53 protein-coding genes, 1 tRNA gene and 2 pseudogenes (2 of these 56 only partly in view) are annotated in these 56,534 nt (G+C 59.9%); 31 read left to right on the plus strand and 25 right to left on the minus strand.

The annotated features are described in order from the left end of the window. Together NUH88_RS15850 and NUH88_RS15855 are read right to left on the minus strand one after the other, a co-directional pair. On the minus strand, positions 1-1,405 hold the 5' portion of the coding sequence (locus tag NUH88_RS15850) for a TRAP transporter large permease subunit (RefSeq protein WP_257767371.1). It extends 629 nt beyond the left edge of the window; only the first 1,405 of its 2,034 coding nucleotides appear in the window; it begins with the start codon at positions 1,403-1,405; the stop codon falls past the left edge of the window. A gap of 91 nt (positions 1,406-1,496) precedes the next feature. Further along, entirely contained in the window at positions 1,497-2,534 is a 1,038-nt protein-coding gene (locus NUH88_RS15855; protein ID WP_257767372.1) for a TRAP transporter substrate-binding protein, read from the minus strand. A 152-nt stretch (positions 2,535-2,686) separates the two neighbouring features. Here NUH88_RS15855 and NUH88_RS15860 point away from each other — a divergent pair, with 152 nt between their 5' ends. The 8 genes from NUH88_RS15860 (at position 2,687) to NUH88_RS15890 (ending at position 7,342) form a co-directional block, all read left to right on the plus strand. Next, positions 2,687-3,397 carry a GntR family transcriptional regulator gene (locus NUH88_RS15860; RefSeq protein WP_257767373.1) on the plus strand — a complete coding sequence of 237 codons (711 nt, stop codon included), beginning with the start codon at positions 2,687-2,689 and terminating at the stop codon, positions 3,395-3,397. Between the two features lie 106 nt (positions 3,398-3,503). Continuing rightward, a tRNA-Met gene (locus NUH88_RS15865) sits at positions 3,504-3,580 on the plus strand. Positions 3,581-4,213: 633 nt separating this feature from the next. Next, entirely contained in the window at positions 4,214-4,384 is a 171-nt protein-coding gene (locus NUH88_RS22305; RefSeq protein ID WP_372743522.1) for a helix-turn-helix transcriptional regulator, read from the plus strand. Then, complete coding sequence (locus NUH88_RS15870; RefSeq protein WP_257767374.1) at positions 4,377-4,796, plus strand: hypothetical protein; 420 nt, start codon at positions 4,377-4,379, stop codon at positions 4,794-4,796. Before NUH88_RS22305 ends, NUH88_RS15870 begins: the two co-directional genes overlap by 8 nt. Further along, positions 4,780-5,400 carry a hypothetical protein gene (locus NUH88_RS15875; protein ID WP_257767375.1) on the plus strand — a complete coding sequence of 207 codons (621 nt, stop codon included), beginning with the start codon at positions 4,780-4,782 and terminating at the stop codon, positions 5,398-5,400. Before NUH88_RS15870 ends, NUH88_RS15875 begins: the two co-directional genes overlap by 17 nt. A gap of 243 nt (positions 5,401-5,643) precedes the next feature. Beyond that, entirely contained in the window at positions 5,644-6,075 is a 432-nt protein-coding gene (locus NUH88_RS15880) for a hypothetical protein (RefSeq protein WP_257767376.1), read from the plus strand. Beyond that, positions 6,072-6,950 carry a hypothetical protein gene (locus tag NUH88_RS15885; protein WP_257767377.1) on the plus strand — a complete coding sequence of 293 codons (879 nt, stop codon included), beginning with the start codon at positions 6,072-6,074 and terminating at the stop codon, positions 6,948-6,950. Before NUH88_RS15880 ends, NUH88_RS15885 begins: the two co-directional genes overlap by 4 nt. Next, positions 6,947-7,342 (plus strand): hypothetical protein, encoded by a 396-nt coding sequence (locus NUH88_RS15890; RefSeq protein ID WP_257767378.1) that lies wholly within the window; start codon positions 6,947-6,949, stop codon positions 7,340-7,342. Before NUH88_RS15885 ends, NUH88_RS15890 begins: the two co-directional genes overlap by 4 nt. 48 nt (positions 7,343-7,390) lie before the next feature. On the opposite strand, the gene NUH88_RS15895 is transcribed toward NUH88_RS15890, so the two are convergent. After that, positions 7,391-9,004: an AAA family ATPase gene (locus NUH88_RS15895; protein WP_257767379.1), complete on the minus strand. Its 1,614-nt coding sequence runs from the start codon at positions 9,002-9,004 to the stop codon at positions 7,391-7,393. 210 nt (positions 9,005-9,214) lie between these two features. Beyond that, a complete protein-coding gene (locus NUH88_RS15900) occupies positions 9,215-9,457 on the minus strand; it encodes a hypothetical protein (RefSeq protein WP_257767380.1) in 243 nt (80 codons plus the stop codon). A 63-nt stretch (positions 9,458-9,520) separates the two neighbouring features. Between NUH88_RS15900 and NUH88_RS15905 the strand changes: the two genes are divergently transcribed. Further along, positions 9,521-9,778, plus strand: a complete 258-nt coding sequence (locus NUH88_RS15905; RefSeq protein WP_257767381.1) for a helix-turn-helix transcriptional regulator — start codon at positions 9,521-9,523, stop codon at positions 9,776-9,778. Between the two features lie 282 nt (positions 9,779-10,060). Further along, positions 10,061-11,281, plus strand: a complete 1,221-nt coding sequence (locus tag NUH88_RS15910) for a hypothetical protein (RefSeq protein ID WP_257767382.1) — start codon at positions 10,061-10,063, stop codon at positions 11,279-11,281. A 275-nt stretch (positions 11,282-11,556) separates the two neighbouring features. Here the strand turns inward: NUH88_RS15910 and NUH88_RS15915 are convergent, their stop codons facing one another. From NUH88_RS15915 to NUH88_RS15940, 6 genes are all read right to left on the minus strand, one after another. Then, a complete protein-coding gene (locus NUH88_RS15915) occupies positions 11,557-12,000 on the minus strand; it encodes a hypothetical protein (RefSeq protein ID WP_257767383.1) in 444 nt (147 codons plus the stop codon). After that, positions 11,997-13,238 (minus strand): MFS transporter, encoded by a 1,242-nt coding sequence (locus NUH88_RS15920; RefSeq protein WP_257767384.1) that lies wholly within the window; start codon positions 13,236-13,238, stop codon positions 11,997-11,999. The genes NUH88_RS15915 and NUH88_RS15920 overlap by 4 nt, the downstream gene beginning before the upstream one ends. Before the next feature lie 4 nt (positions 13,239-13,242). Further along, a complete protein-coding gene (locus tag NUH88_RS15925) occupies positions 13,243-15,672 on the minus strand; it encodes a TonB-dependent siderophore receptor (protein ID WP_257767385.1) in 2,430 nt (809 codons plus the stop codon). A gap of 215 nt (positions 15,673-15,887) precedes the next feature. After that, the gene (locus tag NUH88_RS15930; RefSeq protein WP_257767386.1) at positions 15,888-16,877 is read right to left on the minus strand and encodes a FecR family protein; all 990 of its coding nucleotides are present in this window, start codon (positions 16,875-16,877) and stop codon (positions 15,888-15,890) included. 94 nt (positions 16,878-16,971) lie between these two features. Then, positions 16,972-17,484, minus strand: a complete 513-nt coding sequence (locus NUH88_RS15935; protein ID WP_257767387.1) for an RNA polymerase sigma factor — start codon at positions 17,482-17,484, stop codon at positions 16,972-16,974. A 598-nt stretch (positions 17,485-18,082) separates the two neighbouring features. Next, complete coding sequence (locus NUH88_RS15940; protein WP_308220101.1) at positions 18,083-18,571, minus strand: tyrosine-type recombinase/integrase; 489 nt, start codon at positions 18,569-18,571, stop codon at positions 18,083-18,085. Positions 18,572-18,768: 197 nt separating this feature from the next. On the opposite strand from NUH88_RS15940, the gene NUH88_RS15945 reads away from it, so the two are divergent. Next, the gene (locus NUH88_RS15945; RefSeq protein ID WP_257767388.1) at positions 18,769-19,359 is read left to right on the plus strand and encodes a hypothetical protein; all 591 of its coding nucleotides are present in this window, start codon (positions 18,769-18,771) and stop codon (positions 19,357-19,359) included. Positions 19,360-20,007: 648 nt separating this feature from the next. Here NUH88_RS15945 and NUH88_RS22310 read toward each other — a convergent pair. The 5 genes and pseudogenes from NUH88_RS22310 to NUH88_RS22265 all read right to left on the minus strand — a co-directional run bounded on the left by NUH88_RS22310 (position 20,008) and on the right by NUH88_RS22265 (position 28,964). Beyond that, entirely contained in the window at positions 20,008-20,247 is a 240-nt protein-coding gene (locus NUH88_RS22310) for a TlpA disulfide reductase family protein (protein ID WP_372743523.1), read from the minus strand. 1 nt (position 20,248) lies between these two features. Continuing rightward, a pseudogene (locus tag NUH88_RS22315) lies at positions 20,249-20,731 on the minus strand (DUF4347 domain-containing protein); the annotation flags it as partial. Positions 20,732-21,044: 313 nt separating this feature from the next. Beyond that, entirely contained in the window at positions 21,045-21,767 is a 723-nt protein-coding gene (locus tag NUH88_RS15955; protein ID WP_257767390.1) for a response regulator transcription factor, read from the minus strand. A gap of 2 nt (positions 21,768-21,769) precedes the next feature. Next, positions 21,770-23,770, minus strand: a complete 2,001-nt coding sequence (locus NUH88_RS15960; RefSeq protein ID WP_257767391.1) for a sensor histidine kinase — start codon at positions 23,768-23,770, stop codon at positions 21,770-21,772. Positions 23,771-24,062: 292 nt separating this feature from the next. Continuing rightward, the gene (locus NUH88_RS22265; protein WP_308220068.1) at positions 24,063-28,964 is read right to left on the minus strand and encodes a DUF4347 domain-containing protein; all 4,902 of its coding nucleotides are present in this window, start codon (positions 28,962-28,964) and stop codon (positions 24,063-24,065) included. Positions 28,965-29,521: 557 nt separating this feature from the next. Between NUH88_RS22265 and NUH88_RS15980 the strand changes: the two genes are divergently transcribed. The 8 genes from NUH88_RS15980 (at position 29,522) to NUH88_RS16015 (ending at position 34,648) form a co-directional block, all read left to right on the plus strand. After that, positions 29,522-29,857: a DUF6916 family protein gene (locus NUH88_RS15980; RefSeq protein WP_257767392.1), complete on the plus strand. Its 336-nt coding sequence runs from the start codon at positions 29,522-29,524 to the stop codon at positions 29,855-29,857. A gap of 13 nt (positions 29,858-29,870) precedes the next feature. Further along, positions 29,871-30,524, plus strand: a complete 654-nt coding sequence (locus tag NUH88_RS15985) for a phage tail protein (protein ID WP_257767393.1) — start codon at positions 29,871-29,873, stop codon at positions 30,522-30,524. Positions 30,525-30,577: 53 nt separating this feature from the next. Further along, on the plus strand, positions 30,578-31,204 hold the full coding sequence (locus NUH88_RS15990) for a phage tail protein (RefSeq protein WP_257767394.1): 627 nt from the start codon (positions 30,578-30,580) through the stop codon (positions 31,202-31,204). Between the two features lie 45 nt (positions 31,205-31,249). Further along, the gene (locus tag NUH88_RS15995; protein WP_257767395.1) at positions 31,250-31,870 is read left to right on the plus strand and encodes a phage tail protein; all 621 of its coding nucleotides are present in this window, start codon (positions 31,250-31,252) and stop codon (positions 31,868-31,870) included. Between the two features lie 445 nt (positions 31,871-32,315). Next, on the plus strand, positions 32,316-32,651 hold the full coding sequence (locus NUH88_RS16000; protein ID WP_257767392.1) for a DUF6916 family protein: 336 nt from the start codon (positions 32,316-32,318) through the stop codon (positions 32,649-32,651). A gap of 13 nt (positions 32,652-32,664) precedes the next feature. Next, positions 32,665-33,312 carry a phage tail protein gene (locus NUH88_RS16005; RefSeq protein WP_257767396.1) on the plus strand — a complete coding sequence of 216 codons (648 nt, stop codon included), beginning with the start codon at positions 32,665-32,667 and terminating at the stop codon, positions 33,310-33,312. A gap of 53 nt (positions 33,313-33,365) precedes the next feature. Beyond that, a complete protein-coding gene (locus NUH88_RS16010; RefSeq protein WP_257767397.1) occupies positions 33,366-33,974 on the plus strand; it encodes a phage tail protein in 609 nt (202 codons plus the stop codon). A gap of 47 nt (positions 33,975-34,021) precedes the next feature. After that, entirely contained in the window at positions 34,022-34,648 is a 627-nt protein-coding gene (locus NUH88_RS16015; RefSeq protein ID WP_257767398.1) for a phage tail protein, read from the plus strand. A 14-nt stretch (positions 34,649-34,662) separates the two neighbouring features. Here NUH88_RS16015 and NUH88_RS16020 read toward each other — a convergent pair whose 3' ends face one another. Beyond that, positions 34,663-35,349, minus strand: coding sequence for a hypothetical protein (locus NUH88_RS16020; RefSeq protein ID WP_257767399.1), 687 nt, complete (start codon positions 35,347-35,349; stop codon positions 34,663-34,665). Between the two features lie 521 nt (positions 35,350-35,870). Further along, a complete protein-coding gene (locus NUH88_RS16025) occupies positions 35,871-36,785 on the minus strand; it encodes an ArdC family protein (RefSeq protein ID WP_257767400.1) in 915 nt (304 codons plus the stop codon). A gap of 677 nt (positions 36,786-37,462) precedes the next feature. Here NUH88_RS16025 and NUH88_RS16030 point away from each other — a divergent pair. The 7 genes from NUH88_RS16030 (at position 37,463) to NUH88_RS16060 (ending at position 43,629) form a co-directional block, all read left to right on the plus strand. Continuing rightward, a complete protein-coding gene (locus NUH88_RS16030; protein ID WP_257767401.1) occupies positions 37,463-37,891 on the plus strand; it encodes a transcriptional repressor in 429 nt (142 codons plus the stop codon). Further along, positions 37,888-39,015, plus strand: coding sequence for a CobW family GTP-binding protein (locus tag NUH88_RS16035; protein ID WP_257767402.1), 1,128 nt, complete (start codon positions 37,888-37,890; stop codon positions 39,013-39,015). The genes NUH88_RS16030 and NUH88_RS16035 overlap by 4 nt, the downstream gene beginning before the upstream one ends. A gap of 171 nt (positions 39,016-39,186) precedes the next feature. Continuing rightward, positions 39,187-39,933, plus strand: a complete 747-nt coding sequence (gene aztA, locus NUH88_RS16040) for a zinc ABC transporter ATP-binding protein AztA (protein WP_257767403.1) — start codon at positions 39,187-39,189, stop codon at positions 39,931-39,933. After that, positions 39,930-40,799 (plus strand): metal ABC transporter permease, encoded by an 870-nt coding sequence (locus NUH88_RS16045; protein WP_257767404.1) that lies wholly within the window; start codon positions 39,930-39,932, stop codon positions 40,797-40,799. Before aztA ends, NUH88_RS16045 begins: the two co-directional genes overlap by 4 nt. 25 nt (positions 40,800-40,824) lie before the next feature. Continuing rightward, positions 40,825-41,832 carry a metal ABC transporter substrate-binding protein gene (locus NUH88_RS16050; RefSeq protein WP_257767405.1) on the plus strand — a complete coding sequence of 336 codons (1,008 nt, stop codon included), beginning with the start codon at positions 40,825-40,827 and terminating at the stop codon, positions 41,830-41,832. A gap of 61 nt (positions 41,833-41,893) precedes the next feature. Continuing rightward, entirely contained in the window at positions 41,894-42,577 is a 684-nt protein-coding gene (locus NUH88_RS16055) for a DUF1007 family protein (protein WP_257767406.1), read from the plus strand. After that, positions 42,574-43,629 (plus strand): nickel/cobalt transporter, encoded by a 1,056-nt coding sequence (locus NUH88_RS16060; protein WP_257767407.1) that lies wholly within the window; start codon positions 42,574-42,576, stop codon positions 43,627-43,629. Before NUH88_RS16055 ends, NUH88_RS16060 begins: the two co-directional genes overlap by 4 nt. Positions 43,630-43,842: 213 nt before the next feature. Here the strand turns inward: NUH88_RS16060 and NUH88_RS16065 are convergent, their stop codons facing one another. Both NUH88_RS16065 and NUH88_RS16070 read right to left on the minus strand, forming a co-directional pair. Continuing rightward, positions 43,843-44,997: an iron-containing alcohol dehydrogenase gene (locus NUH88_RS16065; protein WP_257767408.1), complete on the minus strand. Its 1,155-nt coding sequence runs from the start codon at positions 44,995-44,997 to the stop codon at positions 43,843-43,845. Positions 44,998-45,266: 269 nt separating this feature from the next. Continuing rightward, positions 45,267-46,163: an MBL fold metallo-hydrolase gene (locus tag NUH88_RS16070; RefSeq protein ID WP_257767409.1), complete on the minus strand. Its 897-nt coding sequence runs from the start codon at positions 46,161-46,163 to the stop codon at positions 45,267-45,269. A 653-nt stretch (positions 46,164-46,816) separates the two neighbouring features. On the opposite strand from NUH88_RS16070, the gene NUH88_RS16075 reads away from it, so the two are divergent. From NUH88_RS16075 to NUH88_RS16085, 3 genes are all read left to right on the plus strand, one after another. Next, positions 46,817-47,473 carry a DUF1826 domain-containing protein gene (locus NUH88_RS16075; RefSeq protein ID WP_257767410.1) on the plus strand — a complete coding sequence of 219 codons (657 nt, stop codon included), beginning with the start codon at positions 46,817-46,819 and terminating at the stop codon, positions 47,471-47,473. A gap of 24 nt (positions 47,474-47,497) precedes the next feature. Then, the gene (locus tag NUH88_RS16080) at positions 47,498-48,661 is read left to right on the plus strand and encodes an S-(hydroxymethyl)glutathione dehydrogenase/class III alcohol dehydrogenase (protein ID WP_257767411.1); all 1,164 of its coding nucleotides are present in this window, start codon (positions 47,498-47,500) and stop codon (positions 48,659-48,661) included. A gap of 292 nt (positions 48,662-48,953) precedes the next feature. Next, positions 48,954-50,381: a protein adenylyltransferase SelO gene (locus NUH88_RS16085; RefSeq protein WP_257767412.1), complete on the plus strand. Its 1,428-nt coding sequence runs from the start codon at positions 48,954-48,956 to the stop codon at positions 50,379-50,381. Positions 50,382-50,734: 353 nt separating this feature from the next. Here the strand turns inward: NUH88_RS16085 and folE2 are convergent, their stop codons facing one another. From folE2 to yidD, 4 genes and pseudogenes are all read right to left on the minus strand, one after another. Next, complete coding sequence (folE2, locus tag NUH88_RS16090) at positions 50,735-51,655, minus strand: GTP cyclohydrolase FolE2 (RefSeq protein WP_257767413.1); 921 nt, start codon at positions 51,653-51,655, stop codon at positions 50,735-50,737. A gap of 228 nt (positions 51,656-51,883) precedes the next feature. Then, positions 51,884-52,309 carry a nuclear transport factor 2 family protein gene (locus tag NUH88_RS16095; RefSeq protein ID WP_257767414.1) on the minus strand — a complete coding sequence of 142 codons (426 nt, stop codon included), beginning with the start codon at positions 52,307-52,309 and terminating at the stop codon, positions 51,884-51,886. A 139-nt stretch (positions 52,310-52,448) separates the two neighbouring features. After that, a pseudogene (thrS, locus tag NUH88_RS16100) lies at positions 52,449-54,374 on the minus strand (threonine--tRNA ligase); the annotation flags it as partial. Between the two features lie 95 nt (positions 54,375-54,469). Further along, positions 54,470-54,610, minus strand: coding sequence for a membrane protein insertion efficiency factor YidD (yidD, locus tag NUH88_RS22320; protein WP_372743524.1), 141 nt, complete (start codon positions 54,608-54,610; stop codon positions 54,470-54,472). Positions 54,611-54,708: 98 nt separating this feature from the next. Between yidD and NUH88_RS16105 the strand changes: the two genes are divergently transcribed. Both NUH88_RS16105 and hisI read left to right on the plus strand, forming a co-directional pair. Then, entirely contained in the window at positions 54,709-54,918 is a 210-nt protein-coding gene (locus tag NUH88_RS16105) for a hypothetical protein (protein ID WP_257767415.1), read from the plus strand. Continuing rightward, positions 54,915-55,409 carry a phosphoribosyl-AMP cyclohydrolase gene (gene hisI / locus NUH88_RS16110; RefSeq protein ID WP_257767416.1) on the plus strand — a complete coding sequence of 165 codons (495 nt, stop codon included), beginning with the start codon at positions 54,915-54,917 and terminating at the stop codon, positions 55,407-55,409. Before NUH88_RS16105 ends, hisI begins: the two co-directional genes overlap by 4 nt. A 94-nt stretch (positions 55,410-55,503) precedes the next feature. On the opposite strand, the gene nrdF is transcribed toward hisI, so the two are convergent. Then, the gene (gene nrdF, locus NUH88_RS16115; protein WP_308220069.1) at positions 55,504-56,493 is read right to left on the minus strand and encodes a class 1b ribonucleoside-diphosphate reductase subunit beta; all 990 of its coding nucleotides are present in this window, start codon (positions 56,491-56,493) and stop codon (positions 55,504-55,506) included. Between the two features lie 8 nt (positions 56,494-56,501). Then, positions 56,502-56,534, minus strand: the end of a protein-coding gene (gene nrdE / locus NUH88_RS16120) for a class 1b ribonucleoside-diphosphate reductase subunit alpha (protein WP_257767417.1). 2,175 nt of this gene lie beyond the right edge of the window; only the last 33 of its 2,208 coding nucleotides appear in the window; the start codon falls outside the window, past its right edge — the gene reads right to left on this strand; it ends in the stop codon at positions 56,502-56,504.

The following is a 56,534-nucleotide window of genomic DNA, read 5'->3' on the forward strand; positions in this document are numbered from 1 at the left end:
CGCAGACGATGAGCATGATGCAGAGCGCGACCGCCCAGATCTGGTGCTTGCCGAGCTTGGTCTCCTGCCCGGTCCGTTCCGCGATCTCCGCCGCCGTCGGGGCCAGGGCCGGGTTCAGGTTACAGCGCAGAAGTACGAAGGTGACGTAGAAGGCGGCCAGCATGAGCCCCGGGACGAAGCCCGCGGAGAACAGGTCGCCGATGCCGACATTGGCGCTGAGTCCGTAGACGATCATGACGATCGAGGGCGGGATCAGGGTGGCGAGCGCGCCGGAGGCGCAGATCAGGCCGATGGTCAGCTTGCGGTCGTAGCCGAGCCGCAGCATCTGCGGTAGCGCGACGAGGCCGAGCATCACGATCTCGCCGCCCATCACGCCGGACATGGCGGCGAGAATGACCGCGACGATGGTGGTCTGCAGGGCGACGCCGCCGCGCAGGCCGCCGGCGAAGATCGACATCGCGTCGAACAGGTCCTGCGCTATCCCGGCCCGTTCCAGGATCGAGGCCATCAGCACGAAGAACGGGACCGCGACCAGCGGGTACTTTTCCAGCAGGTCCATCGCGTTGGTCGAGACCAGGTACATGCCCGTGGTGCCGTAGAACATCAGCGCGCACATCACTGAGATGATCAGCGTCACGATGCCGAGCGGCATACCGGTCATCATGAGAACGAGCAGCGCGGCGACGATGGCGAGCGAGATCGTCGCGATGCCGATCTCGTCCCGGTCGACATGGAAGCGGTCGACAACGGTGCCGGCATGCTCAGCCAGGGATTCCTCAAGAATGTACCAGGTGCTCTCGACCCCGCCGTAGTGGCCGAAGATCTGGACGAGCAGCCTGAGGCAGATCAGCGTCAATACGGCGAGCGTGGCGAATTGCAGCGGCTTGGTGCGGAAATGCCGCGTGAGATTGACCAGGAGCTGGACGAGGTAAAGGAAGAGGCCGCTTACCAGAACGGTCTTCAGCACCATCGGCAGCGGCGAGTTCCAGGCGGTGCCGCCCCGCTCGGTAAGGTCGATGCTCTCAAGGGCGCGGATCAGCGTGTCGGAGACCAGCATGTAGAGCGCGAATATGCCGACCACCATGGCGAAGAGGTCGAGCCACCAGCGCACCCGCTCGGAGGCCATCAGGTAGAAGACGGTGATGCCGATATGCCGTTTGCGCAGGGTGACGAACCCGGCAGACAGCATCCAGGCCGAGGCGCAGAGCACCATCACGACTTCGAACACCCACTGCGTGGGGCTGTTGAAGATGTAGCGCGCGATCACTTCCCAGAGGGTGCATGCAGCCGCGAGCAGGTAGAGGTTGCTGACCGCCAGGCCAAGGAAACGGCTTACGTGATCGACTGATCGTCCGAATGCCGCTCCGGCCGGCGCTCCAACCATAGTTTCCGTGAATCCGGTCATGGCGCGCCCAGTTCCATTGATCGTCAGGGAAAAAGCAGAAGAGAAGAAGCCGCCGCGCCCAATACCGGGCGCGGCGGAGCGTACAGGGTGCTTATTCGCCCTTCAGGAGACCGACGCTGCGCATGTATTTCAGATGCGCGTCGAGGGCTTCCTTGGCGAGCGGCGACTTGGCCGCGAAGTCGTGCCAGGCGCCGACCGCGATTTCGCGGAACTTGGCACGCTCTTCGGTCGACCAGTCGACGACGGTGATGTCATTGCCGGCCCGCTGCTCGGCGGCGATCGCCTGATCCTGCAGGTCCGCCTCGCGGCGCATGGCGTCATAGGCAGAGGAGTACCAGACCTCGAGCGCCGTCTGACCTTCCTTGCCGAGCTTGTCCCAGACCTTCTTGTTCACGATGAACTGCAGCACGGCCATGGAGTGGATACCCGGATAGATCGGATACTTGGCGACCTTGTACATGCCGGAGGCATTGTTGTTGACGTGGGCCGAGGCATCGGCGGCGTCGATAACGCCTTTCTCCAGCGCGGTATAGACCTCGGAGAACGGCAGGGACACCGGCGCGGCGCCGGCGCGCTTGAAGACTTCCGCGGCCAGACCTTCCGGCGAGCGGACCTTGACGCCTTTCATGTCGGCGACGGTCTTGATCGGGATGGTCGAGACGAAAGCCTCTTTCGCGTAGGGGCCGCAGCCGACGACATGGACCTTACCCTTGGTGTACTTGTCGTAGAGCTTCTGCAGGATCTCCTTGCCGCCGCCATGCATGCAGAAGGTGCGGACCTGGTCGACCGTATCGTAGCCGGCGATCAGGTCGCCGATCACCGCGAAGGCCGGATCGCGGCCGGAGAAATAGCTGACCGCGTTCAGGTCGCCGTCGAGAATGCCGTTCGCCACCGCGTCGATGGTTTCCCGGTGCGGCACCACGGCCTTGGTCGGCAGAACCTCGATCCCGACCTTGCCGCCGGTCATCTCGCCCAGCTTCGGGGCCCAATCGTCGGTCATGAACCGGTGAGCCCAGTCGCCCGCTTTCGAGCTCGCTTGGACTTTCAGGGTCTTGGCGATCGCGCCGTCCGCAGCCGCCGTCAGGGCCGTCGCCGCGATGGCGAGGGCCATAAAAGATTTCTTGATCATGTGAATTTAACTCCTCCCGTTACGCCTGAGATTTTTCTCTTTTTGACGTGTGCGGCGGCTAATATATCAATTAGCCGCAGATGTGCTAGATTATATTTTAGGTTCAGAGCGTCAACGGCCGGATCGGGGATCCTCGCAGCGGAATGCAGGCAATGCCGGATGGTTCAGCGGGTGCCGCCGGAGCGGATATTCCCGCGGGCAAGGGACAGCGCGTGACGGCTGTCCAGCAGATTTACGCGGAGCTCAGGGCGCAGATCGTCGACCTGGTCTTGCCGCCGGGGGCGTCGATTTCGAAGAAGGATATCGCCGACAGGTTCGGCGTCAGCCAGACGCCGGTTCGCGAGGCCCTGATCCTGCTGGAGGAGGAGGGGCTGGTGGATATCTTCCCCCAGTCCCGCACCGTGGTCTCTTATATCGACGTGCAAAGCGCGCGCGAGGCACATGTCCTGCGGCGAAGCGTCGAGGTCGAGATTGCGCGCATCCTAGCGGGAAAGATCACGGAGATCGAGCTGATCGACCTGCGCGCGATCCTGCAGCGCCAGAACGCTTTCCTGAAATCCGGCGATCTCGCGGCCTTTTCCGCCGCGGACAACGATCTGCACCGCCGGATGTACGAGCTCGCCGATCTCGCGGGCCTTTGGGATATCGTCCGCGCCCGCCGCGCCCATCTCGACCGGCTGCGCAACCTGCATCTGCCGAGCAAGGGCAAGGCGAGGTCGATCCTGCGCGAGCACAGGCGGATCATCGATTGCCTGGAGCTGAAGGACCCGGACGCCGCGGAACGGGCCGTGCGCGAGCATCTGAGAGGCACTGTTTCCGCGACCGGTGAAATCCGCGCGCACTTCCCGGAATATTTCGGCTGAGCGCCGCCGGGCGCATTACCCGCCACCGCTCTGTTGACAGCCCCGCCCGGCTCGCCTATATGCGTGGCTCCGCGCGGGCAGGACGCCTTGTGCGGGCCTCTCATGGGGCGGAGTAGCTCAGCTGGTTAGAGCAGCGGAATCATAATCCGCGTGTCGGGGGTTCAAGTCCCTCCTCCGCTACCAATTTTTCTTTTTAAATATATGTTATTATTGAAAAATTCTATTTCTTGGAATTTTAACCCCACATTTTTACCATCAGCAGAGTTGGTTTTCAGAGGGATCTGAAAGTCATTGCCGATCAGCTCTATCCAATGGACGCTTGGACGTCTCCCAAGATCTGAGGAGATTATCTGCCGCCAGCGGTGATCTCTCAACGAGTGAAAATTGCTGTGCTGTCGCCATTCTTCATCTGATTCGAGATATCGTGATTGCCGCCGCGTCGGCCGAGAATACCGAGTATTTTGCCATAGGTGTTCACCGCGCACTTTAGAGCAGTCGCGGCCCAACGATACAGGCCGGCACCTCAGACAAATCTGCTCGGCAATGTCATTGTAGTCGTCTGTTTCTGATCGATTGTCGGCTTTCTGTCGTGCTATGTGGGCAATGGTTTCTGTGTTTTGTGGAAACAATTAATCATAATATTCGCATTCAACATATACTAAAATCAAAAAATTTTCTCATATTTCTCTGATTGATAGAAATAATCAATCTCAAAAATCTAGATTTTGAGTTTATATATTATACATAACATTGAAGGTCAATTGCTTATATACAAAATATCTCGCCAGATTTTTTGATAATGGCGAGAGAGAGTTCATGCAGAGATTGATTACTCTAAACCAACTCCTCGAGATCTTACAGGTCTCCAGGAGCACGGCATATCGCCTGATGGCTCAAAAGAAGCTGCCAGAGCCGGTACGCATCTGCGGTCGTACGCTTTTCCGTGCCTCGGATATTGACCGTTTCATTGGCGGGGACCATGCGTAGAACCCGGCCAACCTCGATCAACTTTTCCGCCGGACTGCTCAAACAACTTGATCGGCAGGTCAAGATTGAGGGCGCTCGATCAAGATCCATGCTCATGCAGCAGTTCGTGGTTGAAGGCCTTCAGTGTCGTGGCCATCGGGATCTTGGCTTCGAACAATCCCTTAGCCTTCCGTTGCAGGGAGAGTTGGGAGGCGCACTCGCGATACTGAAGGCGGGGCAGCTGCTGGGTTCCGCGATTGATCTGCCGGAGCCGGCTCGCAAAGCCGTCGAAGAACTTGTCGAAGCAGCAAATCGAGCCGTCTTGGCGATCAGCGAAGGCGGGCTGGGGAGGAACAATGGCGTTTCGCTCCGCTCGATCGCACCTGCGCCTGAACACGCCTACGGGGTGCGCAAGCATGATTACCATCGCTAAGACGCACGGTCTTCGGACCAGCGGCCCCGAATACGTATTGAGGGAGGCCGTCCGGCTTGATCCGGGAAGGACCGGCAAATGGACCGCTTTATGGAATTGCGGTCTCGATGAGATTGCTTCTTTCAGTTTTGCTGCCGCCTGTGCCGTGATGCGTGCTTGTGGACGCAGTGTGCGCAAGCTGAAGAAGCCGTTTCTTCACGCAGTCTTCTCGCCGCCGCCGAGTTCACTTTTGGTGGACAGACAATACGAGCTGCTGACCGAGGCGTTCATCGCCTCGATGCATGCGCTGGAGATCCCGGACCGAGTGGCCCTGACCGCGTTGCATCCGCCGGCAAACGAGGGTGGCGTATACCATTTGCATGCCTTCGTGGCGCTGCCGGACCCGCTGACGGGGAAGTCGATATCGCACCACGGCATGCAGCAGAAGATCCAGCGCGCCGCCAAACCATTCGAAAAAGAGTTCCTCGCGGCTCCGCTTCGGAGGTCCATCTCTGTCCCGGAGCACGTCCGCGATCTCGAAGCCGACGGCCACGAACATCGTCTCCCAACCCCGGAAGAAGAGGAGGTCCGCCATGACCATCTTCCCAGCGCATTTGGCTTCTGACAGCACTGCAGCAGCGCTATTGGAAAGCGCTACGAACCGGCTGCCTCGCAGCGCTGCACAGCGGCTGCGCAGCGCTTCAGCGCGGCGCTTGGCGCATCGCCGGTCACATTGGCATCCGCAGCGAAGTGTAGTCACGGACGGTATTAGTCCCTTCGAACACACCGGGACAGAAATCGGAGAAGCGCCCTCAGTAACGGGGCAAGACAGGAATCCCAATCGGCAAAATTTTTTTGGGAGATCAACATGGTGAGCCGGGAGAAGCTTCTCGAAGTGGCGAGGGAAGCTGCAAAGCGATCGTCTGGTTCGCGGAAGCGGGCTTCGGGGCCAAAGGTGTTTGTGGCCAGCCAGCTCCAGGACGTGAAGGACATGTATGACATCCTGGGCTCGTGGCCTGCGGTTGCAGAAGAGCTGCGTAAGCTTGGTATCTGCTGGAGTACGGGAAAGTTTTCCGGAAGTGATCTTCGCTCGTTGGTCTCACAGATCGAGTCCGGCAATCCACCGCGTCCGCAGCCCGCGGGACGCGATCAGCTGGTAGCGGCATGTCACCGGGACGCGCCGAACGACATTCCGGCTGAAAGCCCTTCTATTGGTGAGAGCCAGAAAAAAGCGCCCGCTGTGCCTAAAGGCGAAGTTGAGCTGGACCTTAGTGGCCTTTTCGAGGTGCGAGCCAAATGAGCGATTTTGATCTCATTGAAAATGCAACGGCTCCCGGCGCGGAAAGTTTGCTGATTGTCCACGCTCAAAATCGATCCGAGAGGTTGATTGTGCCTGCGCTCTGCGATCTCGGGTTCAGTCTGGCCAACAGGCCGCGGCAACTCGTCTGTCTCGACAGCGGTTCGGGCGATGACCACAGGAACCTTGAGAACATAACCGGCAGAGAAGTTGGGAAGATAACCATCCCCGAGGCCGGGCCCGGCTTTCTGAATCGCAGTGCCCAGGATGATGCCAAGCTGGACTGTCTGGCTCGAAGTCTGGTGAAGTACGACTTGGTCGTGGAAGCGACCCCGGATGTCGGGGTTGAGCTGTTGCACCGGTGGAGCCGATTCAGAGACCTTCAGGCCCTGTTGCGTCAAGGGTATCGCGCTCCGCAGCTGATCGTCACGCTGTCCCTGCACGACAGTACTTTCCGAGAACCGTATGACTTGTTCGAAGCTCTTGGCGGCTTCCAACGCGAAGTTGGCTTCGAAATCACCTGCGTCATTCTTGACAGGAAGCATGATCAGGACTCCGGACTCGACTGGGATGGAATGAATTATTGCATCTCGGTCCTGGAGAAGAGGGCCCGTGTCAGGTTCTTGACGGTTTCATATTGCTATAGCGGGCTCTTCGAACATGTGCGGTCGGGCTCTCTGTCACTCTCCGAAGCTTGTTCTGATGATGTGCGCAAATTCGCTGACCTTGCAGTGGATTCCGGAAGTGGCTGGACCGGTGACGTGCTTGCTCAGTTCGAGCAGCGCGAGCTACTCGAATGGGCTTTCGAATCAATCAGCGGGTTTCGAAAGCTCGGGCTGGTTCCTGATCCTCCGACAGACTTGGGAGAAGCGGCATGAAGCAGAACGACAACATGATCATTGTCCTGGTTCCGGCCTGGGAAACGTTTGAGGGCGAATTGGTCGTTTTTAAGGAACTGAGCAATCAGGAATTGCTTCACTACCATCGAACGACGGCGGCGGTGGATGTTCAGAACCTTCGGGAGCAGGAGCAGTCTCGTGTTCCGACCGCGTGGGTCGCTGGCGGTTACCTCGCCGTCACCAATGAACTTGAAAAGCGACTGGGTCCTGAAGCCGCAGCGAGGAAACAGGCCGAGGGGGGCAGTGATGGCCAGCATGGCGCGCAGGTCGCTCTTCTCGTCGACAAGCTTGCGTTGGAGTATGCCCTGCGGCATGGCCGTCGGCCCCCAACCGATAGCCAGCCTGCAGCTTCGGCTCCTGGTTATTTTTGAGTGCGATTTTGGCCGCGGAGGGGAATGAGGAGACCTACCCTCGTCACCTCAATGCAGCATCCGCGGCCCGTCGACACTCGCCCCGATCGCGGCCAGCAGCGCCGCCCTGATCCGCCGGATGCTCTGACCCTCGGCGAAGGCCTGTTCGAGCATCCTCTCCGCTTCCGGATGAATCTCCGGCAGGGCGAAAGGATCGACACCAAGCTCATTGGCGATCTCGGTCTTGAGGCTGTCGAGGATCGCCGGCAGCTGCTTGGCGTTCGGCGACGTAACCCGCACGACGGTGACCCGGTTAAGCAACGGCTCTGGAAGGCCGGCGAGACTGTTCGCCGAGAGGATCCAGTTCACCGCAGAGAGATCGGCGGCGGTGCAGAGATACTCGTCGTACCAGCTCCTGGACGTCTCTGGCTCCAACATCGCCAGCAGAGTGTCGACGATACGACCGTTGTGCCTTGAGAGCCCCGCCTTCTCGACCTCGTCGACGAGGATCATGGGGTTCGCGCAGTTGCCGTCGCGGATCGCACGAAGAACCGCGGAAGGCTCGCCCGTCGACCATCCCTTGGAGGTGCCAGCCAGATCCCGGTTGTCGCTGTTGCCGCCGCAGCCGATGGTCCTCATGGGCAGCCCTGCAAGTTCGGCAAAGCGTCGGGCAAACCGGGACTTGCCGGTGCCGGGCTCCCCGAGCAGAAGCAGCGGCCGGATGCGGATCGCGGAGGACGCATTTTTGCGCAGGCGCCCAAGAGCGAGATCGCGGCGGATATGGTCAACCGCATCCGCCATCCAGGAAAACTCTCGCGTGAGATGACGCTTGAGCTCGTTGGGATTGTTGCCCAAGAGAGGCAGGGGCTTCGCCAGCCGGTCCCATCCCTGGCGCTGCAACTCGTCCCTAGGAACGTAAGCAGGGAGCACGGTTAGCTTGGCGGCGCCGCTGCCTGGCATGCCCTCCTCGGTCTTCCGGGGCTCGGGCAGGGCCGGACCGCCGCCACGCGCGCGATCCTCTTGCTCGAGCGCATCGCGTGTCGCACTGGTGTCGGAGAGATCGCCGGCCGCCGAGAGGATCACAGCTGCCGTGCGGTAGCGCTGGTGACTCTCGTAATCCAGCAGGGCCTCGAAGGCCCTTGCAAGCGGATCGAGACGGATCCAGCCCTCGGCCATGGTGAGAAGATGGCGCCGCCGCCGCTTCCATTCCGCGACCGTCTGCCGCTCTTCTCGGGAGCGCTCTTGGCGGGGACGGCTCGATTGTACGATTGTTGGCGCTCGTAGACCGTCGGCAAAATGCATCAGACCCCGGGCCAGCATGTTTGCGGCAAGCGGATTGACCTGTCCCGGCCTGAGATCCGCGCGCACGCCCATGACCCAGCTGTAGAGCACGATGGTCATCCGCATATCGAAGCGGGCGGTCTCTTCGCCCGGATCTGCCGGCAGAGCGGTGAGCAGCTTCGGCAGGATGTCCAGCCTGGCATCGAGCAGTGCCCGAACATCTTCCGCCAGTTGCGGGTGGATGCGGCAGATCGCGTTCAGGGCCGGATCGAGACGGTAATAGAGTTGAAACAGGATGGAGGAGCGTTCAGAGAGGAACCGCGGCTCCACGGTCCGCCAGAGTTCCCACGCACTGGTGGTGTCGATCAGCCTCAGCTGATCTTCGAGTGTCTTGTTGCGCATGACCATTCCTTCCCAAGGACGGGAAAAGCAAAAAACTGAAGGTTCGGAGGAAGGCGCCGGAGCTGCCGGCGGTCAGCGCGCTATCAAAAAACGAATGAACACGGAGAGAAGACGCGGAGCGTCGCTCGCGGACGTCCGCGAGTGAGAAAGCCGGCAAACAAAAGCCGGGGAATATGAGGTCAAGCCGAAGCGCATAATGAACGCAGGTCCTCAGGCGATGATCAGGTCGCTCATCATGCTGAGCATGGAGACCAGGTCAGCAAGAAGCCCGGAAGCCTCGACATAGTCTGCGACAGAGACGAAGCCGGAGAAAACTCGCGTCACCCCGTCCGTCACATCGACGGCATCGAGGAAATCGCGAAGGTTCGAGCGGGAGAGCCATTTGTCGGAAAGATCAGAGACCGCGTCGAGAGCCCCGGCGACAGCGACGGCAGAAACGGAGAGTTGCTTCATTGGAGAAATCCCAATAACAATTGACAACATCAATATATTGCATCAAAGTCACTGCAAATGTCAATGAAAAATATTGACCCTAATAGAATAACCCCATCTCAATGCCGTGCCGCCCGGGCCTTGCTCCGGTGGAGCCAGAACGAGCTCGCCGAGAGGGCGAAGGTCGGCAAGCAGACGCTGGCCGACTTCGAGCGGGAGGCGCGGGAGCCCTACGACAGGACGTTGGCCGATATTGTGGCGGTAATCGAGGACGCTGGGATCGAGTTCATCGGGACAAGAGAGTCAGGTGGAATAGGGGTACGGTTCAAATTGATGACCTGAAGGTCGCGGGGTCAAACCCTGCCCCCCGGTAACTAAGAATATCGGGACCTTAGCGAAAACCCCGGTGAGGCCTCTTGTGTGTCTGGAAGCATTCTGCAAGCGGGCGGGGCACAACGGCGCGCCCTATCCGAGCCGACTACTCGCTATGACTCTGCCAGTTGATCGGTGCGACCTTCTTGTATCCGATGTCTGGTTGCGACCCTAAACGGACATAGAGTAGCTAATTTCTGATTGACCGCTGTTTGCGGCTAACATCTCACCGTATTGGTCCGAGACCGTCGTATGGCCGTTCTTGGTCCTGCAGTCGGCCAAACTTGGTTATGCACGCTCCTCGGCGTGGAAGAGAGTGAAAGGATCAACATGGCGGACGATCGGATCGTGCTCGAGGGTGGCGAGGCGATTGCGCTGTGGAAGCAGGGCGAGGATGCCTGGAATGCCTGGATAGATGAAAACGCTGAGGCCGATGTCAGCTTCAAGGGCGTGGATTTCTCCCAGCATGCCGAGCAATACGGACCGGTTTCTTTCGACGGTTACCATTTTCCTCGAGGCGCCGTCTCCTTCCGCGGCGCCAAATTCGGAGATAATGACCTATCGTTTGTCGCATCTAAATTCGCGAAAGGCTATCTCGACCTCGGTGCCGCTAGTTTCGAAAGAACTCGCGTCAACTTCATGTCTGCGGTTTTTGAGGAGTGCGACGTCCTTGTTATAAATCCAATTTTCAATCGAGCCCGCTTCACATTCGATTTTGCGAGGTTTGGCGGCCGGTTCGTTTTTGTATCTCCTCTTCCCTTGAGCCCTAAAGGCCAACGCACGCGTGATGAGGAAGCATACTCAATTAAAAAGCTGTCTTTCAGATTCTGCCAGTTCCAAGGTGTTGTCCTCATCGAAGGCCGGTTCGACTGCATACCGGATCTCCGCAGCACAATCACCCAAGGTCATATCGATCTGCAGAACCTAACAGTCGAGCCAATCCATCGACTTTTCGTTCGCGGATGGGGGAGGATTGGGGACCCTCACCCTGTTAACGACGCGGTCCCTGCGCTGCGGCGGCTGAAGGAACTGGCCGAGGCCAACCGCCATCACGAAGCCGCGCTTAGGTTCTTCGGCGGCGAATGCCAAGCGCAGCGGTGGACCCGCTACCGCATGGCTGCTTCACTGCTCGACTGGGCCTACGACTTGCTTTGCGACTACGGCCAATCGGTCGCGCGGCCAGTAATTGGCCTATTTGTAAGCATTGCGCTGTTCGTCGTGGTCTATGCCGCCCTAGCGTCCCCGGAACTGGGCAAGGACATTGACGTGCTCGGTGAGGCCGTGTCCGCCTCACTCGCCAATACTCTGCCATTCATTCCCTCGTCCCGTACGGTACGGACCGACGCGTTCGATCTACTCTACGGAACGAATCCTGGACTCTGGATCGACATCCTCAGTCTCACTCAGGGTGCTATCGGGTTCGTGTTCCTGTTCCTAATCGGTCTCGGCCTCCGAAACCGGTTCCGAATGTGATCTGTTCATGAAAGGCCGGTCGAAGTTAGCAATCGCGACCAATCCTGTAAGAAGAGCCACGCTGCGTTGGTCACACAGTCTTGTGCAACACTCGACCCAAAGCGGCCGTTTCGAGATGCTACACCGTTCGCCCTAATGAGCCGCCAGTGAAGCAATTTCCCACCAAGTGCAGCGTTTGAGACTTCCCCGCTCTACAGAGACATAGCGATTAAGCGTTTTCTATTCTTTTCATCTGTCATACCTGGCACTGGGCGTACCAAGTATAGCTGACTCCGTTAGACGTTCAGAAATTCATTCGCTTGCCGGTCAGCATCCTCGCGCGATCCGGCAACGGCCATGGGGAAGTCGAACAAGCGGCCGGAAATCGTCCCGATACGCTTTGTCAGAAGGTCTCGTAGTTCCGGGTCTTGAGTGATGTAGAGATACCCTTTGCAGTAGGTGTTCAATGCGTCCCGGTTCTGCTTGATCCAGATGTTGGATGTGCGTTCGTCCTCGTGAGGTTCGTCGTCGTGATCGTGGGAGGCCGGGGTCCAGATCGCGACAAAAGGCGTTTGCTGCGCAAGAAGGCATTTCAACCCGTTTAGAATTCGCGACACCCGGTCTTCCTCGTCGAGCTCGGGAAAGCGGACATGGACGATCGGCCATGCGCCGAGATCGAACAGGACCGCGTCCGGTTCCGCGCCCTCGAAGGTCTTCTGGATCGAATGCGATATCGTCATGTCTCTCTTCCAGTCAGGGGGTAAAGAATGAACGTTGCCGCGAGCATTGCCGCTGCGACCAAGGCGTAGAACCAATCCCAGCCCAGCATGGACACCGCCTGGGCCGCCGCGATTGTGGCGAGCGTGCTGGCAAACCGGCTGATGCCATAATAGGCGGCATAATCTGTCGCGGGTTGGCTGCCTGCTGCCCAGCCAAGGATTTTCGCCGCGATGACGACATAGATGCCGCTCACCGCAGCGCCGATCGCCACAGCGCCCGCAATCGCCGTCATGCGGTCCGCCTCGAGGTAGCCATAGCCAAGGGCCGCGAGGGCTGCGAAGACGAGAACCATGAAAGCGAGCAAGCTCCTCTGGAGCCCGATGGACTGCATCAGCGGGATCGAAACGATCGAGATCGCCAGCATGGAAAGCGGCCCGAGGGTGCCGACGAGCCAGCCGATTTCCTGGAGAGGCACGCCGATGTCGACCAGCATCAGCCGGTTCAGGCCGGAAGCGGGAAACAGGACGCAGCAGGCGATCGTCAGCAACACCAGACGCCGGCGCAGTGCGGGAACGGAAAGCAACCGTAACAGGCTCGCCGCACCCGCCGCCGGAGCGCTCCCGGAGGCAATGCCGGTTGGCTCGTCCCGGGGAATCAATACAAGGGCGGGAGCCAGAAACCCGGTCAGCAGTAGGGCGACGAGCAAAAACACCGTTCGCCAGCCAAGCTCGGAAAACATGGCCACGAAGGCGCCTCCGCCAAGCATGGCTCCGGCCGACAGAGACGCCAACTTTGTCGCGGCTGCGGTCGGCCGCCAATTCTCGGAGACGGACCGGACCGCCTGCGCGTCGAGGGCGATGTCCATCGTTGCGATCGCGACTGCAACGGACAGCCCGAGAGCAAAGAGGATCCAGAGCGCCGTCCCCTCGGCGAACGCGATGATCACAAGCAGCGATACAGCAACACCCTGCATCGCAGCGATCCAGCCGAGTTGACGGGAAATCCACGGAACTGGGTTTCGGTCGACGAACGGTGCCCAAAGGAAGGTCAGACCGAATGGAAGGTAAAGCAGGTACAGCCATCCGGCCGAGCCGATCTCCATGCCCTGGGCTCGCATCACCGTGGGCAACCCGCCATTGACGACCCCCATCACCAATCCGAACCCCACATAGAGCGCGTTGAGCCCGAACAATATCTTGACCTGCTGCCAGCGCGTCGGCCCGTGTGGCCCGGCACCGAGTCTTGCGATGTCGGTCACCGGATCACCAGCGGTACTTGAGGGTGGCATAGACCGTTCGTCCATTGCCGTAGTTACAGAAATTGTTGGCCAGACAGGTGACGTAGGTCTCGTCCGTCAGATTGGCCACGTTGAGCTGAGCGGAAACCCCGTCCAGGCGGTCACTGAGCGTGCCCAGATCGTAAGCGACCATTGCGTCGAACAGCGTATAGCTTGGCATGTCCAGCCGTGTCGCGCCGACCGTGAAGGCGTTGGGGCTGTACCCGCCCACGGATTCGCCGACATAGCGTGCGCCGCCGCCGATCGTGACGCCGTCGAGGAAGCTTTCCTCGATCCGGTGATCCACCCAGAGCGAGGCGAGGATGTCCGGTATGGCGACCGGAGAATCGCCTTCGTCGAAGCCGACGCTTTCGGTCACTTCCGCGTCGGTATAGGTCAGGGCCGCGATCACGTTGGTCCGCTCGGTCAGGGCCACTTTCGCTTCCGCCTCGATCCCACGCGAACGCACCTCGCCGGTCTGATAGCGCGAGATCGGACTGACGCTGGTGACCACGTCTTCCTGGGTAATGTCGAAATAGGCGAGGGTGAACAGGCCGTTGAAGGATTGCGGCTGGTACTTCACCCCGATCTCGTACTGTTTCGCCGTGGTCGGGTCCAGCGCGTCCCCGAGGTAGTCGGTCCCGCTCACCGGAAGGAACGACGTCGAGTAGCTCGCATACGGCGCAACACCGTTGTCGAAACTGTAGACGACACCTGACTTCCAGCTGAAGGCGTTGTCGTTCTGGCTCTGATTGCTGCTCGTCAAATTGTTGTCGGTATCGGTACGCACATGATCGAAACGACCTCCGAGGAGAACGGTCCAGTTTCCGAAACTGGCCTGATCCTGGAGATAGAGACCGGCCTGGGCGATGGTCTGATCCTGATCGGTGAAGGCTGACAGGGTCAGATCAGTGGCAATGCCGTATTCGGGATCGAGGTAGTCGATCGAGGGGGCGAGTCCGAAGTCCCGCACCTGGCTCGAGTCCAGGTACTGATAGTCAAAACCGACCAGCGTCGTATGCCGCACCGGTCCGGTGTCGAACTCCGCCTGGGCTTGCAGGTCCGAGGCGATACCGGACGCGGATTCGTCGGTGGCAAGCGCATAACGATTGATGGTGTGCCCGTCGGACGCCAAGGAAAGGGTCGCGACATCGTCGGCGATGGAGTCGACACTCAGATAACGCAGGTTGTGGCGCACGAGCCACGTGTCGTCGAACCGGTGTTCGAACTCGTAACCGAGAGAGACCTGCTCCCTGTCGAACTCGTGGAATGCCGGATCGCCGTCATTGAAATCTCGTGAGATCTGCGCTCCCGCGGGGCTGTCCCAAAGAGAGCCGGTCGTCGGCAGAATGCCATAATAGCCGCCTTCAGGGTCCTTTTGGTAACTGGTCAACAGGGTGACGCTGGTATCGTCTGTGGCGTTCCAGGTCAGCGACGGGGCGATATATGCACGCTGTTCCTCGGTGTGAACAACCTGTGTCTCGCTGTCGCGGCCGAGCGCGACCAGTCGGTAGAGAATGGTGCCGTCCTCATTGGCCGGCCCGGAGACGTCGAACGCAGCCTGATAACGTTCATGACTGCCGACGAGGAACTCTACCTCGCCGCGCGCCTCCTCTGTCGGCTTCTTGGTAATGACATTCACTAGGCCGCCCGGCATCGCGGAGCCGTATGTCGTCGAGGAAGGGCCTTTCAGCAATTCGATGCGTTCTGCGCCATAGGCTTCCACCTGGGGCAGGGCATATCCCGGACCGCGCAGCATGCGGAGCCCGTCCTGATACTGTATCGGGTCGCTCGGGGCGCCGAATCCGCGGATATAGGGAATGTCGTATCGCGTGGCGGATCCGCGGATCTCCGCGGCCACTCCGGAGGAATAGCGCAGCGCCTGCACGACGCTCTGCGCTCCCTGGCTCTCCACCTGGTCGCGGGTTACGACGGAGATCGACTGCGGCGTCTCAAGCAACGAGGTTCCGGTCTTGGTCGCCGAGGCGCTGGTCGTGGCGATGTAACCTTCGACCGGGCCCCGTCCCGAGGCATCGCCCCCGGAAGCGACGACACGGATGGTGTCAAGCATCTTGGAACCGGAGCTCTCGGGCTTCTCGAGAATTATGGTTCGGGAATCGGTGAACCGCCAGATCACCGGAGAGCCTGAAAGCAGGACCTTCAGTGCTTGCTCCGCAGAGTATTTCCCTGCCAGACTGCTCGCCGACCGGCCCTGAAGGTCCTCGGTGCTGTAAGCGAGTTGCAGACCCGACTGATCTGCGAAAGCCTCTAGCGCCGATGCCAGTTGCTGGGCGGGAATGTTGAATTCGTACTCCGGGACCGATTGCGCGATCTGCGCTACCGGCGCGGCATCGGCCCACGCCACGGAAATCGGCGCCGCCAGAATGCCCAGAGCTGTTCCCGCAGCCCGCAACATCTTTAACCTCGCGCGACCACTGGAGATCTGTTTCGCACGACAGTATCGCCTGTTGGCTTCTTCGCTAGACGTCCGGCCGATATGCCGCATTTCACAGTTCCTTTCGCTCAGCATTCGCGAAGAATAAGGTCCCGCCTTTATGCGAGTGTGTTTCATTCGCAAAAATCGACACTGAGACGTTTGACGGGCAGGAATACCCAAGCGGAAAAATGCGGCTATCGCAGAATGATGAGATAATCGGTGATGCGCAGAACGTTCAGGCCCTGGGTTTCCGCCAGGGCGTCGAGCGCGCCGTCGACGGCATCGACCGAGAAGACGGCACTGACCGGCCGGTCCCTACGGGCGTCACCGGCGAGCAGGATCCGGCCTGGCAGATAGCGGTCGAGTTCCTTTATGGCGTCCTCGAAGGAGCGGCCGTCGAAGACGATACGACCGTTCCGCCATGCCGCTACCCGACTTTGGTCAACCGTACCGTTTAATGCCGGGGCAGCACTCTCACGATAGCCACCAAATTGTCCCGCCTTGAGGAGAATACCGTTCGAAGAATTGGTGGCCACGGCTGGCGATGCCACGCGAACAGTGCCTTCCGACACGGCCACTGATACATCCATACCGTCCTCACGAACTGCAAAGGCGGTGCCGACGGCGCTTGTCGCCCCGCCAAGCGCGGCAACGCGAAATGGTCGCATGGGATCCGGCTTCACATCGAAATAGGCTTCGCCGCGCAGTAGGCCGATCAGCCGTTCACCCGAACGGAAATCAACCGCGATCGCACTGTCCGTATTGAGCGTGACGCGCGACCCATCGGCCAGGACCACTTCACGTACTTCGCCCACACCGGTCCGGAAATCAGCCTCGGAAACGACCCGGAGATCATCATCGAAAATGGCAGCAAAGAGGAAGCAGGCTGCCAGCGCCGCCAGCCCGGCAACCAAACCCCGGCGTCTCGATGCGCGGCCGAACGCAACGACGTTGGCGGTGGTTACCGGTACCGCAAAATCGTCGGCGAGCGATTCCGTCAACTGCCAAGTGGTACGGGCCTCTTCGAAAGCAGCCTGATGAAGCGGGTCGATATCAAGCCAAAGCCGGAGCGCATTCAAATCGTCCGAACCGGCCGCACCTCCGGCCAACCGCGTCACCCAACGATGCGCTTGTTCGGAAATCGAACGTTCCTGCTGATTGGTCGGGGGCGGCACTGCGCTCATTCGGAAGAGGTGTCCTCGATTTTCACTGGATTGCTCCAACTTTTGACGTCTGGGATCGCGTCTTACCCAAGCGCGAAATTTCCCAGGCGGCGGATTACGTGCGACTCCGGAACGATCCGTTCCTCGCGGCAGTCAGTCGTTCCAGAACTTTGCGGATGTGGTTCTCCACGGTCGTGGTTGACACGCCCAGAGTTTCTGCGATCTCACGCTGCGACTTTCCCTCGAAACGGTTCATTTGGAAGATCCGGCAGCTTTGCTCAGGCAGATCAGCTATCGCCGCACGCATTGCTTTCAGCTCCTGCCGGGCGGCGGCGGTGCGCTCCGGTGTCCGCTCTTCCCGGCGGGCCGAAAGAATGGATTGGGCCTCCGCAGCGAGGGCCGATTGCCGCGTCGTCCTGCGCTGGTGATCGACAGCCAGATTGGACGCCATCCGAAACAGATAGGCTTTCTCGTGAGTGATCTCGGCCGGCTTCTGATCGTGCAGCTTCAGATATAGATCATGCGCCAGATCGCGCGCCGTGGAGAAACTGTTCAGGCGTCGGGCAAGATAGCTCACGAGCTCCTGTTCGTGCTCTCGATAGGCCCTTAGAAGGGCAGTTTCGTGCATGTTGCCGCCAGGCCCGAGAGTGGAAAAGGCCGCCGTTCACACCAGAGATCGCCCGGCAGCCGCCGAACCTTATCGATCTTGCGATTGATTCGCAATTACCTTCGTGGCCGTGACAAGGGGCGCGGGTCAAAAGGCTGGGTCGCCATGCAGACGCGTACGAAGCCGGGATTTCCGACGTCTGTCCGCAACCCACCCTCAGAGCATGTTGGCTTATTCAGCCGACAGCGACCGATTGCGGACGTTGGGCGTCTTCCTCCATGGACCTCAATGCAGTCATTAAGGCCATCGTGCCGTTCCACCCAACGCGGACGCAACGTCGCTTGTCGAGATCTCCAAATAGTTGCTCAGCGCAAGAAATGCCGCACTGTTTACGACAACTGCTGCAACTCATTTATCTTACTGGAAAGTAACGAATTATCCGGCAAATCGGCATTTGCTATATTTTGCCGGATAATTGAACGATTTCCGCGCCTTAAACCTATTCCCAGCGCGATTTGCGACAATCACCTAGCAGCACCGTCTCTATCGGGACCGCATGCCTTCTTCGCACCTGTTGGCAATACCCGCCGCCCGCGGCTTTGCAAGCGACGGTTGGTCGTCATAATTCGACTTGCTCGGATATCGCCAATGCGTCTTCGACTTCGATACCAAGGTAGCGCACAGTGCTTTCAAGTTTTGTATGGCCAAGCAGCAGCTGAACCGCCCTCAGATTTCCGGTCTTGCGATAGATTTGGGCTGCTTTCGTGCGTCTCATCGTGTGGGTCCCATAAGCCGAACTTTCTAGCCCGGCACTCTCCACCCATGCATGGACAATCCGGGCATATTGTCTTGGCGATAGATGGGGACTGAGCCTGGATCGGCTCGGGAAAAGATAATCTCCCGGGCGTCGGCCGGCATGTGCGATCCAGGCCTCGACCGATTTACGTGTCGGTTCCGTCAGTTCGAACTGGACGGGGCGTCCGGTCTTCCTCTGGACGATCGTCGCTCGCTCGCGAATGCGGCCGCTGACCTGGACGTCCTCCACTTTCAAGCTGACCAGATCACATCCACGCAACTTGCTGTCGATCGCCAAGTTGAACAGGGCCAGATCCCGCTTGTCCTACGAAATTTTGTTGTTTCGGCCTCAACCTCCCTGAGGTGTCCAATGGGACCAACGCTCGATAAGCGAGCGTCCTTCTGCACACTGAATAACAGAAAGAATATCAAGAGCGATCCCGCGCCGCGCCAGAGCGCGGGAAAAATTGGTGGGGGGCGAATGTGTCCTATTTCGAATTTTGACAAGATGTGCTGATCGCGCTGGATCAGAAAAAAACACTGGGCGCCGGAATGATCTCCGAAGGCGAGTTTCTCATGGAGCATAGAGAGTTTGATCCGGTCGATTTTGGGGACGCCCTTGTTGATTTAGCTCAACTTGAACTGATCGATCTGACACACACGACACGAGACAAAGTGATTGGGGTAACAGATCGCGGGTCCCTGCGGGCAACCGAGATTCAGGCGGAACGCGTTGCGAGTGGGATGCTCGAGGAAGTCGAGAGTATAGGCGTGGTGCCGGCCTCTGACCGTGTGGTCGACCTTGACCACAACTCCGCGGCGGTTGCGGCTGTGAAAGAGGCCGTCGACGACACACTCTCGGCGGTTAAGCAGAGCAATGAAGTGGGATCGGAAGAACCCCAGGAAAAAGAGCGCATAGAAGCGGAATTGGAGGCGGGGCAACGCCTCCTCAAAGCGAAACGTGTCGACCTAGGAAAACTCGTGGCGGTTTTGTTCCGAGTGCTGCGGTTCATAGCCGAGAGGTTTTTCGGATCCGCCGCTGCAAAAGCGGCAGACCGGGCCATTGATTTGCTGGAAAAGCTTTTCGAGTCACTGACCTGAGATGACAAGACTCACTTCATTGATAGCCAAATACGGTCGCAAAGCGACCGTATTTTCCGTTTTGAAACCGCTCCGCGCCCGCGCGAGCGGGCGCACGAAAAAGAAGTCGGTCGGCCCTATGGGCCGACCGACAATAGCGCGGAAATTTTTCTGACTGCGAGACCTGCATCCGGACCGCCAAGGCGGCCCGGGCCACTTTCACGGGCGCAGGCCAATGACCGATCCGCTCGCGCTCGAAGAGCTTGGTAAGCCGCGCAAGCCCGCCCTACGACTGCAAGCGGTATCATGCGATGACTGTTCGTCCAGCCAGAAGCTGAGAGCTGCGATATAGAGGGATTCGCAGACTTTTCGCCTAGCCTCCCAAGATGCGTCTGGACCAGCAGCGTTCTGTATTGCACGGATACTCTTCGCACGCACGCCGCGGACTTACTGCGTTTTCGACGTTGCGGCTTCAGCGCCGGCAAGCGTCTGGCGAATCCACTCGATCATCTCGGCAGAGTCCCACGCCGCGCCGCCAACCACTCGCCCGACCTCGTTTCCATGTCGATCGATCAACAATGTCGTCGGCAGCGATCTTGCTTCCAGAATGCGTGCGGCAGCTCCACGTGGGTCGAAATACCTTTCGAGATTCTTCAGTTCAGCCCGTTCTTAGAACTGGCTGACAACGCGTTTGCCTCCGTGATCCTGGGAGAGAGCCAGAATTGTCAGCACTCCGCGGTCGAATTCATCCTGAAGACGGTCGAGTGACGGCATCTCTGCCACACAGGGCGGACACCAGGTGGCCCAAAGATTGACCAATACAGCTCGGCCCCGAAAATCGCCAAGGCCCTTCGAGGTGCCAGTGAGAGCGGCCATCCTCCCCTCGGCCGAGCATGTCGCGACCGGCATGGACGCTTATGCCAAGCACGGCTTCCAGTAACAATACCAGCGCCCTCCCGTCCTGCCCCGCCCCGGTGCGGCAACCGTGAAGCGCGATCCGAGAAAGAGGAGCGCCGGAAAGTGCTGTGGCGAAGCTCTCCGCCGTTGCCGCAGTCCGGCGCCAACCGTCGCGGGAGATCTCGCCGGGTGCGCCATGACCGACAAGATGCAGCGCGACCGCACGGCCGGTTTCGGCGTGGATTGCCGTCAGAGCTTCGAGAATACGCTCCGGCAAAGAAGAGGAACCGTCTTGCAGCAGACAGACATCACGGGGGAGCGTGCTCCGGAGGATATCGGCGTCTTCCAAATCGTGACTGATGACGAGAAGAGACGGCTCCCGAATGGCATCACCATAATCGGCAATGGAAAAACCGCCCTCACCGGAACGGGCGGACCTTGCGGTGTCTTCGTAAGCCCCAGGGCTCGTCCTGCTTTTTCCGATTGCAAATGGCATTGCAGCAACTCCCAAACGTCGAAATACGACGGCGCGATCTACCGCCGACAGGCAGAGACTTCAGCGCATCGCGCGCTGTGAAAGATTTGAATTGTGTTTCCGGAAACGTTGCATGCCGGCCATGCACCAGGCGGCTCGACCACAACAATCTATTCGACCAGTTGGTAAAAAATAATAATTTCTGGCTAATGAGCAATGCTCATTCTGTTACAAATCATCTTAAAAAATCACAAAAGGTAAAAATCCGATATAAAGTACAGTATTCGCTCAAGCGGGGAGCATTATTTCCATGTTTGTTTTGAAATTTATTCAATCATGATTTCCTTAAAACAGAACGTGCAAAGAAGTATCCCTGATTATGGGCGGAGCCGAGTGGCGCTTCGAGATCGAGTTCTGTTTCGATCTTATGTCGCAATCGATAGACGACCTGGTCGACAAAGCGATGGCTGGCCAATTGGTTCGATTTCCCCATATGACGCGCAATGTCGAACCGGGAGACTGGTCGTCCCGGCGCTTCAGTCAGACAATCGAGCAATTGGGTTTCCGCCCGGGTAAGTGAAATATGACGTTTGTCCGGCCCGGTGAGGTGCCAGCCGAGCAGATCCAGTTCCCATTCGGGAGCTTGAGTATTGTCGGATGCGTCTGTTTCCGCATGGCGGCGGTAGAGGGCGCGGATCGCCGCAGAGAGTTCGCCGAGATCGACCGGTTTCACGAGGTAGATGTCGGCGCCGGCTTCGTACCCGCCGATCCGGTCATCTACCGCGCTCCGCGCCGTAGTCATGATGATGCCGACGCCGGGCGCCCGCTGGCGAACGGCCGCAGCAATGTTGCTTCCGTCCTCTGTGCCGAGCCCCAAATCCAGAACGACGATGTCGGGCTCGCGTTCACCAAAACAGAGCCAGAAGTCGGGACCGTCCGAGACGCCGCGAACCGTCATCCCATGATCGGAAAGATAGCTTACGACTTCAACGAGTAAGTCATGCTCATCCTCCGCCACAATGACGAAGGCGCCACCTTTTTCCGGATGTTCCTTCATTCTCAAGTTCCTTCAGTGTCAGGGTCCAGAGGCAATCGGAGCGTGAAGGCAGCTCCTCCGCCGGGGCGATCCGCATAGGTAATCGTGCCGCCATGAGCGCTGAGGATCGCCCGGACGAGAAACAGGCCCAATCCGGCGCCTGTCCCGCCGGACCCGCTCCGGGAGCCGCGGTAGTATCGCTCGAACACCCGCTCCCGGTCGGTTTCGGGGACACCAGGCCCCCTGTCCATCACTTCGATTTCTATCTGCGAGCCTGCCGCGTGCACGTGGGTCTCTACAGGCGATGTCTCGGGCGAGTATTTGGCGGCATTGTCGATCACATTGCTGACAGCGATCTCGATCAGACGGGGGTCGACAGTCATAAGCAGAGGACCTTCCGGCAGGTCGAGTTCAAACTGCCGCGTGGCATGGGCCGCGCGGATCGTGGCGATGACCTCTCCAACCAGTTTGCCCGCTTCAAGCCGCTCTTTGCGCAACTGCATCTGGCCGCCGCGGATCCGCTCGTCGATGAGGCAGGTGTCGATCATGCGCCGCAACCGGCGGACCGCTGCACGGCCCCTGTCGAGTCGACCCCGGCTCGCTGGGGCCCCGCGCGCGAGGTTCTGGATCATATTGTCGATGATCGCCAATGGATTGCGAAATTCGTGACCAACCATGACAACGAATTGCTGTTGAAGGCGTTGGGCCTCGCGCTCTCGTATGACCGCAGCGTCGAGGTCAGCGGTACGCGCGGCGACACGGTGCTCAAGCAGCGCTTCATGCTCGCGGGCCGCTGTCAGAGCCTCATGCTGGATTCGATCCTTGTCTTTTTGGATGCGACCGAGACGCTGCAGGAGCAAGTAAGCGAACATTATCATCTCGAACACAGAAGCGAGTTGGGAGACGGTCAGTGTGAATACGTTCGTCGGAACGAGGCCTATATCCCGAAGCCAACCGATGGGAACGACGATCAGGATCCCGAGCCAGGTGAGCATGAGCGGCCGCGCTCCCGCCACGCCCCGGACCATGCCTACGATGGTCAATGCTCCGATAGCGCAAGCGCAGGGCAGTACAACCGCGCTGACGAGTCGGTTGGCCCAGTAACCGAGATCCGTTGGGACGGCAAGACAGACGGCCATGAGCAGGACGCCGCTTGCTGACATACCCCAAAAGATCCAGTGCGCGAGCTTGGGAACCTGCGACGTTGCCAGAAAGGCGGCCGCGAAGGCGAATGTCGTCGTCAAAGTCATCGCAACGAAGAAGTGTCCGACAGAAGGGTGATGCAGCGGAGTATTCGGCCAGAGATAGCCAGGTCCGCTTCCAGCCAGAATCGCCCAAACCCCCGTATGTGCCACCAGGTTGGCGATATAGATGAGATAGATGCTCTCTCGCGTGACTCCGAAGAGACCGATGGCAGACAGTGTCAAGACGGCAATGACACCGAAATAGAAGGTCTGAAGAGCAAGAAAAAGCCGCTCCTCCGAGAGCAACCAGTCGAGCTTTCGGAGTTTCAGATCCAAGGTCATTGTGCTGCTTGTTTTGCCCTTGACCAGCAGCACGGTTTGGCCCGGCGGGAGATCTATCGGTGCGATGTGGAACCGGCTGCGAAAAGGCGATTGGTCCGGGACCATGTCGCCGAGTTCCGTCAATGGTTCCAGATGTCCTGACGACGTCAGAATGTCGACTTGCAGCCGATCGAAATTCGGCAGCTCAAGGCTCAGATACCATCGGCCCGCCGCATCAGGCGTCACGTCCAGCGCAATTCTGGCCCAGAGTGTTTCGGGGATGTATCCGAGACTGTAGACTGCGTCCTCTTCGATCGCGCCGGGCTCTGAGAGCCGCTGGAGGGCCTCGTCCGGCGACAGCTCGCCTTGCGGGTCCATCACGATCTTCCTTGGGATCAGCGGGATGGATATGTCCTGCTGCGTAACATGGACCGCATCTTTTCTGTCGGCGGCAGAGGCGTGGCTCGCGCCGAGGACAGCGCAGGCCAAGATGAGCGCGAGCTTGAATAGCAGACGCATGATGCTCCCGGTGAGCTAGGAGAGGAGTGAACAGACAGGCACAGTTTTACATATCAAAATACGCCGATAGTCTGAAATTGCATGCTATTTTCAGGTGAATTCGAATCTATGTGCGAGATGCCGTGAGGAATAGGCTCCGCGGTCGAACTCTTTCGGCTACCCGTTCGTTGCATTGTCTTCTTTCAAGGGTGTTGGAACGTTCCGTGCTTCGATGACCTCTCCTCAACCGGTTGATCCGGACGGAGCAGTTCGGTTGCAGCGGTCCAGGATCGGACACTGAGCGAAGAGGGCGCTACCCCAGGTCCCATCCTGTCGAGGCTTCGATGTCGGTCTTGGAGACGCCGATGATCGTGACGGTGCCGCCATCGGAAAAGGTGACGATTGTCGAGCCGCTGCTCTCGGTGCCGCTGGCGACGCCGAGGCCGTTCTGCAGCGCGAGCGTGTCGGTGCCTGCCGTGAAGTCGCTCAGCTGATCGTCGCCGCCGCCGAACTCGAAGACGAAACTGTCCGCGCCCTCGCCGCCGACCAGGGTGTCATTGCCGAGATTGCCGACGATCAGGTCGTTGCCGCCGCCGCCGACGATCATATCGTTGTCCTGGCCGCCATAGAGCTGGTCGTCGCCGAGATTTCCGGCGAGTGTGTCGTTCCCTTGGTTGCCATAGAGGATGTCGTTGTCCTGTCCGCCATAAAGCGCATCCTCGTTCTCGCCGCCGAACAATGTATCGCCGCCGCGGTTGCCATAGAGCACGTCGTCGTCGTTGTTTCCGAGCACGGTATCGCCGTCCTGGCCGCCATAGAGCGTGTCCATGCCGCCGCCGCCGAAGACGCTGTCCGCACCCTGGTTGCCGTAAAGGATGTCCTCGCCGTAGCCGGAGCCGATCGTGTCGTCCCCGCCGCCGCCGGCCAGCGTGTCGTCCTCCGCACCGAGCGAGATGAATTGCTGCGCATCGTCGCCGACGACATAGTTCTGGCCCGCTCCGCCGGTGACGGTGGCATTGCCCACGATGGCGGCGAACTCGATATTGTCGAGCTGCAGGTTCGGGCTTGACGTCGTCGGCAGTTGGCGAAGGTCGATGACGAAGGCCTCCGACTGCGTCCCGCCACTGATTCCGGTAATGACGATGGGCTCGGAAAGGGAGCTGGACGTGGTCGTCGGAATGATGGTGCGCACGTCCAGTGTGGTCGTCGCGGCAAGATCGTTCAAGTAGGTCTGGGCGCCGCCAATCAGATCCGTCTCGGCGGTGCTGTCCCGGTTATCGATGGCGGTGACTAGAGTGGACAGCGCGTCGGTCCCGGACTGTGCCGTCGACGGCCCCTCGGAGGTGATGGAGACCGAGGGCGGTAGCGTGGCGGTGACCACGTTGCCGTTATTGCCTGTGCCCTCGACGATGGCGGCCGAGCCAGACGTTGAGCCGTTGTTGCTGATTGTCCGTGCCCCGCCCGTCGCCGTGTCCGTCGGATCGTCCACAACCGTCACTGGTCCGGAAGAGCCGCCACCGCCGGAGGATCCACCGCCACCGGAGCCGCCACTGCTCGCGGGGACGGCGGAGAAGGTGAGTGTGTACCCTTCGCCCGCTTCCACGGAGACGAGCAGCGGGCCGGAAGTGTCCTGCAGAAACAGGGTCCGGCCATTGCCGAGATCGATGCTACTGCCGAGCTGTTGGCCATCGAGGTCCTGGACGCTGGAGGAGTCGACGGAGATGGAGTCGCCGGCTTCCAGGCCGACAATCGTGTCGCCGTTGAAGGCGTCCACAGCGCTTATGAATTCGTCGGCGCCGGCCCCTCCGATCAACGAATCGGTGCCGGCACCTCCCCGTAGCAGGTCATCGCCCGCGCCGCCGCTCAGAACGTCATTGCCGTCGCCGCCTCTGAGCGTGTCTTTGCCGGCGCCGCCATCGATGGTGTCGCCCCCCGCGCTGCCGGTAAGGCCCTGATCCCCGGCGCTCCCGGTGACGATGAAATGATCCAGCCCGGTATCGCCGGCACTGAGTCCGGTGTTGACCGCCTGCGCCGCCGTCAGTGTGACGGTCTGTGCGGTGCTGTCTCCCGACGTGGCGAGGGTCTCGACCGCGCCGAGAGACGCGTCCGTCACCGATCCGGTGGCGGTCAGGGTGATCGTGTTGGCTCCGGCGGCGTTCAATGTGCCGGTGAAGTCGCCGAGCTGGTTCGCCGTCATCGTCGCCGAGCCGCCGCTCGCGAGGGAGAGGTTCTCGATCCCGGAGATGGTGGCGCCGGAGAGATTTCCGCCATCGCCGACCGAGAGCGTGTCGTTGACCGTGCCGTCGCCGGTCAACGTGCCCGTTAGCGCGAGCGTTCCGGTATCGAAGGTGATGGCATCGGAGGCTGCGGTGGCGCTGACGGTATGCCCCGCATCGGTGATCGTGATCGTGCGGGCGTCGGTGCTCGAATCGCCGGCGACATAGCTCTCGATCGCGTTTGCCGTCGAGAAATTGCCGTCGCCGGAAAGCGTCACGGTCTCGGTCCCGGCCGCCGTGACGGTGCCGGTGAAACCGTTGAATTGCGACACCGTCATTGTGACGGAGGCATCGGAGCCAAGCGACAGATCCTCGATTTCGCTGAGGGTGGCTCCGGAAACATTCGCACCGGTGGCGAGCTGCAGCACGTCGTTCGTCGAGCCCTCACCGGTCAGTGTCCCGGTATAGGTGAGGCCGCCGGCATTGAAGGTGACCGCGTCGGTCCCGGAATTGGCCGTGACGCTGGTCGTGACCGTGCCGCTGCCGCCGAGCGTGATGGTGCGTGTATTGCTGCCGTCGTCGCCGACGGCATAGGTTTCGATGGCGCCGAACGTCGTGAAATCGCCGTTCTCGGAAATGTTTACGGTCTGACTGCCGGGCGCCGCCGTGCTTGTGAAGCCGGCATGCTGCGTGGTGGTCATGCTGATCGACGCGCCGTCCGCGATCGAGAGGACCTCGAAATTGCTGAGCGTGGCGCCGGTGAAGTCGTCTCCGTCATCGCCGACCAGCGTGTCCGTGCCCCCGCTGCCGCCGTTGATCGTGCCGGTCAGGTTATCGATCATGGTGTGGGACGCGACCGACTGGCTGGCGCCGGCGCTTCCGGTCACGTTCTGTGCGACATCGCTGATCGTGAAGGTGAAGGCGTCGTTCAGGACAAAGGTTTCGATATCGCCGCTGCCCGCGAATGTGCTGTCGCCGTCGGCAGAGTCGAGAGTGATTTGATCGCTGTTGCCGCCGGCGGAGATGAAAAGGAAGCCGTCATACTGGGCCTCGGTCATCGTCACCGAGCCCGAGACCTCCAGGAACGCGAAGTTCGAGACGGTTGCGTTCGCGAGACTGTCGCCGGTGTCGAGCACAAGCGCGTCGCTTCCGCCGGCGCCGCCGTTCAGAGTTCCGGTGAGCGCGTCCACCGAGGCGGAGGACTGCACCGTCTGCTTCGCCCCCGCGTTGCCGGTCACGTTCTGACCGGCGGCGCCGACAGTGAAGGTAAAGGCATCGTTCAGAACGTAACTTTCGATCTCGGCGCCGCCGGTCACGCTGTCGTCGCCGCCCGCCGAGGCGAGCGTGATGCTGTTCGTACCGGTCCCGTTGATCGCAGTGCTGAAGGCGTCGTGCTGGGCGCCCGTCATCGTCGCGTTCACACCGTCGTTCAGCGTCAGGGACTCGAAATTCGAGAGCACGAAACCCGTGGTCGTGAAGTCGCCGCCCTGCGCCAGGATCAGCGTGTCCGCGCCGCCGCCGCCATTCGCCACCGTGCCGGTGGCGATATGGCCCGACTGGGCGATGGTCAGGGTCTCGTTGCCGCTGCCGAAGGTGATGCCGGGCGAGAGGTTGGTGCCGTCGGTGGTGTCGAAGCCTGAGGCGGTGGTGCTGGCAGACGTGAGGTCGGTGATATTGATCGTCACCGTGTCGGCGGTGCCGTCCTCGGTGCCGTCGTTCGGGGTCACCGTCAGCGTGACCGCGGAGGTGCTCCCCGCGTCCGGGGTGAAGGTGATCTTCGAGGTGTCGTTGAGATAGCTGTTGAGGGCGCTTGCCGACCCGGAGAGGGTCATCGTGCCGGTGCCGGAATTGGCGACGGTCACGCCGTCGACGGTGCCGTTCCCGTCCGTTGTCGCGATGGTGGCGGAATTGTCGACCGCGAGCGTGAGGGTGATCGAGTCGTTGTCCGAGTCGGAGATATCGTAGGCGGAGAGATCGATCGCGCTATTGGAGGAGGCTTCGTTGACGGTGGCATCGGCGGGGGCGCCGCCGAGCTCCGGTTTGTTGTTCGTGACGGCGGTGAAGTTGATCGTGTCGACCAATGCGCTCCAGCTCTGACCAGCTCCGTAGCCGATTGTAAAACCGCTGATCGATGTCCATGCCGGATTGGGACTGATATCGACACCGCTGCCGTCCACCGACGTATCGCTAAGCGTGGTCGCCGCGCCGCCTGTGCCACCGGATCCCGGCGCTCCGCCCGTAAAGGGTGTGAACGTGAAGATGCTACCGTTGTTCGCCTCGTTGGCAGTCGCAAATCGGAAGCCCGTGACAGTGACGGGACTCCCGAAGGCGAAGGTGATCTCGGCATTTGACGCGATTTGTGCGGAGGGGAAGAGTACTTTCCCTGCCGTACCGCCAGAGCCAGAGACCTCGAGGAGACCTAAGTTGTTGGTATCGTTTTGCAAAGACGCGGTCAGCGTCGTGGTGCTGTCGTCGGCCGTCGTTGTGACCGTTTTGTCGCTGCTGTCGGTGTCGCTGTCGAAGGTGAAGGTCGGCAATCGGTGCGGATAGGCGGCGAGCGCGTCCGCGCCGAAGAGCGCCGCGGCGGCGGGCAGTCCGTCCCAGCCCACGCCGGCGCCGAGATCGGCCGTCGCGGCCGCGACCTTCACGCCGAGGAGCGTGCGCAGGGTAGCGACGAATTCGGCGCCGATTTCGCCGGCGCCGGTGGCACAGGAGACGAGGACCACCCGGGCCGCGGGCGACAAGGCCCGGGCGATGCGCCGGAGCGCGTCCCGCTCACACAGCAGCCGGCCGCGATCGACCCGCGTTCCGCAGAGCCGAATGGCGCCGGGAGCGCCATGGGCCACGATCACGAGTTCGTCTATCTCCGGCGCATCCGGCAGGGATGCGGCAATCTCCTCAAGTGGATTACCGCTCCCGCTCAGGTTGCGTATCCGGACCGGCGCGATCACGCCGGCCTGGAAAACGACCGGATCGCGAACTGCGGAATCTAAAAACAAGAATTTCTTGCACGCAGCAGTATTCATGTTCCCGTATCCCCAAGAGCCTACCGGGCGCAATTCCAGTCGGACATTGGCTGCGCGGCCGATATATCGAATTTCCTATGAAAATCAGACTTTTGAAATTTCGAGTCAATGTCTCAAATGTAACAAGATGTGACAGAATTAAGTCTGCAATTGACTTATAATTTCCGATAAATAAAAACATACTCTTGAAAAAGCAGCGTCCTGAGATTTTGCGTTGACTTCAATTGACTTGCGGAATTTATATTTATGCCGCAGGCGAGTTTGCTCTTACTCAAGCCCGTCCCATTCCGGAGCGTGCGGTCAAGCGGGGATTCACGTGGGCGTTCCGGGTAAAATCACTAAAAAAATACGTCTAATAATTCTTTATATAGGTGCTGCTGATCGCGATGCGCGAGCCGATGTCGAGTGTGGGAACCCAGGCCACCACGGCCAGATCGTGCATGGAACCATATGTTGCCTCGCCGGGTCCGGAACCGCAGTGCCATGGTCCGGCATCTGCCGCGCCTTTGTCGCAGGAAGGAAAGTTCCAAATGTCCGTTGCCCCGACCAGCCTCTACATGCTCCGGGCGGAGCATTTCAGCGACAAGATCGGTCACCGCTTCGATCTTGAGACGCCGGCAGGTACGGCGCCCCTGGTGCTGGCGAAAGTCGATGCCGGAACGGAGCCGATCTTCAGCGGCACGGACCGCGTGCCCTTCACGCTGGTCTTCATCGGCCCGCACGCCGAGCCGGGCACCGGGCACTGCATGATGAACCTCCGCCACCGGACGCTCGGCCTGATCGAGGGCATCTTCATCGGCCCCAATCTCGGGACCATGGAGACCGAATGGGGCAAGGGCCAGATCTGGTCCGCCACCTTCACCTGAGAGGAGGACGACCATGCCCACCGATCCATTCTGCGGCGAGATCCATCTCTTCGGGTTCGACTTCGCGCCCAGAGACTGGGCCTTTTGCAACGGCGCGGCGTACGACATCGGTCAGAATCAAGCCTTATATTCCCTCATCTTTACTCTTTACGGCGACCGGTCCGAGGATTGGAGGAACCCGATCCCACTGCTGCCAAATCTGACGAGCCGGGCGCCGGTCGGCATCGATGCGGTTGAAGACAAAGACCACAATTGGACGATCACGACGCCCGTCGGCAGGGTCGCGGGATCGGAACAAATCGTGCTGACGGAAGAGACCATGCCGTTGCACGGTCATTCGGCAAGTTTTTCCGGCGAGCCGGCTGAAGGGGCCGCCATTCGGGCAAGCCAGAATCTGGCGACGCTGTCGGAACCATCGGAGGGGGCTTATCTCGCCGTGCCGCGTCCCAACACATTCATTCAAACAGCGACTTACGGATATAAGGACTGGCCGAACGGCGACGACTCGCTGGTTGATGTCGGAGGCGTGTCAGGGGGCGTTTCGAGTTTTGCGGGGGGCGTGGAGCTCGAGACAGCAGGCTCTGGCGTTCCGATTGACATTCGCAATCCATTTCTTGCCATGAGTTATTGTATCGCCCTCGTTGGTGACTACCCGAGCCGTGGTTAAAATGTTGGAAAGCAATCAACCATTTGCGTCAAACGTGGTCGAAAGGTTCTCTGATGGGGTATAAATCTCTTGTAGGAGAAATCATCCAAGTCGGATTTCCCTTTTCGCCATTAAACTTTTGCTACTGCTTCGGACAGGAAATAGACATCAGCCAGCATCAGGCACTTTATTCATTAATCGGCACGATCTACGGGGGTGACGGACGTGTGTGTTTCAATGTTCCCGATTTGCGTATGCGGTCCCCGATCGGTGTCGATAGTAACTCGGACGATCTGTACTTCAGCAATGTCGGTTTCAAGTGGGGGTACGCGGAGGTTGAACTCACAGAAAGCGTGATGCCGCAACATTCTCATGAGGCAACTTTTTTCCCGGACAATGAAAAGTCCCAGGCACGTGTTGTCGCGACGAAAACGCTGGCGACCGAGCCGAGTTCAGAGGGCGGCTACCAGATCGCCACGCAGAGGTCCAATCCGTCGGCATCCGGGAGCTTCGGCTTCGTTCCGCCGGAAGGTGCCGAGCCGACTGTTGAACTGGGGGGCATGATCGGCGGCGGTGGCGAAGCGGCGGGAAATGTAAGTATCGAGCATTACGGTGGACAACAAGCGGTGCAGATGCGCAGCCCGTGCCTCGTCATAAATTTCGCCATCTGCTTCGATGGCTACTACCCGCATCGGCCGTGATCCCGCTCATGGCGACCGCGTTTTCAGATCGACCGGAGTAAGCAGATGGGAATAGACCCGTTCGTCGCCGACGTTGCTATCTACGCATTTAGGTTTGCCCCGGTGAACTGGGCAAGCTGTTACGGCGCGCCCATCAGTCAGTCGCAGAACACGGCTCTCTTCAGTTTGATCGGCACGACCTATGGCGGGAGCAGGGCAAACTTCAATCTGCCGGATCTGAAGCTGCGCACACCGATTGGCTTCGATAGCGGCGGTAGCAACGGCCTGACGTCCTTTGCGCTCGGGGCAACGGGTGGCGCCAACAGCATAAAACTGGATGTGTGGAATTTGCCGGAACATAGTCACGTCGCGGGCTTCGTCTCAACGAGTAAGGGACTGCCTGCCAGGTTCGAGATGGTCGATGGATCGGCGACGGAGAGCATCCCGGAAGATTGGACTTTTCTCGCAAGTCCAAGTGCCACGTCCGGCGGTCCGACGACGCTCGGGTTCGGTGATTCCGACTCCGACGAGGACAAAGTCAAACTCGGCGGCGTCAGCGGCGGTGTAACGAGCGGAAGCGTGACGATAGGCAGTTCGGGTGACGGCGAGAGATTCCAGAATTACGATCCTTTGCTGACGGTGAACTTTTGCATCGCTCTTGATGGCATTTACCCGTCGCGGGATTGACTCGACGAAGAGCTGCCCGCCGGACTGTATTGCGGTCCGTCGAGGACCGGGAAGTTAACCGCTCGGCAGACAGCCGATGCGTTCGCGTAAAATGCGCGGTTGCCTGAAAAGTGCTGTCTGGGCCAGCCCGGACGAGGGGCCCGGTGCGCCAGTGCGGCAACGCGCGGCGTTTCGCGCTGCATGCCGTCCGTTTTCCTTTGATCAGACCGTCATTTCTAGGAAAAATTATTATCATGACTTGCGTCCACCTATATGACAAAAGAAAAAATGTAACAAAAAGTAACGGTATTGAAAAATAGGAGAATTGATTTAAATAATGTTGTGGAAAAGTGACTTTTTTATTTGATTCAGAAATCGAGTTTGTGTTTTTTGTCGAGAAATACTGTGCGGCGTGGTGTGAATTAAAATGCGCCAACCGATATGAACCGGGAAAAGGAAGTGGCGCATGTCCGTTGCCCCGACCAGCCTCTACATGCTCCGGGCGGAGCATTTCAGCGACAAGATCGGTCACCGCTTCGATCTTGAGACGCCGGCAGGTACGGCGCCCCTGGTGCTGGCGAAAGTCGATGCCGGAACGGAGCCGATCTTCAGCGGCACGGACCGCGTGCCCTTCACGCTGGTCTTCATCGGCCCGCACGCCGAGCCGGGCACCGGGCACTGCATGATGAACCTCCGCCACCGGACGCTCGGCCTGATCGAGGGCATCTTCATCGGCCCCAATCTCGGGACCATGGAGACCGAATGGGGCAAGGGCCAGATCTGGTCCGCCACCTTCACCTGAGAGGAGGACGACCATGCCCACCGATCCATTCTGCGGCGAGATCCATCTCTTCGGGTTCGACTTCGCGCCGGTGGACTGGACCTATTGCCGAGGCGCCCCGTTCAATGAGGGGCAGAACCCGAGCTTGTATTCCCTGATCGGGGCTTCCTATGGCCACTGGGCCAAGGATCCAAAGAACGAGATCGTTCTGTTGCCGGATCTCACGAGCAGGAGTGCCGTCGGGGTAGGCGTGAAACACACCGCGAAGACGCACGAGGTCGAAGTGCCGCCGGGCAAATTCGGAGGATCCGAAGAGGCCACGCTCAAAGTGGCGACCATCCCGCCGCATTCGCATCAAGCGATCTTTTCCGGAGAGCCCGCCAAGAACGCCAGTATGAGGGTGAGCCAGAATCTCGCAACCGTTGTCGTTCCGTCGGAGGGGGATTATCTCGCGGTGCCGCGTTCGAACACATTTTTCCAGAATGCGACCTATGCGTTCGGACCCATGCCTGAAGAAGGAGCGGCGGTCGGAGGCGTCTCGGGAGGTGTTGCCTCGTTCACTGGCAAGGTCGATGTCCATGACGCCGGATTGGAGCCGCCGGTGGGCTTTCCTATTCGCAATCCCTACCTCGCAATGAATATTTGTATTGCGCTGAAGGGCGCTTATCCCGACCGGAACTGATGTGTGTGATTCATTGGTCCGGTCAGGCAAGAAGGAGTTGGGAGGTGACTATTATGGGAAACGACGCCTATCTAGGCGAGATTGTTCAACTCGGATTTTCTTTCGCTCCCTTGAGTTTCGCGATTTGTAGCGGTCGAAAGCTGAAAATCGCTCAGAACTCAAAGCTCTTCGCCTTGTTTGGAACAGTCTATGGCGGGGACGGACGTCATGAATTCGGTTTGCCGGATCTTCGCGTGCGGTCCGCAACGGGCGCTCACCGTCCATTCACGAGGGTGGGTAAAAGTGGCGGCTATGCCGACAAGATCGTACACAAGTCGGCATTGCCGACACACACGCACGAAGCGACGTTCATCCCGGACGACTCGCAAACCAGGGCCCGCGTCCGAGCCGCGACAGCCTTGGCGACCGATGCGAGATCCGACGGGATGCCGATCGCACCTCCACGTCCGGGGGTAGAGGCGTCGGGCACCCCCGGCTTCATCCCCGCAGACCAAGCTGAACCGACTGTGATGTTGGGCGGAATGACCGGCGGCGGCGGTGCAGCGAAAGGACATGTCGAATTGAAGAACTCCGGTGAAGGAAGAAAAATGTGGTTCCGCAGTCCCTATCTGGTCATTAACTTCGCGGTTTGCCTCTCCGGCCCTTTTCCGTCGCATTCGTGAAGAGGCCTCTGACGCCATGAGATCCGTTTTCTTGCCGGAGTGAGGCTATGGGTACTTCCCCTTACATTGCCGATGTCGCTATTTACGGCTTCTGGTTCGCGCCGAAAAACTGGGCCACCTGCAATGGTGGTCTATTCAAGCTCTCTCAGAACATTGCTCTCGGCAGCCTTATCGGCCGGATCTACGGGAGCGACAAGGATTGCGTCGCGTTGCCCAACCTGGGAGATCGGGCGCCGATCGGGTTTTACAGCGGCTACGGCGGCGGGGGGTTGTCGCGGTTCGAAATCGGAGACTCGGGTGGAAGCAAAGAAGTATTGCTCTCGCCGCAGCACCTGCCGGCGCATTCCCACGAAGCGACTTTCAGCCCGCTCGGCAATGGAGAGCCGGCGAAGCTCGAAATGAATGACTGGCCGGCTGATGAGAGTGTCCCGGTGGACGGCGATTATCTTGCGGTTCGGGGCGCGACAGCGGATGGACCCGAGACGCTCGGCTTTGGCGCCTACGCGGGACCGGAGGCTTTCGTGGAACTCGGCGGCGTCGAAGGAGGCGAGACGACCGGCCGCGTGTCGGTTCTTGTCGATGAAGGGAGTGAGCCGGTCAATATAGTGGACCCCTTTCTTACGCTGAATTATTGCATCGCGTTGAGGGGGACCTTTCCCTCCCGAAGTCACTAGGGCAAGAATCGATCTCAACCTGTCCCGCTCGCGTCGTGCCACCAATCAGTCCGCAGCGGCGCCCAAGTTGTGCCCGCGGAGGCCAGTTTTTCCGGAAGATCCGGCCACTCGGGCAGGATGAGCGGAAGTCCGAGGTCTTCCTCAACGATCCGGCGGATCACCGTCCGGTCGAGCGCCGGGGCGCCGCCGGTATGCCTGCAGGCTTGGCGCCAGATCTCCATCTCCTGACCCCAGAAATAGACCTGCTCCGCACCGATATTGGATTGCATTTGCCTGACGTCGGCGAGCTTGCCGTCTTCCGCCAGTCCAAGCCAGATATCGGCCTGTAGCGAATGGACCGGGCTGTCCGGACGCCATGTCAGAGCGTCGGCCTCGACGACGGCGAGTTTGGCCCGCGCGTCGGGGGGCAAGGCCTCGAACAGCCCCTGGGCCCGGATCAGCGCGATGACGTCCGGGTCGCGCTCGACAACTGTTACGCGATCGACTTCCGGGCGCAGCGCGACGTTCGCCGCGGCCCAGCCCATGCCAAGTCCGAGGACGACCGTATGGCCGCGAGCTCCCAGAACGCCTACTTTCTGGCTCTCGATCTCGACCGGCGTCAACGACATCCAGGAACTCTTCGAAAGCCGGCCGGGCCCGATCATGATCGCGGATTCGAAAATGGGATACTGGTCGCCCCAATAACCCCGACCGCCGGCCATTGTGATTGTCCGGATTTCCCAGTCTCCGAATGTGCCAGTCCGGTACTCAGGTATGTAAAGGCCGCAGCCTTCCATCGCCGTCCGAAAGGGGCAGGGATAGTTAAGCGGTGAGATGGTATTCTGCATCTGACGAGTGTTCCCGAAATGCGAGCGCAATCTTATCTGGGTTGTGTCTCGATCATTCTAATAACCGCATCATTTTTGCCGAATAATGGCTTTTGGGACACTTGAGTTCCAGCGATTCCGGCAGTTCTCAGCACATGGATGTAGGCTGTATTGAATAGCCAGGACACTCGTCGGTCGCGGACAGAGTTCGACACGCTCATCGCGCGATCGCGCCATGACGAAGTGGGATGGAGCCAATCGCGCCACACTTGGGGCACAACGCCAGTCGCGATGACAATCAAGTATCTGATCAGAAAACAAAAAACCTGAAGTGATCGGTCCCTTGGTAAGGGAGAGGTCGAGTGTTCAAATCACTCCGGCAGCGATCTGGGAGCTATCGGGTCTGAACATCGCCCTTACTCCGCCGCTTCCGGCATCGCTGCCGCTTGCTGGAAACCGTCGAGATAATCGACGGCTTTCTGTGCATGGGATGCGGCGCGGAAGATCGCGCGCTTGTCATCCTTCAGAACCTTCAGCCAGCTTTGAATATAGGACGCGTGATCGGAGAGATGGTCCGGACGGAGACCGAGAGAGGCACCAAGGAACGCGGAACCGAGTTCGGCGAACAGCTCCTCCAGGGCGTATCTGTCGTCGCCCCATTTCTTGCGCCCAAAATCCCGCTCAAGGCGCCCCGGTCCTTTGGTCCAGTGGATGTGTTCGTGCGCAAGGGTCGCATAGTATTCTTCGGCATCGGCAAAGGTCTCGTACGGAGGCATGCGGATATAATCAGCCGCGCTGCCGTAGGCGTAGAAAGCTTGGTTTCCGCCGTGCCTAACATCGGAGCCGGTCGCGGCAAAATACCGCTCGGCGGTGTCGTTTCGCTCGGCGGCCGGACGTGGCTCTGACGGCGCTGGATAGAAGTTCGCGTGCAGTCCGTCAATCTGATCGGCATTGAACACCGTGTAGGACCGCATGAAGCGGATAACGCGGGTGTCTTCGTCGGTTTCGGCCTCGTCCTCCTCGTTGGCGTTCATTGTTCCAGCATAGAAAACGGCGGCGCCCTTCTCTCCCTTGCGGACCTGTCCGCCAAGTTCTCCGGCCTGCCGGTAGGTCATCCAATAAGGCGAGGTGTAGCCGCTCGCCTGCGCGGCCATCCAAAGGGCAATGACGTTGATTCCCCGATAGGCTTCGCCGGTGACGCGCAACGGCTGCTCCGGGATCTCGCCCGCGTCCCTCGGCTTCTGCCAAGGGCGCACGCCCTCTTCCAGCGCCGCGATGATGCGGTCGGTCACGGCCTGCATGTGATCGGTTTTCGGAGATTTGTCGGTCATTTTTTGCCCATTCTTTGGTGGCCGGGTTGCTGTTCCTGACTGCAACCCGGCCTCTCCGGCGAGGAGCGGGAGTGGGGTGAAAGGCCGGCGTTCCGGGAGGGGTATCGCCCACCCTTCAGGGGGCCGCGGCGCGGCCGGTTGCAGGGCCTTGGCCCGAAACCTGGGGAGACCCGGAACGACGCGAGGGGACCGAGTTCAGCCTTTGTGGGGAGGGGGGCAGCGTCCCCTTCCCGCACCGAGCGGATGCGAGACTTAAGGAAACCGCGCCTCCCGTAAAAAGGGAAAAGATCATTCCGCTTACTGGCGAACAGTGGGATGCGCTGGCCTAAATCACCGAGCTAGTTGCCCGGTTTCGCCCCAAAGCGGTCGCTCGGAGTGCTTGTAACGACCGTCTCACAGCGTCCATTTAAACCAATTGTGACTGCTGCAACCTCAGACAACCGCAAGCCGTCCTGTAGCTGCTCTTGTTCACTCGGTCTGTTGCCTTTCGTCGCTCGATTGGCTTGGAGCGACTGACAGCTGAGCATGCCGATTTTCAGCGCATTGGGATGATGTGTCTTGAGATATCGGCGGCATCTCTCCGTCATCCTGGTGACAGAATGAATCCCGAAATTGACTTTGTTATGTTATAACATTACAAACTCGAAAATTGACACCTTCGGGCCGCATCTGACGCCATGACCTCCGACGTTCAAGCGAATAGCAAGAGAGTCTCCAACCATCTTCGCGTCCTGCGCATTCTCCGGCAGTCTAACGGCCCTCTGACCGCGTATCAGATCCTCAATCTGCTGAGGAAGCACGGCATCTCAGGACCCACAACTGTTTATCGGGCGCTCGATCGTCTGATTGAGAGTGGGCAGGTTCATCGCATCGAGTCCCTCAATGCCTATGTGATCTGCAGCAATCCTGGTCACCGAAGCGCCGCTGGTTTCGTGATTTGCGATCGTTGCGGCGGCGTATCCGAGTTTTTCGATGCCGAGGTCGAGGCACGATTGCGCCAGCTGGCAGAGGATCTCGGCTTCGGAATACGAGCCGGAAACATTGAAGTCCGGGGCAAATGTGGCGACTGCCTCGCGTTACCTCGAAAGGCCGGGGCCCAGCTATGATTGACACCCCTATCCCAGTCACTCTGCTCACCGGCTTTCTCGGCAGCGGAAAATCGACCCTACTAAGCGGCATCCTCCGCGATCCGCGGTTCAGCGACACGGCGGTCGTCGTCAACGAGTTCGGAGAGGTCGGCATTGACGGCTTCCTGGTCGAGCATTCCCTCGAGCAGACCGTCGAGATGACCTCCGGATGCCTATGCTGCACCATTCGCGGGGATGTCCGCGAAACCCTGCTGAGCCTGCATCGTCGTCAGGAGGAAGGACAGGTTCCCTCCTTCGAGCGGCTGATCATTGAGACCACCGGCCTCGCCGATCCCGCGCCGGTCATCCACACCCTGATGACCGATCGCAGACTTGCACGGCGCTACATGCTCGGCGGCGTCATCACGGTCGTCGACATCACGACCGCCGAGATGACCTTCGAACGCCACGAAGAGAGCATCAAGCAGACTGCGGTCGCAGATCGGATCGTGCTCACCAAAACGGATATGGCCCTCGATCCAGCCTCGCGCTCCGACCTCGCGGCGCTGAAGGCCTTGCTGCGGCGCCTCAATCCGGCGGCGCCGATCTTCGACCGCCACGATCCCGCCTTCGACCTACGGCAGCTCTTCAACACTTCGCTCTACGATCCGGGAACAAAAAGCCTCGACGTCCAGGGATGGCTGAACGCGGAGGCCTATACGCCGGATGACGATCACGATCATCATCACGGGCATGGGCACGATCACAGCCATGAACATCATCACGGCGATCACCACCACGACATCAACCGCCACGGCGCGGACATAGAGGCCTTCAGCCTGGAATTGGACAAACCAATCAGCAGCGCGGCCTTCACCGTGGCTCTCGACCTGCTCATCTCCTACAAGGGCGCAGATCTGTTGAGAGTCAAAGGTATCCTGAACATTCGGGAGAAGCCGGGCACGCCCGTTGTCATCCATGGCGTCCAGCATGTGTTCCATGAACCGGTCTGGCTTGAGGCGTGGCCGACAGAGGATCACCGCAGCAAGATCGTCTTCATCACGCGCGGCCTCCCGAGGGAGACAGTCGCAACCTTCTTCGAGGCGCTGCAGGTCATCGGCGATAAAGAGAGTTCACGCGTCCCCGAGAGCGAAACCCTCTGATGAGCGAGAGTAACTCAGCCTTTCCCCTACGTGGCGGAGGGCGGCTCGTGGCCTCTCCTGGCGTGACGCAGATGACCACATTGACGATTGGAGCACCCTTGCGCATCGCCGTCGCCCTTGTTTTTGCGGCCATGCTTTGGATCGGTGTTTTTTGGGCCTTGGGGTAGCGATATGGGCCCCTCTGTTACCTTCGAGAATCTAACACTCGGATACGATCGTCATCCGGCGGTTCATCATCTGAACGCGGTCATCGAGGCCGGTGCCCTGACGGCAATTGTCGGCCCCAACGGAGCCGGCAAGTCGACCCTTCTGAAAGGCATCACCCGGACCCTCGTGCCTTATGAAGGCAGGATAACCATCACCGAGAACGAACTCCACCGGATCGCCTACCTGCCGCAGCAAGCGGATATCGACCGGAGCTTTCCGATCACCGTCTGGGATCTGGTCGCGATGGGACTGTGGCGCCGGATCGGTGCGTTCCGTCTGCTTCGCGGCGACGACCGGCGGCGGGTCGCGGAAGCGCTGGATGCTGTCGGCCTCACCGGTTTCGAGAGACGGCCGATCGGGTCGCTCTCCGGCGGGCAGATGCAGCGCACACTCTTCGCTCGTCTGCTGCTACAGGACGCCTCCCTGATCCTGCTTGACGAACCCTTTACCGCCATTGACGAGAAGACCGCGGCGGACCTGTTGGACCTGATCGCACACTGGCATTCAGAGGAGCGTACGGTCATCGCGGTCCTGCACGATTTCGACCATGTCCGAACCCATTTCCCTCGCGCCATGCTGCTCTCCCGCGAACTGGTCGCGACCGGCCCGACCGCGGAGGTCCTGACCGGACCCAATTTGGCCAAGGCCCGACAGCTCTGCGAGGCCTTTGACGAAAGTGCTTCAATCTGCACGCGGGGTGCGGCTGCATGATCTACGACACGCTGCTCTCCCCCTTCATCGAGTTCGGCTTCATGCGCCGGGCCTTGATCGGATGTCTCGCACTGGCTCTCGGTGCGACGCCAGTGGGCGTTTTTCTGACCTTGCGGCGTATGAGTCTTACTGGCGATGCCATGGCGCACGCCATCCTGCCCGGCGCCGCTATCGGTTACCTGATCGCCGGTCTCTCGCTCGGCGCCATGACGCTCGGCGGCATCGCCGCCGGACTTGCCGTGGCCATCCTGGCGGGGATCGTTGCCCGCACGACGATCGCGCGGGAAGATGCCAGTCTTGCCGCCTTCTACCTGATTTCGCTCGCTCTTGGCGTGCTGATTGTCTCGACCCGCGGCAGCAACGTGGATCTTCTGCATGTGCTGTTCGGCACAGTCCTCGCGCTAGACAACGACGCGATCTATCTGACGGCAGGGATCGCCACTTTCACCCTTTTCGCGCTCGCGCTGTTCTATCGGCCGTTGCTCATGGAATGTGTCGATCCGGGGTTCCTGCGCTCTGTCAGTCCGTTCAGCCCGGTTGCCCATTACGGATTTCTCGTCCTGACGGTGCTGAACCTGGTCGGCGGGTTTCATGCGCTGGGCACCCTGATGTCCGTCGGGATCATGATCCTGCCGGCCGCCGCAGCACGGTTCTGGGCCCGGGACGTCGTCGGCCTGCTGGCCATCGGCAGCACCGCCGCCTTCCTCTGCGGCGCGATCGGCCTGCTGCTTTCCTATCACTTTAGCCTTCCCTCCGGCCCGGCCATCATCCTCACCGCCGGTGTTTTCTACGTGCTCTCGCTCTGCCTGGGCATACACAGCACTGCGATGACCAAGCTCCGTGCCAGCCGTCATCTCGAAGCGTGACATTCAACCATCAGGAGACTGACCCGTGTTCAACAGACGTACGATCCTCTGCACCGCGTTCGTCGCGGCCGGCCTGGCCCTCGCGCCGGCAGCCCAAGCGGCCGAGCCGGCAAAAAAAGTCGTCGCGTCTTTCAGCATCCTCGGAGATATCGTGAAGAATCTTGGCGGGGACCGGATCGAGGTTGTGACTCTCGTCGGCCCGAACGGAGACGCGCATGTGTACCAGCCGACGCCGAAGGACGCCCGGTCCGTCTCAGAAGCCGATCTTGTTATTGTGAACGGTCTCGGCTTCGAAGGATGGCTGGATCGGCTCGTCGAGGCCGCAGAGTACAAGGGCACGGTCGCCGTCGCGACAGCCGGTATCGAGGCACTCAAGAGCGACGAAGATCATGACAGTGAGCATGATAAGGACCACGACAAAGATCACGCGTCTGAAGAGTCGCACGAGCACAAAGCCGAGGCGGGCCACGAGGAAGGTCATGACCACCATCATCACCATGGGGAATTTGATCCCCATGCCTGGCAAAGCGTGGCGAATGCCCGCGTCTATGTCGAGAACCTACGCAAAGCGTTGACCGACATCGATCCATCAGGCGCGGAGACCTACGCCGCCAACGCAAAATCCTATCTGACGAAACTCGGCAAGCTGGACGCTGAAATCCGCAGCACCGTCGCCTCTCTGCCGGTGGAGCGACGCAAAGTCGTCACCTCGCACGACGCCTTCGGATATTTCGGACATGAATACAATATCGAGTTTCTCGCCCCCGTCGGGATGAGTACCGAATCTGAAGCCTCTGCCGCGGACGTCGCGCATCTGATCCGTCAGATCAAGGAGGAGAAGATCCCTGCGATCTTCGTAGAAAACATTACTGACCGCCGTCTGCTTGACCAGATAGCCCGGGAAACAGGCGCGGTCGTTGGCGGGACGCTCTTTTCCGACGCACTCTCAGGCCCCGAGGGACCGGCCGGAACCTACGTGGAAATGATGCAACACAACATTCGGACACTGGCGACTGCGCTTTCCTCTTCTTAACTGCTGCGCCATGGGGTGTCGGCACAGGAGTTCCGGCGCCCCAACCGGCGGATGGAAGGCGATGATCACAAAAAACAGGTCGTACGGGACCTCGATCCTTCGGAGCGGCTGGTTCTTCGGGATTTTTGCCTTTGGTCTGGCTCTCTTGGTTTCGGCGCGCACCGCCGAAAGCCATCCGCATGCCTGGGTCGATATCACGGTGCAGGTGATCTTCGATCCAGCGGGGGACGTCGCCGGCCTCAGGGAGCACTGGCTGCTCGACGAGTTCTATACCGTCTTCGCACTGGAAAGCATGGGCGCCGGGGATGCCGGGCCGACGCAGGCGGCAATAGACGATCTGATGAAGAACAACATGAAGAGTCTCGCCGAGTACGACTATTTCACCCAGGTGGAACAGGCGGGTAAACCGATCGCTTTCGGACCGATAACCAAGATGGCGTCGCAACTGAAGAACGGCCGCCTCCTGATGAGCTTCATGCTACCCTTCAAACAAGCGGTCAATCTCTCCGACGGACCACTCGATTACAGAATCTTCGATCCAACCTATTATATCGAGGTGCTGCACGCGCAGCAGGATGACGCGATCCAGCTCCAAGGGGCACCCGTCGGCTGCAACCATCGGCTGACCGCGCCCAGACCCTCTCTTGAGGATATCGCGCGGGCGGCGCGCCTCGACCAAACCCAGTCCGGAGGTGACGGGCTCGGCATCCTTTTCTCCGAACGTGTCGAGGTATACTGCCCGTGAGAAAGGCATGTTTTCTTGGCATTTGTGCCCTGGTCTCGGTTCTGCTTCTCAGCGCGCCTGCGTTCGCGAGCGCGCTGTCCCCGGCGCCGGCGGACCCGTCTCATTTCACTCGTCTGGTGCTCTGGATCTTCGAACAGCAGAAGATCTTCCACCGAGAATTGACCCAGGGTCTTCGGCACCTGAAGGCGGAAGGTGGTATCGGGGCCGGATCGGGCCTGATCGCCGTCAGCTTCCTCTACGGCCTGCTGCATGCAGCCGGACCCGGACACGGCAAAGCGATCCTGACCACATATCTGCTGACCCACAGGGAGCGCGTACTCCGCGGCGTGCGTCTCGCGGGCATCTCCTCTGTCTGCCAGGGTGTGACCGCGATCGCGATCGTTTACGGGGTGACCTGGATCGCAGGGTTCTCACCGCGGGAGGCTTCGACCGCAACGCTCTGGTCGGAGCGCGTCAGCTACGCGCTCGTCATGTTGGTCGGTGCGATGCTCGCGCTTCGCTCGATACGCTCGCTGCAGGCGCATCTGCGCCAGTCCCGTCGTTTTCGAACCGGCGGCGCGTTGCAGTTCGGCGGCCTCTCCGGCATTTCGAGCCAAGCCATTCCGTCGCTCGGTGAGCCTCTTTCGTTCTCCGTCGTGGGACGTCTTGATTCGGGGGATTGCGGCTGCGGCCATTGCCATACCCCGTCAGTTGTCGAGATCGATCGCGCGGCAAGTTTCCGCACTGCGCTCGGCTTGGTCCTCTCCATCGGCCTCCGCCCCTGCACCGGTGCAATCCTGGTCCTCGTCTTCGCTTCCATGATGGATCTGCCGGGCGCTGGTATCGCCGCCGTCATGGCGATGTCGATGGGAACTGCGGCAGCGGTCGCCGGCCTCGCCTTCCTCGCCGTCAACGCCCGCAAATGGGCGACGCGGGTCACTCTCGGACGGAACCGGAGGCTTGCTTATGCCACCGAGATCGTAACCTTCGCAGGAAGTGCGGTGTTGATCCTCCTCGGCGCCTCCTTGTTCGGCGCGAGTTTCGGATCGGCGCATCCGATGGGTATGCCCTAGAGGCCGAACGCGTATCCGGTTCGGCCCCGAGGTACAGGAAACCCTCAATCAAAGCATGTTAGGCCGAATACAAGCGCTGGTCGCCGTGAGCAATCTGACAATCAGAATCAGGCACACCGCGAGCCAAAGCTGCCTTTAGCCAAAAACCGGAGGGGAACGGCCGATCACCGCGCCGGCAACTGGAAAACCCTGACGGTCCTGTTTCAGCACCTCTCAGAGAGCCTTGGCATAGATCGCGTGCGCTGCCTCCAGCGTCATCTCACGAGGGTTGTTGATGAGGAGGCGTTCTTGCTTCATCGCATCCTCCGCCAGCATCGGCAGGTGGTTGTGGTTCACTCCCACCTCCGACAGGCAGGACTGCATGCCCAGTTCAGGACCCAGCGCGAGGAAACCCGCGATCAGACCCTCGGCGCGCGCGATTTCCGATTTGCCGGCCAGTTCAGGGAATATCAGCGGTGCGAGTTCCGCATAGGCCGCTGCTGCTTCAGGCAAGTTGTATTCTAGAACATACGGAAGAACGAGCGCGTTCGAGAGCCCGTGGGGAACGTGGAAATGACCGCCGAGAGGGTAAGCCAAGGCATGCACGGCGGCGACCGGCGCGTTGGCGAACGCCATGCCCGCCAGCATTGAGCCCATGAGCATCTTCGCCCTGGAATCCCGGTTCTCCGGCGTAAAACAGGCCGGTCGGATATTCTCACCCAAGAGTTCCAGCGCCTGCTTGGCAAGGCAGTCGGACACCACGTTTTTCAGGCGTTTCGACGTGAATGCTTCGATGGCGTGGACCATTGCGTCGATCCCGGTCGCTGCCGTGACCGGAGCCGGCAGACCCACGGTCAGCTCGGCGTCCAGAATGGCGCAATCCGGAAGTAGCTGCGGTGCGACGACACCTTTCTTTTCGTTGGTGCCGGTGGTGACGATCGAAATCGGCGTTACCTCAGATCCCGTACCTGCGGTCGTCGGCGCAAGGACCAGAGGCAGCCGTTCGCCGCGTACAAGATTTACGCCATACATCTCGCCGAGCGGTTGATCGGTATTGAGAAGCATGGCGATCAGCTTCGCGGTGTCCAGCGACGACCCGCCACCGACGGACGCTACGCAATCGACGCTTTCGGCGCGCGCCTGCTCTACCGCGGCAAGGATCATCGCTTCGGGTGGGTCGGGTTGCACATCGGCGAAGGTCCAGACCTCCAAACCGGCCTTTCGAAACCCATCGAATGCCGCATCCGCCAGGCCCAGTTTAAGGATCATCTCATCCGCTATGAAGGCGACCTTGCGCCGTCCTTGTCCGGAGAGGTACGCGCCGATCTTGGCCGTCGCGCCGATCTCCGCGAGGACGGACCGTGTTGTCTGAAAGCTGAAGGAGTCCATGACGTCATTCCAGTGGATCGCAGATGGGAGGGAACAAGCCGGAGTGGCAGGGTGGCTGGTTATCGGCAATTGATAGGTTTGTTCGGAGAAGAAAATGATCGCGTTCTCACAGGACCCGGGTCAAGGCGGATCGTGCCGCACCGGGCGCGAAAGCGTGCCCGGTGCGCCTAAAATCCATGGGGGGCTGGCAAAGCCTCAATGAGTGAGCGCAATCGACAGAGGAGGCCGGGTGATGCCGGCCTCCTGCTGACTGGGCGTCCAGGAAGTCCTTAACCTGGCAATTCCTGCATCACCATGGGCGCCGGAAAATACCGGAATCCTTCGCCCTGCTTGGCGATGTGTCCGATCCCCGGCCACGGGAAGTGATAGGCGATCATCGGCATCCGTTCCGCGGCCAGCATGTCGAGAACCCTATAGCGGGTCTGCGCCGACTGTTGAGGGTCGGTGTCGTAGGCGAATTCCATCAGCGGCTTCTCAAGCAGAAGCACGTGGTGATGGGTCGTATCGCCGATCGCGGCCATGGTCTGACCGTCGGAGGTAAGGAGGAACATGGTGTGGCCGACAGTATGGCCGGGCGCCGACATGGCCTGGATGCCCGGTAGAAATTCCTCGCCGTCCTTGAAGAACACGATCCGGTCCCGGTTCGGCAGCAGATTCTTCCGCGCGCCTTCAACGAACGGCTTCATATAGCCCGGCTCCGTCATTGTGAGCTTGGCTTCGTCGGTCCAGAATTCGAAATCGGCTTGCGAGATGTAGATCTGGGCATTCGGGAAATTGCGCTGGCCGTCGTCGGCCATGATTCCCCAAACATGGTCGCAATGCGCGTGGGTACAAAGGATCGCATCGATCGAGGCCGGATCGATCCCGGCGACCTCGAGATTGTGCATCATCTGACCGGTCGTCGGTCCGAAGATCTTGGACTGGCCCATTCCCGTGTCGAACAGCACGAGATGGGATCCGGTGTTCACCACGAGAATGTTCTGTTCCAGGACGACATTGGACGGGTCCAGGAAATTGCTGGTGAGCATTTGGCCGACTTCTTCCTTGGAGGTGCCCAGGAAGCTGGCTGAAGGTTCTCCCAAAGGCAGGATACCGTCCGAGATCACGGTGCCCTGCATCGTTCCGTGCTTGAAGCGGTAGAAGTATGGGGCCTGGCCAGTCGCCATCGGTGCTTTGCCCAAGACCGGACCACCGTTCAAACCGACGGCTGATGTTCCAAGAATTGCCGCAGCACCCAAAAGGGGTTCCACGGCGGGTGAGCGTAAGATCGCGCATGCGTTTGCTCCCATCATGATTATCCGGACAATGTCAGCCGTGACGAGATCGCCTGTGATCTCCCGACAATCTGTGGGCACGGCGGATTATCCGAGGCTTTTTGGTTGTTTCGAGTATTAGAATTGAAACGTTATAACGTTACATAACATCTTTAAGTCGCGCAATATTCTATAAAAATAAGTCATTCCATGTTGATCGGACGTCGAGTCGCGGTCCCAAGTTCGAACGCCAAGCTCAAGCGTCTCAATTGCAATATGTTATATTATAACATAACTTAAATTCAGATGACTTACCGACGGGTTCCAGGCGTTAGCAAAGGGAAAGAGCGAATGCAGGTCGCGGTGCGGGCGGTTATGTGGCGGCTTGGTTCCCCAAGGTCCGCCTTCCAAGTCTTGCCTGGGCTGGGAGATACCAATCTGATGTTTGTCCTCACCTCGATTTACCGGGTCTTTGTCGATTGGCTTATCGCGGATGTGGGCGATCCGGAGAGTTTCCCGGGCCTTTCAGGCGCTTATCCAGTATGGCGGCAAGTGGAAGCGGCCGCATGACGCTCGCGGAGCAAGTCGTAAGCCAGAGTCCCGCGTCCAGTGTCCGTGTAACCGACGCACCTGACGGACTTTCTGAAATCCTCAGGCCGGATTGTGCAGCGGTGATCTGGCGGAGGAAATCTGCGCCGGGCTTCCAATCCTGGATTGACGCTCTCGATCCGGGCCAATTGCCCCGCGCGCGCGTCATCCTGCGTCCGAGTGATGTGCGGGATGCGGCGGCGCAAATCTGCGAGTCATGCGGCACGCCGGATTGCCCGGAGCGCGACATGCTGATCGACGACGCCGCGGCTCTGGCGGGCATATTCGCGAGCGTGATGGAGGCTTCGTATCTAAAGTTGCGATTTGACCGTATTACGAACGACGCCTGCACGAAATTCCATACCGATGCGGTAACAGCCCGGCTGATCTGTACCTATCGTGGGCCCGGCACGCAGTACGGCTTGGTGCGCGGCATGGCGGAACCTTCGCGAATCTCATCCGTGACAACCGGGTCGGCGATGTTGTTGCGCGGAACACTCTGGCCGGAACGGCCGCAATCCGGTTTGAGTCATCGCTCTCCCCCCATATCAGGCACGAAGACAACGCGCCTTGTCCTCGTTCTTGATCCAGCCGCCGATCCGGAGTCGGCAAACGACCCGATCATTCTGCAGTGACGTCGATCGAAAGGGAGGTCAGATATGAAAACACGCGCAGCCATCGCATGGGAGCCGAACCGGCCTCTGGAGATCGAAGAGATCGACCTCGAGGGTCCAAAGGAAGGTGAGGTGCTCGTTCGAATAGTGACGACCAGCCTCTGCCACACGGACGTTTTCACGCTCTCTGGTGAGGATCCCGAAGGTCTTTTCCCGTGTGTTCTCGGCCACGAGGGGTGTGGCGTCGTCGAGGAGGTGGGCAAGGGTGTGACATCGGTCGCACCGGGCGATCACGTGATCCCTCTCTACGTTCCCGAAGACCCGAACTGCCCCTATATCAAGTCGGGTAAGACCAATCTTTGCCAGACGATCCGCAAGACCCAGGGCGCGGGAGTCATGCCCGATGGGACCTCCCGGTTCTCCTATAAGGGCAAGCCGATCCTGCACTATATGGGGACCAGCACCTTCAGCGAGTACACCGTTCTCCCGGAGATTTCGGTTGCCAAGATCACGAAGGAAGCACCGCTTTCCAAGGCCTCCGTCATGGGGTGCGCGGTTCCGACGGGGATAGGAGCTGTGAGAAACACGGCGAAGGTTGAGGCTGGTGCCACTGTTGCGGTTTTTGGTCTCGGCGCCGTAGGCATGGCAGTCATTCAGGGGGCCGTCCTGAACGGTGCGTCGCGGATTATCGGGATTGACGTCAATCCGTCCAAATTCCCGCTCGCAAAGGCGCTGGGCGCCACCGAATGCGTCAATCCGCGGGATCACGACGAAGCAATCCATAACATCCTCATCGATATGACAGATGGAGGTTTGGACTACACGTTTGAGGCGGTCGGGAACGTTGAACTGATGCGTTCGGCGCTCGAGGCCTGCCACAAGGGGTGGGGTGAATGTACGGTGATTGGTGTCGCCGGTGCCGGTCAGGAGATCTCCACACGGCCTTTCCAACTGGTCACGGGCCGGGTCTGGCGAGGGACCGCTTTCGGTGGTGTGTTGGGACGCAGCCAGTTGCCAGGCATGGTCGATGAATGGTTGCGCGGCGATTTCAGCGTGGATCCGTACATCACGCACCACATGACGCACAACCAGATCAACACGGCCTTCGACCTCTTGAAGGCGGGCGAGTCGATCAGATCAGTGATCCACTTCCAGCCGCAGGAGACCATGACGGTCAATACACTGCCCGGAAAGGTGGTTCCCGAGTAACTGAATGGCATGTCTGCGGCACGCCTCCCTTTCGAGAGGCGTGCCGAAATCTTCTTGATCGGAGTGATCGGTCAGAGGGGGCGGCAGGGGGCTCCGGAGTGGATCATGTCTGTTAGCTAGTGCTTTCTGAGGCAATCGGGCTTCGGGCCTCGTTGGCGGGTCCACTGAGCCGCAATCCGGTAGATAACGCAGTCTCCAATAACCGTCGCCGCTTGTATTGGTTCCGGCTAAAACCAACTATCTACCGCTGTCGGACGAAATCTCTCACTGTGAGCGTCGAAACCTGTCTCCCATGACTGCGATCCCCTTCGAAAACAGCTTTGCCAGGCTTCCGGACCGGTTCTATGCGAGGCTTTCGCCCGAGCCGGTTTCCGCGCCTAGTCTGATCAAAGTGAACCACACTTTGGCGCGGCGCCTCGGTTTGGATCCAATCGCGCTCGAGAGCCCCGACATGGTCGCCGCCCTGGCCGGGAATTCACTGCCCGCAGGTGCCGAACCGCTCGCTCAGGCTTATGCCGGCCATCAGTTCGGCAGCTGGAACCCGCAATTGGGCGATGGCCGTGCGATCCTGTTGGGCGAAGTGGTTACGCCTGACGGGCACCGCTACGACATTCAGCTGAAAGGCTCCGGGCAGACGCCTTTCTCGCGCCGTGGGGATGGCCGTGCGCCGCTGGGGCCGGTCCTTCGAGAGTACATCATCTCCGAAGCGATGGCCGCGCTCGGTGTCCCAACAACCCGGTCATTGGCTGCAGTCGCTACAGGGGACAGCGTTTACCGGGAAGAAATTGAGCCAGGAGCGGTTCTGACTCGCGTCGCCGCGAGCCATATCCGCGTCGGTACTTTCCAGTTCTTTGCAGCGCGCGGCGACATCGAGGCCGTTCGCCTCCTCGTTGAACATGCGATCGCGCGGCATTACCCGGACGCAGCAGCGGCACCTGACCCGGCTTTGGCCTTCTTGCAAGGAGTTGTGGCGCGTCAGGCGGCTTTGGTTGCCCGCTGGATGGCGTTGGGGTTCATCCACGGGGTTATGAATACGGACAACATGACCGTTAGCGGAGAGACGATAGACTACGGACCGTGCGCATTCATGGATTCATATCATCCATTGAGGGTTTTCTCTTCCATCGACCACGGGGGACGCTATGCCTATGCCAACCAGCCGCGCATCGCGCAGTGGAACTTGGCATGTCTGGCGCAGTCTCTCCTGCCTGTTCTTTCGGGTGATGAAGAAACGGGATTGAAAGCCGCTCAACACGCCGTCGATGCATTCTCGGATCTGTTCCAAAATGCGTGGCTAACCGAGATGCGGGCCAAACTGGGTCTCGCCGGCGCCGAGGACGGGGACGCAGGTCTGATCGAGAGCCTGCTCAACGTCATGGAGGAAGCCGAAGCCGATTTCACCCTGACTTTTAGAGGGCTTGCGGATGGGACGGCGCGCGAACAGTTCCGCGATCCCAAGGCCTTTGACCGATGGCTGAGCGATTGGCGTGCCCGCGGTGGCAGCGAGACGTTGGATCTGAATCGGATCAATCCGGTTTTCATTCCGCGCAATCATCTTGTCGAGTCCGCGATCGCAGCGGGTCTCGAAGGTGATTTCAAACCGTTCGAAGATCTCTTGATGGTTCTTTCCGACCCGTTCACTGCGCGGCCGGAATACGGGACCTACGCGAACCCGCCGCAGCCTGACGAGCGGGTCTATCAGACCTTCTGCGGCACCTGAGAGCTCTCCCGAGGCCGGTTGGCTGCCGACCGCCGGAAATCAAGGCATTCGGCAAACGGCCGGAAAAGTTGGTCCAAAGTGACGAGACTGAAGGCATGAAGTAATTCTTGGATCGGTCTGGCTTTGGACGATCCGGGCTTGGTTTGGATGGCATGTATGTGCCCATCAACGATTGCACGCGCCGGTTCCAGAAAACGGTCGTCCGGTATCCTATCGCCAACGCCGGGCGCGCGGTCATCCTTGTGTCGTCGCTCGATTTCATCGGTCTATCGGCAGATACAGGGCGACCGGAATGGGGGGCAATGATCCACGAATATCGGATGTTCCTGTTCACCGAACCACGCCTCGTTCTCTCAGAACCCCTGCGAATGACTGCCAATGCCCGGCTGTGCCCAAGCCACGGCATCATGCGGATGTAAGCTTTCGAAATGCCGTACATGGACGCTCGGAAACAGATGGCTGTCCAGCGCCGACTCGATCCGCCGCGCCGCGTCTTCAACGAACATGAGGTTGCGCCCGTTGAGAACCGCGAAGGCCTGTTCGTCCGGGCGTTTGACCGCCGTTTGCACCGGAGTCTGCAATGCGGCCTCAATACGGTCGATCAGCGCCAGCAGGCCGAAGCTGTCGGCGCCTGGGTCCGAGTCGACCGAGACCTGAGCTTCGCTGCGCTGGCTATGCGGCGTCGCCGCCGAGGCATTGTCGCGCAGCCATGCGGCAACCGCGTCCGGCGTCACATCCGTCTGTCCCGCGAAAGCTTTGAGAAAGCCTTGCTCCACCACTTGGCGCGACAGCGCTGCCGAGCAGGGGCAGGTCGAAGAATAGGTGATCCGTAGTTTGACGCGACAGCGATAGGCGCCATGGATCGCAGATGCGTCAATCTGCACCGGATAGGAGGTCCAGCCAGACAGGCCCTCGGTCAACAGCGCAGGGCGTCGGACCAACAGGTCGAAGGCGAGGCGAAGTCGCGCATTGCCGCTGCCACAATCGGCATGACTGTCGATCATCCTGTCCAACAGCACTTTCAACCGCGCGGGCGATAGCCCGTTACCCTCACTCAGCATGTCGAGCAGGCGATAGAGTCTCGACATGTGAATTCCCTTCGTCTCGGGTCGCGGAAGGTCCACTTGGGTATCGACGCGGGCATGCAGGTCCCGATTGTAGTCGGGTTCGCGAACCGTCACTGGCAGGTCGATACCCTGCATGCCAACCCAGGCGAGCGGGCTGTGAGCCGGGGCGGCGTCAGAGAGGGAGATGTCGGGCAGTTCAGCATTCATGTCCGGTTCCGATCACGATGTATTTCTCTTCTTGCTTCAGGATTTGCAGGAGGTTCAGGCCGTTCCGGTCGGGGGCTCAGGGGCTCAGGGGCTCCGCCAATGGGAAAACGCTTCGTTGTTCGATGGTCAGGCGGTCAGATCTCAGTTCCCAGGCTGTGGTTGTCGCGGAGGGTGATAGCGCGTTGACTGGCGTCGGGTGTGGATGCAAAGGTCCTGGTCGAGGGAAGTTCAAACGGCTTCCGACAGGCGTGACGAATGATGGCCCGTGATGAGCCAGCGACCGTCAATCTCCTCGAAAGTGAAGAGAAAGCGCGCGGGGACCGCTTCTTCGCCAGACTCTCTTTGCAAATAGAACGTATACAGGCCCCCGATGACCATGGTCCCGAGCTTTCGGCTTACGCGCTTCTTCCGAAGGGTGATCTCGCAGCGGATCTTTCCGTTCGCCAGAAAATTCTCGAAATACTGACGGCGTTCCTCTTCCCGTTCGCCGATTACATTCGAGAGAGTCGGAACAAGAATGGCGTCGGGGGCGTAGAGCGCGAGCAGGTCGTCGATCACTCCGACCGAAATCACCTCCGCCCAACGAAACAGCGCGCGCCTGGCGGAGGCGAGGCATTTTGCCTCCAGGCTCGCAAAATCTGTATTCGGTTCCATTCCGCTCATCTGCATTGACCACTTGTTTGAGGAAGGTGTCGCGGCGCGGCTAGTCGAAGACGAGCGATTAACCAGTCATCGCACCTGCATGCGCGGCGTCGAGCGGGAGTTCGCTGTTGCCCAATTCAGGCTGGGAAGCGGGCGAGGCAGGTCCGAGGGGCGGATTTGCTTCGGAAGCGAGACGATCCAATACTTCGGCCAAGGGAAGCGCCTGTCTCTCGGGCGATCCGAGCCGACGCATTGACACGCTCCGTTCCTCGACTTCCCGTTTACCCAACACGAGTAAGACCGGAACCTTCGTCAGACTGTGTTCGCGGACCTTGTAGGGGATCTTCTCGTTGCGGAGATCGAGCCCGGCGCGAAGACCACGTGCGGCAAGGAGCGCGCGGACTTCGCGCGCATAATCGTCAGCGTCCGACGTGATCGTTGCAACGACCACCTGCGTCGGCGCAAGCCAGAGCGGAAAATGCCCGGCGTAATGCTCGATCAGGATACCGGTAAAGCGCTCCAGCGAGCCGAACATCGCCCGATGTAGCATGACGGGCGCAGTCTTTTCGCCGCGTTCATTGATGTAGAAAGCATCGAAGCGCTCCGGGAGGTTGAAATCGACCTGGAGTGTGCCGCACTGCCAGTCCCGGCCAATGGCGTCGCGCAACACATATTCGAGCTTCGGGCCATAGAACGCGCCCTCGCCTTCGTTGACCGTGAAAGGCCGGCCGAGCGTGTCCAGTGCCTGACGAAGCGATTGTTCAGAGCGGTCCCAGGATGTGTCCGAGCCAATGCGATGTTCCGGTCGCGTCGACAATTTGATGCGGATATCCGTGAAACCGAAATCCTCGTAAATCGAGAGAATGAGGTCGTTGACCTTGATGCATTCTGCGGTCAGTTGATCCTCTCTGCAGAAGATGTGGGCGTCGTCCTGCGTGAAGGAGCGTACCCGCAGCAATCCATGCAGTGCGCCCGACGGCTCGTAGCGGTGAACCTTGCCGAACTCCGCGATCTTGAGCGGCATGTCCCGGTAGCTCTTCAGACCCTGCTTGTAGATCAGCATGTGACCGGGGCAATTCATGGGCTTCAGCGCGAAGTCGCGATCGTCCTCGGTCTTGGTCGTGAACATATGCTCGCGGTAGTTCTGCCAGTGGCCCGATGTCTCCCACAGATGCCGGTCCATGATATCGGGCGTATTAACCTCGATATAACCGGCCGCCGCCTGCCGCTTGCGCATGTAGGCGATGAGGGCCTGGAACAGGGTCCAGCCCTTCTCGTGCCAGAACACCGAGCCGGGCGCTTCCTCCTGAAAGTGGAAGAGATCCATCTCCCGGCCAAGGCGGCGATGGTCACGCTTCTCGGCTTCCTCCAGCATTTCGAGATGCGCATCGAGGTCCGACTGAGTCGCGAAGGCGGTGCCATAAATGCGCGTCAGCATGGGCTTGGTCGAGTCCCCGCGCCAATAGGCCCCGGCGACCTTGGTCAGCTTGAAGGCTTGGCCGACCTTGCCAACCGAATCCATATGCGGGCCACGGCAAAGATCAAGCCATTCGCCTTGCCGGTAGATTTTGATTTCCTCGTCTTCCGGGATGGCATCGATCAGCTCGACCTTGAAGGTCTCCCCCTTCTCGCGGAAGAAATCCTTGGCCTGTTCGTGGCCCCAGATTTCGCAGGTGAAAGGCTCGTTGCGGGCGACGATCTCACGCATGCGCTTTTCGATCAGCGGCAGATCGTCAAGTGTGAACGGCGTGTCTCGGGCGAAGTCGTAGAAGAAGCCATTCTCGATCACCGGCCCGATCGTCGCCTGAGTGCCCGGGAAGAGTTCCTGCACCGCCTCGGCCAGAACATGTGCCGCGTCATGGCGAATCAGGTCCAACGCGCGAGGGGCCTCGCGGGTGAGGAATTCGACACGCGCATCGCTGTCGACCCTTTCGACGAGGTCGGTGAGTCTGCCGTTCACCACCATGGCCACCGACTTTTTTCGCAAGGATGGCGCAATGCCGGATGCGATCTCAGCGCCGCTGAGCGGTGCCGCGAACTCGCGTAAGGCGCCGTCAGGCAGAGTGATACGAACCATGGATCAGCCTCAAGTACAGGAGTTTGAAAAAGGGAGCGATTGACCGGCACAGTGGCTCGGCAAATACCGCCAAGCGATTGGCATCGTGCGAGACGTCAGCTTCTCAGGACGAGGTCCCTTAAAGGCCCATGGCGCTTCCGGATCTCAATGGCATGAGCCGAGCAAATCGGACGGAAACGACAGGTCGGAAACCTTCGGGTGCTCGTCGCTTGTAAGCAGTCTCGAGGCGGCGCCATTGGAAGTCACGCTCTTCGCCAATCAGGTAATGAACTTGAATGTTATATTATAACATTACATTAATAAGGACAATAGTGAGCCGAGGAGTCATGGCAAAATGAATGCTGCGCCAATGAACGCTGCGCTTCGGAACATCGTCGCAGAACACGACAATAAAACCCTGCGGTTGCGCCGCGCCCACGAGGATCTGATCGACACTGCGGCACGAGTCGCATGTACCCAGGGACGTCGCTTCGAGGCTAACAAAGCCAGTCCGGTCAAACTGCGCGAACGGATTTCCAATGAATCCGATGAGGTGCTCGGATGAGCGCGGTATCCTCCAATGTGAATGGTGCGCCTTTCGCTCCGCGCCTGTCGGTAGAACAGGTAGAGGAAGGTGCGTTGCTTTCCCCGAAATTCGGCGTGGACGGACTAATTCCCGTTGTCACCACCGATGCCGAATCAGGCGAAGTCCTGATGATGGGGGTGATGACGTCGGAGGCGCTGCTCCTTACGGTCGAGACGGGTGAAGCGCATTACTGGAGCCGCAGCCGGCAATGCTTGTGGCACAAAGGCGCGACCAGCGGGCTCATCCAGAAGGTTGTCGAGATTAGGGTCGACGACGATCAGGACGCAATCTGGTTGCGGGTCGAGATTGCCGGCGGCGCAAGTTGCCATGTCGGTTATCGGTCGTGCTTCTATCGTGCTGTTCCGCTGCAAGCGGCGGCGCGCCCCGTCGAGTTAACCTTCACAGAGACGGAAAAGGTTTTCGATCCGGTCGCGGTCTATGGCGATGCGCCGAACCCCACGCAGCTCTAAGATGATGCCGCAGACGGTAGGAGCGGGTCTCTCTGTCCTAGGTGCCGTTGTTCACGAAAGAGCGAAATGCTGAACCCCATCTCTTGAACGACGATCAGAAATCCCAGTCCTCGTCCTCGGTCGCGACAGCCTTGCCGATGACGTAGCTGGAGCCGGAGCCGGAGAAGAAGTCGTGGTTCTCGCTGTCCGGCGAGAGAGCGGCGAGGATCGCCGGATTGACCTCGCAGGCCGCTGGCGGGAAGAGCGCCTCGTAGCCGAGATTTTGCAGTGCCTTGTTAGCGTTGTAATGCAGGAAGGCTTTCACTTCCTCGCTGAGACCGAGGCCATCATAGAGTTCCTCTGTGTAGTGCGCCTCGATTTCGTAGAGGTCGAACATCAGCGTGAAGGCGAAATCCTTCAGGGCGTTGCGTTCGGCTTCGGATAGTCGTTCGAGACCGCGCTGGAACTTGTAGCCGATGTAATAGCCGTGCACTGCCTCGTCGCGGATGATGAGGCGGATCAGGTCCGCCGTGTTGGTCAGCTTGGCCCGGCTCGACCAGTACATCGGCAGGTAGAAGCCGGAATAGAACATGAAGCTCTCGAGGAAGACGCTCGCGATCTTGCGCTTCAGCGGATCGGCGCCGGCGGCGTACTCCTCGAGGATCAGCCGCGCCTTGGCCTGCAGGTGCGGGTTTTCCTCCGACCAGCGGAAGGCCTCGTCGACCTCCTTTGTGGAGCAGAGCGTGGAGAAAATGGAGGAATAGCTGCGCGCATGCACCGCCTCCATGAAAGCGATGTTGGTTAGCACCGCTTCCTCGTGCGGGGTGATCGCGTCCGGCAGCATGGCCGGTGCGCCGACCGCGTTCTGGATCGTGTCCAGCAGGGTGAGGCCGGTGAAAACGCGGATGGTGAGTTCCTTCTCCTCAGGCCTGAGCGTCGCCCAGGACTGCACGTCGTTGGAGAGCGGAACCTTCTCCGGCAGCCAGAAATTCACCGTCAGGCGATTCCAAACCTCGAGGTCCTTCTCGTCCTGCAGCCGGTTCCAATTTATGGCGCGCGGAACCGGGCGGGCGGAGGCGGATTTGGGCGTGGACATGTCGTTCATGGGCGGCCTCAGAGGGTGCAGGAGACGCAGCCCTGCACCTC

The organism is Nisaea acidiphila, from assembly GCF_024662015.1.
GTDB lineage: Bacteria > Pseudomonadota > Alphaproteobacteria > Thalassobaculales > Thalassobaculaceae > Nisaea > Nisaea acidiphila.

Excerpts from the sequence above, each read along its gene's own strand:
- NUH88_RS16070 (WP_257767409.1), bottom strand. The coding sequence starts at position 46,163 with ATGGCGACTGGCCAGGCCCCATACTTCTACCGCTTCAAGCACGGAACG.
- NUH88_RS15925 (WP_257767385.1), bottom strand. The coding sequence starts at position 15,672 with ATGTTGCGGGCTGCGGGAACAGCTCTGGGCATTCTGGCGGCGCCGATT.
- NUH88_RS15860 (WP_257767373.1), top strand. The coding sequence starts at position 2,687 with ATGCCGGATGGTTCAGCGGGTGCCGCCGGAGCGGATATTCCCGCGGGC.
- NUH88_RS15985 (WP_257767393.1), top strand. The coding sequence starts at position 29,871 with ATGCCCACCGATCCATTCTGCGGCGAGATCCATCTCTTCGGGTTCGAC.
- NUH88_RS16000 (WP_257767392.1), top strand. The coding sequence starts at position 32,316 with ATGTCCGTTGCCCCGACCAGCCTCTACATGCTCCGGGCGGAGCATTTC.
- NUH88_RS15930 (WP_257767386.1), bottom strand. The coding sequence starts at position 16,877 with ATGAGCGCAGTGCCGCCCCCGACCAATCAGCAGGAACGTTCGATTTCC.
- NUH88_RS16075 (WP_257767410.1), top strand. The coding sequence starts at position 46,817 with ATGACGCTCGCGGAGCAAGTCGTAAGCCAGAGTCCCGCGTCCAGTGTC.
- NUH88_RS15875 (WP_257767375.1), top strand. The coding sequence starts at position 4,780 with ATGATTACCATCGCTAAGACGCACGGTCTTCGGACCAGCGGCCCCGAA.
- NUH88_RS15890 (WP_257767378.1), top strand. The coding sequence starts at position 6,947 with ATGAAGCAGAACGACAACATGATCATTGTCCTGGTTCCGGCCTGGGAA.
- NUH88_RS16065 (WP_257767408.1), bottom strand. The coding sequence starts at position 44,997 with ATGGACTCCTTCAGCTTTCAGACAACACGGTCCGTCCTCGCGGAGATC.
- NUH88_RS16025 (WP_257767400.1), bottom strand. The coding sequence starts at position 36,785 with ATGACCGACAAATCTCCGAAAACCGATCACATGCAGGCCGTGACCGAC.
- NUH88_RS16095 (WP_257767414.1), bottom strand. The coding sequence starts at position 52,309 with ATGGAACCGAATACAGATTTTGCGAGCCTGGAGGCAAAATGCCTCGCC.
- NUH88_RS15885 (WP_257767377.1), top strand. The coding sequence starts at position 6,072 with ATGAGCGATTTTGATCTCATTGAAAATGCAACGGCTCCCGGCGCGGAA.
- NUH88_RS15895 (WP_257767379.1), bottom strand. The coding sequence starts at position 9,004 with ATGCGCAACAAGACACTCGAAGATCAGCTGAGGCTGATCGACACCACC.
- folE2 (WP_257767413.1), bottom strand. The coding sequence starts at position 51,655 with ATGAATGCTGAACTGCCCGACATCTCCCTCTCTGACGCCGCCCCGGCT.
- NUH88_RS16055 (WP_257767406.1), top strand. The coding sequence starts at position 41,894 with ATGATCACAAAAAACAGGTCGTACGGGACCTCGATCCTTCGGAGCGGC.
- NUH88_RS15910 (WP_257767382.1), top strand. The coding sequence starts at position 10,061 with ATGGCCGTTCTTGGTCCTGCAGTCGGCCAAACTTGGTTATGCACGCTC.
- NUH88_RS22310 (WP_372743523.1), bottom strand. The coding sequence starts at position 20,247 with ATGCCGGTCGCGACATGCTCGGCCGAGGGGAGGATGGCCGCTCTCACT.
- NUH88_RS15900 (WP_257767380.1), bottom strand. The coding sequence starts at position 9,457 with ATGAAGCAACTCTCCGTTTCTGCCGTCGCTGTCGCCGGGGCTCTCGAC.
- NUH88_RS16085 (WP_257767412.1), top strand. The coding sequence starts at position 48,954 with ATGACTGCGATCCCCTTCGAAAACAGCTTTGCCAGGCTTCCGGACCGG.
- yidD (WP_372743524.1), bottom strand. The coding sequence starts at position 54,610 with ATGGCGCCGCCTCGAGACTGCTTACAAGCGACGAGCACCCGAAGGTTT.
- NUH88_RS15870 (WP_257767374.1), top strand. The coding sequence starts at position 4,377 with ATGCGTAGAACCCGGCCAACCTCGATCAACTTTTCCGCCGGACTGCTC.
- NUH88_RS16030 (WP_257767401.1), top strand. The coding sequence starts at position 37,463 with ATGACCTCCGACGTTCAAGCGAATAGCAAGAGAGTCTCCAACCATCTT.
- NUH88_RS16020 (WP_257767399.1), bottom strand. The coding sequence starts at position 35,349 with ATGGCCGGCGGTCGGGGTTATTGGGGCGACCAGTATCCCATTTTCGAA.
- aztA (WP_257767403.1), top strand. The coding sequence starts at position 39,187 with ATGGGCCCCTCTGTTACCTTCGAGAATCTAACACTCGGATACGATCGT.
- NUH88_RS15980 (WP_257767392.1), top strand. The coding sequence starts at position 29,522 with ATGTCCGTTGCCCCGACCAGCCTCTACATGCTCCGGGCGGAGCATTTC.
- NUH88_RS15990 (WP_257767394.1), top strand. The coding sequence starts at position 30,578 with ATGGGGTATAAATCTCTTGTAGGAGAAATCATCCAAGTCGGATTTCCC.
- NUH88_RS22305 (WP_372743522.1), top strand. The coding sequence starts at position 4,214 with ATGCAGAGATTGATTACTCTAAACCAACTCCTCGAGATCTTACAGGTC.
- NUH88_RS15955 (WP_257767390.1), bottom strand. The coding sequence starts at position 21,767 with ATGAAGGAACATCCGGAAAAAGGTGGCGCCTTCGTCATTGTGGCGGAG.
- NUH88_RS16005 (WP_257767396.1), top strand. The coding sequence starts at position 32,665 with ATGCCCACCGATCCATTCTGCGGCGAGATCCATCTCTTCGGGTTCGAC.
- NUH88_RS16045 (WP_257767404.1), top strand. The coding sequence starts at position 39,930 with ATGATCTACGACACGCTGCTCTCCCCCTTCATCGAGTTCGGCTTCATG.
- NUH88_RS15880 (WP_257767376.1), top strand. The coding sequence starts at position 5,644 with ATGGTGAGCCGGGAGAAGCTTCTCGAAGTGGCGAGGGAAGCTGCAAAG.
- NUH88_RS15915 (WP_257767383.1), bottom strand. The coding sequence starts at position 12,000 with ATGACGATATCGCATTCGATCCAGAAGACCTTCGAGGGCGCGGAACCG.
- NUH88_RS16010 (WP_257767397.1), top strand. The coding sequence starts at position 33,366 with ATGGGAAACGACGCCTATCTAGGCGAGATTGTTCAACTCGGATTTTCT.
- NUH88_RS15995 (WP_257767395.1), top strand. The coding sequence starts at position 31,250 with ATGGGAATAGACCCGTTCGTCGCCGACGTTGCTATCTACGCATTTAGG.
- NUH88_RS15935 (WP_257767387.1), bottom strand. The coding sequence starts at position 17,484 with ATGCACGAAACTGCCCTTCTAAGGGCCTATCGAGAGCACGAACAGGAG.
- nrdF (WP_308220069.1), bottom strand. The coding sequence starts at position 56,493 with ATGAACGACATGTCCACGCCCAAATCCGCCTCCGCCCGCCCGGTTCCG.
- NUH88_RS15905 (WP_257767381.1), top strand. The coding sequence starts at position 9,521 with ATGAAAAATATTGACCCTAATAGAATAACCCCATCTCAATGCCGTGCC.
- NUH88_RS15960 (WP_257767391.1), bottom strand. The coding sequence starts at position 23,770 with ATGCGTCTGCTATTCAAGCTCGCGCTCATCTTGGCCTGCGCTGTCCTC.
- NUH88_RS16015 (WP_257767398.1), top strand. The coding sequence starts at position 34,022 with ATGGGTACTTCCCCTTACATTGCCGATGTCGCTATTTACGGCTTCTGG.
- NUH88_RS15855 (WP_257767372.1), bottom strand. The coding sequence starts at position 2,534 with ATGATCAAGAAATCTTTTATGGCCCTCGCCATCGCGGCGACGGCCCTG.
- NUH88_RS16035 (WP_257767402.1), top strand. The coding sequence starts at position 37,888 with ATGATTGACACCCCTATCCCAGTCACTCTGCTCACCGGCTTTCTCGGC.
- NUH88_RS16080 (WP_257767411.1), top strand. The coding sequence starts at position 47,498 with ATGAAAACACGCGCAGCCATCGCATGGGAGCCGAACCGGCCTCTGGAG.
- hisI (WP_257767416.1), top strand. The coding sequence starts at position 54,915 with ATGAGCGCGGTATCCTCCAATGTGAATGGTGCGCCTTTCGCTCCGCGC.
- NUH88_RS16105 (WP_257767415.1), top strand. The coding sequence starts at position 54,709 with ATGAATGCTGCGCCAATGAACGCTGCGCTTCGGAACATCGTCGCAGAA.